62 protein-coding genes and 1 tRNA gene (1 of these 63 only partly in view) are annotated in these 54,705 nt (G+C 70.9%); 32 read left to right on the top strand and 31 right to left on the bottom strand.

Annotated features, from left to right (window positions below; genetic code table 11):
* Positions 1–822, bottom strand: partial view of a helix-turn-helix transcriptional regulator gene (locus AB0I04_RS35735; protein WP_360894839.1) — the 5' portion only. Its footprint begins 81 nt before the window's first position; the window shows 822 of its 903 coding nt (coding positions 1–822); it begins with the start codon at positions 820–822; the stop codon falls past the left edge of the window.
* A gap of 114 nt (positions 823–936) precedes the next feature.
* Between AB0I04_RS35735 and AB0I04_RS35730 the strand changes: the two genes are divergently transcribed.
* Positions 937–1,248 (top strand): hypothetical protein, encoded by a 312-nt coding sequence (locus AB0I04_RS35730; protein ID WP_360894836.1) that lies wholly within the window; start codon positions 937–939, stop codon positions 1,246–1,248.
* A 95-nt stretch (positions 1,249–1,343) separates the two neighbouring features.
* Here the strand turns inward: AB0I04_RS35730 and AB0I04_RS35725 are convergent, their stop codons facing one another.
* Positions 1,344–2,675 (bottom strand): nicotinate phosphoribosyltransferase, encoded by a 1,332-nt coding sequence (locus AB0I04_RS35725; RefSeq protein ID WP_360894833.1) that lies wholly within the window; start codon positions 2,673–2,675, stop codon positions 1,344–1,346.
* 32 nt (positions 2,676–2,707) lie between these two features.
* On the opposite strand from AB0I04_RS35725, the gene clpS reads away from it, so the two are divergent.
* The 15 genes from clpS to AB0I04_RS35650 all read left to right on the top strand — a co-directional run bounded on the left by clpS (position 2,708) and on the right by AB0I04_RS35650 (position 12,138).
* A complete protein-coding gene (clpS, locus tag AB0I04_RS35720) occupies positions 2,708–2,998 on the top strand; it encodes an ATP-dependent Clp protease adapter ClpS (protein ID WP_360894830.1) in 291 nt (96 codons plus the stop codon).
* A gap of 3 nt (positions 2,999–3,001) precedes the next feature.
* Positions 3,002–3,538, top strand: a complete 537-nt coding sequence (locus AB0I04_RS35715) for a DUF2017 domain-containing protein (protein WP_360894828.1) — start codon at positions 3,002–3,004, stop codon at positions 3,536–3,538.
* 104 nt (positions 3,539–3,642) lie between these two features.
* Positions 3,643–4,590 (top strand): sensor histidine kinase, encoded by a 948-nt coding sequence (locus tag AB0I04_RS35710; RefSeq protein WP_360894825.1) that lies wholly within the window; start codon positions 3,643–3,645, stop codon positions 4,588–4,590.
* Between the two features lie 51 nt (positions 4,591–4,641).
* The gene (locus AB0I04_RS35705; RefSeq protein WP_360894822.1) at positions 4,642–5,073 is read left to right on the top strand and encodes a M67 family metallopeptidase; all 432 of its coding nucleotides are present in this window, start codon (positions 4,642–4,644) and stop codon (positions 5,071–5,073) included.
* A 194-nt stretch (positions 5,074–5,267) separates the two neighbouring features.
* Positions 5,268–5,540 carry a MoaD/ThiS family protein gene (locus tag AB0I04_RS35700; protein WP_360894819.1) on the top strand — a complete coding sequence of 91 codons (273 nt, stop codon included), beginning with the start codon at positions 5,268–5,270 and terminating at the stop codon, positions 5,538–5,540.
* Between the two features lies 1 nt (position 5,541).
* Entirely contained in the window at positions 5,542–6,489 is a 948-nt protein-coding gene (locus AB0I04_RS35695) for a cysteine synthase (protein WP_360894816.1), read from the top strand.
* Between the two features lie 86 nt (positions 6,490–6,575).
* Entirely contained in the window at positions 6,576–6,959 is a 384-nt protein-coding gene (locus tag AB0I04_RS35690) for a hypothetical protein (protein WP_360894813.1), read from the top strand.
* A gap of 2 nt (positions 6,960–6,961) precedes the next feature.
* On the top strand, positions 6,962–7,525 hold the full coding sequence (locus AB0I04_RS35685; protein WP_360895039.1) for a nucleotidyl transferase AbiEii/AbiGii toxin family protein: 564 nt from the start codon (positions 6,962–6,964) through the stop codon (positions 7,523–7,525).
* A complete protein-coding gene (locus AB0I04_RS35680; RefSeq protein WP_360894810.1) occupies positions 7,474–7,626 on the top strand; it encodes a hypothetical protein in 153 nt (50 codons plus the stop codon). Before AB0I04_RS35685 ends, AB0I04_RS35680 begins: the two co-directional genes overlap by 52 nt.
* A 104-nt stretch (positions 7,627–7,730) precedes the next feature.
* Positions 7,731–8,513 carry a thioesterase family protein gene (locus AB0I04_RS35675; protein ID WP_360894808.1) on the top strand — a complete coding sequence of 261 codons (783 nt, stop codon included), beginning with the start codon at positions 7,731–7,733 and terminating at the stop codon, positions 8,511–8,513.
* Positions 8,514–8,618: 105 nt separating this feature from the next.
* Positions 8,619–9,437 (top strand): glutamate racemase, encoded by an 819-nt coding sequence (gene murI / locus AB0I04_RS35670; RefSeq protein WP_360894806.1) that lies wholly within the window; start codon positions 8,619–8,621, stop codon positions 9,435–9,437.
* An 11-nt stretch (positions 9,438–9,448) separates the two neighbouring features.
* Positions 9,449–10,198, top strand: coding sequence for an MBL fold metallo-hydrolase (locus AB0I04_RS35665; protein WP_360894803.1), 750 nt, complete (start codon positions 9,449–9,451; stop codon positions 10,196–10,198).
* 37 nt (positions 10,199–10,235) lie between these two features.
* A complete protein-coding gene (gene rph / locus AB0I04_RS35660) occupies positions 10,236–10,955 on the top strand; it encodes a ribonuclease PH (RefSeq protein ID WP_360894800.1) in 720 nt (239 codons plus the stop codon).
* Positions 10,952–11,536, top strand: a complete 585-nt coding sequence (rdgB, locus tag AB0I04_RS35655; protein ID WP_360894797.1) for an RdgB/HAM1 family non-canonical purine NTP pyrophosphatase — start codon at positions 10,952–10,954, stop codon at positions 11,534–11,536. The genes rph and rdgB overlap by 4 nt, the downstream gene beginning before the upstream one ends.
* A 164-nt stretch (positions 11,537–11,700) precedes the next feature.
* On the top strand, positions 11,701–12,138 hold the full coding sequence (locus AB0I04_RS35650) for a hypothetical protein (RefSeq protein ID WP_360894794.1): 438 nt from the start codon (positions 11,701–11,703) through the stop codon (positions 12,136–12,138).
* A gap of 170 nt (positions 12,139–12,308) precedes the next feature.
* Here the strand turns inward: AB0I04_RS35650 and AB0I04_RS35645 are convergent, their stop codons facing one another.
* Positions 12,309–13,037 carry a maleylpyruvate isomerase family mycothiol-dependent enzyme gene (locus AB0I04_RS35645; protein ID WP_360894791.1) on the bottom strand — a complete coding sequence of 243 codons (729 nt, stop codon included), beginning with the start codon at positions 13,035–13,037 and terminating at the stop codon, positions 12,309–12,311.
* A 622-nt stretch (positions 13,038–13,659) separates the two neighbouring features.
* Between AB0I04_RS35645 and AB0I04_RS35640 the strand changes: the two genes are divergently transcribed.
* From AB0I04_RS35640 to AB0I04_RS35630, 3 genes are read left to right on the top strand one after another with little or no spacing between them, the layout of a single operon-like run.
* Complete coding sequence (locus AB0I04_RS35640; RefSeq protein WP_360894788.1) at positions 13,660–14,175, top strand: SigE family RNA polymerase sigma factor; 516 nt, start codon at positions 13,660–13,662, stop codon at positions 14,173–14,175.
* The gene (locus tag AB0I04_RS35635; protein ID WP_360894785.1) at positions 14,168–14,626 is read left to right on the top strand and encodes a hypothetical protein; all 459 of its coding nucleotides are present in this window, start codon (positions 14,168–14,170) and stop codon (positions 14,624–14,626) included. The genes AB0I04_RS35640 and AB0I04_RS35635 overlap by 8 nt, the downstream gene beginning before the upstream one ends.
* A 17-nt stretch (positions 14,627–14,643) precedes the next feature.
* Complete coding sequence (locus AB0I04_RS35630; RefSeq protein ID WP_360894784.1) at positions 14,644–15,156, top strand: ribosomal protein L7/L12; 513 nt, start codon at positions 14,644–14,646, stop codon at positions 15,154–15,156.
* 42 nt (positions 15,157–15,198) lie between these two features.
* Here AB0I04_RS35630 and AB0I04_RS35625 read toward each other — a convergent pair whose 3' ends face one another.
* The 10 genes from AB0I04_RS35625 to AB0I04_RS35580 form a co-directional block, all read right to left on the bottom strand.
* On the bottom strand, positions 15,199–16,122 hold the full coding sequence (locus AB0I04_RS35625) for a sensor histidine kinase (protein ID WP_360894781.1): 924 nt from the start codon (positions 16,120–16,122) through the stop codon (positions 15,199–15,201).
* Entirely contained in the window at positions 16,119–16,994 is an 876-nt protein-coding gene (locus AB0I04_RS35620) for an MEDS domain-containing protein (RefSeq protein WP_360894778.1), read from the bottom strand. Before AB0I04_RS35620 ends, AB0I04_RS35625 begins: the two co-directional genes overlap by 4 nt.
* 114 nt (positions 16,995–17,108) lie before the next feature.
* A complete protein-coding gene (locus AB0I04_RS35615; protein ID WP_360894776.1) occupies positions 17,109–17,612 on the bottom strand; it encodes a flavin reductase family protein in 504 nt (167 codons plus the stop codon).
* A 28-nt stretch (positions 17,613–17,640) separates the two neighbouring features.
* On the bottom strand, positions 17,641–18,231 hold the full coding sequence (locus tag AB0I04_RS35610) for an NAD(P)H-dependent oxidoreductase (RefSeq protein ID WP_360894774.1): 591 nt from the start codon (positions 18,229–18,231) through the stop codon (positions 17,641–17,643).
* A 79-nt stretch (positions 18,232–18,310) separates the two neighbouring features.
* Positions 18,311–19,417 (bottom strand): LLM class flavin-dependent oxidoreductase, encoded by a 1,107-nt coding sequence (locus tag AB0I04_RS35605; RefSeq protein ID WP_360895036.1) that lies wholly within the window; start codon positions 19,415–19,417, stop codon positions 18,311–18,313.
* Positions 19,411–20,409, bottom strand: a complete 999-nt coding sequence (locus AB0I04_RS35600; RefSeq protein WP_360894771.1) for an ABC transporter substrate-binding protein — start codon at positions 20,407–20,409, stop codon at positions 19,411–19,413. The genes AB0I04_RS35605 and AB0I04_RS35600 overlap by 7 nt, the downstream gene beginning before the upstream one ends.
* Positions 20,406–21,155 (bottom strand): ABC transporter ATP-binding protein, encoded by a 750-nt coding sequence (locus AB0I04_RS35595; RefSeq protein WP_360894769.1) that lies wholly within the window; start codon positions 21,153–21,155, stop codon positions 20,406–20,408. The genes AB0I04_RS35600 and AB0I04_RS35595 overlap by 4 nt, the downstream gene beginning before the upstream one ends.
* Entirely contained in the window at positions 21,128–21,952 is an 825-nt protein-coding gene (locus tag AB0I04_RS35590) for an ABC transporter permease (RefSeq protein WP_360894766.1), read from the bottom strand. The genes AB0I04_RS35595 and AB0I04_RS35590 overlap by 28 nt, the downstream gene beginning before the upstream one ends.
* A gap of 85 nt (positions 21,953–22,037) precedes the next feature.
* Positions 22,038–22,121: a putative leader peptide gene (locus AB0I04_RS35585; protein WP_360895033.1), complete on the bottom strand. Its 84-nt coding sequence runs from the start codon at positions 22,119–22,121 to the stop codon at positions 22,038–22,040.
* Positions 22,122–22,152: 31 nt separating this feature from the next.
* Positions 22,153–23,073 (bottom strand): LysR substrate-binding domain-containing protein, encoded by a 921-nt coding sequence (locus tag AB0I04_RS35580; protein ID WP_360894764.1) that lies wholly within the window; start codon positions 23,071–23,073, stop codon positions 22,153–22,155.
* Between the two features lie 80 nt (positions 23,074–23,153).
* Here AB0I04_RS35580 and AB0I04_RS35575 point away from each other — a divergent pair, with 80 nt between their 5' ends.
* The 4 genes from AB0I04_RS35575 to AB0I04_RS35560 all read left to right on the top strand — a co-directional run bounded on the left by AB0I04_RS35575 (position 23,154) and on the right by AB0I04_RS35560 (position 26,797).
* Complete coding sequence (locus tag AB0I04_RS35575) at positions 23,154–23,936, top strand: NAD(P)-binding domain-containing protein (RefSeq protein WP_360894761.1); 783 nt, start codon at positions 23,154–23,156, stop codon at positions 23,934–23,936.
* Entirely contained in the window at positions 23,933–24,328 is a 396-nt protein-coding gene (locus AB0I04_RS35570) for a RidA family protein (RefSeq protein WP_360894758.1), read from the top strand. Before AB0I04_RS35575 ends, AB0I04_RS35570 begins: the two co-directional genes overlap by 4 nt.
* 261 nt (positions 24,329–24,589) lie before the next feature.
* Positions 24,590–25,807, top strand: coding sequence for a S53 family peptidase (locus tag AB0I04_RS35565; RefSeq protein WP_360894755.1), 1,218 nt, complete (start codon positions 24,590–24,592; stop codon positions 25,805–25,807).
* A gap of 162 nt (positions 25,808–25,969) precedes the next feature.
* On the top strand, positions 25,970–26,797 hold the full coding sequence (locus AB0I04_RS35560; protein WP_360894753.1) for an SAM-dependent methyltransferase: 828 nt from the start codon (positions 25,970–25,972) through the stop codon (positions 26,795–26,797).
* A gap of 8 nt (positions 26,798–26,805) precedes the next feature.
* On the opposite strand, the gene AB0I04_RS35555 is transcribed toward AB0I04_RS35560, so the two are convergent.
* The 4 genes from AB0I04_RS35555 to AB0I04_RS35540 all read right to left on the bottom strand — a co-directional run bounded on the left by AB0I04_RS35555 (position 26,806) and on the right by AB0I04_RS35540 (position 32,073).
* Positions 26,806–27,582, bottom strand: coding sequence for a DNA-formamidopyrimidine glycosylase family protein (locus AB0I04_RS35555; RefSeq protein ID WP_360894750.1), 777 nt, complete (start codon positions 27,580–27,582; stop codon positions 26,806–26,808).
* 763 nt (positions 27,583–28,345) lie between these two features.
* Positions 28,346–29,635, bottom strand: coding sequence for a hypothetical protein (locus tag AB0I04_RS35550; protein ID WP_360894747.1), 1,290 nt, complete (start codon positions 29,633–29,635; stop codon positions 28,346–28,348).
* A gap of 474 nt (positions 29,636–30,109) precedes the next feature.
* A complete protein-coding gene (locus tag AB0I04_RS35545; RefSeq protein ID WP_360894744.1) occupies positions 30,110–31,390 on the bottom strand; it encodes a HAMP domain-containing sensor histidine kinase in 1,281 nt (426 codons plus the stop codon).
* The gene (locus AB0I04_RS35540; protein WP_360894741.1) at positions 31,387–32,073 is read right to left on the bottom strand and encodes a response regulator transcription factor; all 687 of its coding nucleotides are present in this window, start codon (positions 32,071–32,073) and stop codon (positions 31,387–31,389) included. Before AB0I04_RS35540 ends, AB0I04_RS35545 begins: the two co-directional genes overlap by 4 nt.
* A 124-nt stretch (positions 32,074–32,197) precedes the next feature.
* Between AB0I04_RS35540 and AB0I04_RS35535 the strand changes: the two genes are divergently transcribed.
* Both AB0I04_RS35535 and AB0I04_RS35530 read left to right on the top strand, forming a co-directional pair.
* Positions 32,198–32,710, top strand: coding sequence for a hypothetical protein (locus tag AB0I04_RS35535; RefSeq protein ID WP_360894738.1), 513 nt, complete (start codon positions 32,198–32,200; stop codon positions 32,708–32,710).
* A gap of 117 nt (positions 32,711–32,827) precedes the next feature.
* Positions 32,828–33,061, top strand: a complete 234-nt coding sequence (locus tag AB0I04_RS35530; RefSeq protein WP_360894735.1) for a hypothetical protein — start codon at positions 32,828–32,830, stop codon at positions 33,059–33,061.
* Positions 33,062–33,139: 78 nt separating this feature from the next.
* Here the strand turns inward: AB0I04_RS35530 and AB0I04_RS35525 are convergent, their stop codons facing one another.
* Entirely contained in the window at positions 33,140–33,937 is a 798-nt protein-coding gene (locus AB0I04_RS35525; RefSeq protein ID WP_360895030.1) for a maleylpyruvate isomerase N-terminal domain-containing protein, read from the bottom strand.
* 165 nt (positions 33,938–34,102) lie between these two features.
* Between AB0I04_RS35525 and AB0I04_RS35520 the strand changes: the two genes are divergently transcribed.
* On the top strand, positions 34,103–34,759 hold the full coding sequence (locus AB0I04_RS35520; RefSeq protein WP_360895027.1) for a helix-turn-helix domain-containing protein: 657 nt from the start codon (positions 34,103–34,105) through the stop codon (positions 34,757–34,759).
* Positions 34,760–34,826: 67 nt separating this feature from the next.
* Here the strand turns inward: AB0I04_RS35520 and AB0I04_RS35515 are convergent.
* From AB0I04_RS35515 to bcp, 3 genes are all read right to left on the bottom strand, one after another.
* Positions 34,827–34,899 (bottom strand) — tRNA-Leu (locus tag AB0I04_RS35515).
* Positions 34,890–35,390: an HNH endonuclease signature motif containing protein gene (locus AB0I04_RS35510; RefSeq protein WP_360894732.1), complete on the bottom strand. Its 501-nt coding sequence runs from the start codon at positions 35,388–35,390 to the stop codon at positions 34,890–34,892. The genes AB0I04_RS35515 and AB0I04_RS35510 overlap by 10 nt, the downstream gene beginning before the upstream one ends.
* A 45-nt stretch (positions 35,391–35,435) precedes the next feature.
* Positions 35,436–35,906 carry a thioredoxin-dependent thiol peroxidase gene (gene bcp, locus AB0I04_RS35505; RefSeq protein WP_360894729.1) on the bottom strand — a complete coding sequence of 157 codons (471 nt, stop codon included), beginning with the start codon at positions 35,904–35,906 and terminating at the stop codon, positions 35,436–35,438.
* A gap of 167 nt (positions 35,907–36,073) precedes the next feature.
* On the opposite strand from bcp, the gene AB0I04_RS35500 reads away from it, so the two are divergent.
* Positions 36,074–36,373, top strand: a complete 300-nt coding sequence (locus tag AB0I04_RS35500) for a DUF3618 domain-containing protein (protein ID WP_360894726.1) — start codon at positions 36,074–36,076, stop codon at positions 36,371–36,373.
* A 72-nt stretch (positions 36,374–36,445) separates the two neighbouring features.
* Here the strand turns inward: AB0I04_RS35500 and AB0I04_RS35495 are convergent, their stop codons facing one another.
* From AB0I04_RS35495 to AB0I04_RS35460, 8 genes are all read right to left on the bottom strand, one after another.
* Positions 36,446–39,073: a sugar-binding protein gene (locus AB0I04_RS35495; RefSeq protein WP_360894723.1), complete on the bottom strand. Its 2,628-nt coding sequence runs from the start codon at positions 39,071–39,073 to the stop codon at positions 36,446–36,448.
* Positions 39,074–39,126: 53 nt separating this feature from the next.
* Positions 39,127–39,918 carry a carbohydrate ABC transporter permease gene (locus tag AB0I04_RS35490; RefSeq protein ID WP_360895025.1) on the bottom strand — a complete coding sequence of 264 codons (792 nt, stop codon included), beginning with the start codon at positions 39,916–39,918 and terminating at the stop codon, positions 39,127–39,129.
* 5 nt (positions 39,919–39,923) lie between these two features.
* Positions 39,924–40,826 (bottom strand): sugar ABC transporter permease, encoded by a 903-nt coding sequence (locus tag AB0I04_RS35485; protein WP_360894720.1) that lies wholly within the window; start codon positions 40,824–40,826, stop codon positions 39,924–39,926.
* A complete protein-coding gene (locus AB0I04_RS35480) occupies positions 40,823–42,166 on the bottom strand; it encodes an extracellular solute-binding protein (RefSeq protein ID WP_360894717.1) in 1,344 nt (447 codons plus the stop codon). Before AB0I04_RS35480 ends, AB0I04_RS35485 begins: the two co-directional genes overlap by 4 nt.
* Positions 42,167–42,245: 79 nt before the next feature.
* Entirely contained in the window at positions 42,246–43,364 is a 1,119-nt protein-coding gene (locus AB0I04_RS35475; protein WP_360894714.1) for a carbohydrate kinase family protein, read from the bottom strand.
* A 132-nt stretch (positions 43,365–43,496) separates the two neighbouring features.
* Entirely contained in the window at positions 43,497–44,681 is a 1,185-nt protein-coding gene (locus AB0I04_RS35470; RefSeq protein WP_360894712.1) for an amino acid deaminase/aldolase, read from the bottom strand.
* Between the two features lie 40 nt (positions 44,682–44,721).
* Positions 44,722–45,495 carry a PHB depolymerase family esterase gene (locus tag AB0I04_RS35465; protein ID WP_360894710.1) on the bottom strand — a complete coding sequence of 258 codons (774 nt, stop codon included), beginning with the start codon at positions 45,493–45,495 and terminating at the stop codon, positions 44,722–44,724.
* Between the two features lie 261 nt (positions 45,496–45,756).
* On the bottom strand, positions 45,757–47,859 hold the full coding sequence (locus AB0I04_RS35460) for a hypothetical protein (RefSeq protein WP_360894707.1): 2,103 nt from the start codon (positions 47,857–47,859) through the stop codon (positions 45,757–45,759).
* A gap of 340 nt (positions 47,860–48,199) precedes the next feature.
* Between AB0I04_RS35460 and purU the strand changes: the two genes are divergently transcribed.
* The 5 genes from purU to AB0I04_RS35435 all read left to right on the top strand — a co-directional run bounded on the left by purU (position 48,200) and on the right by AB0I04_RS35435 (position 52,257).
* On the top strand, positions 48,200–49,045 hold the full coding sequence (purU, locus tag AB0I04_RS35455; RefSeq protein ID WP_360894704.1) for a formyltetrahydrofolate deformylase: 846 nt from the start codon (positions 48,200–48,202) through the stop codon (positions 49,043–49,045).
* A gap of 131 nt (positions 49,046–49,176) precedes the next feature.
* Positions 49,177–49,821, top strand: coding sequence for a DUF6286 domain-containing protein (locus AB0I04_RS35450; RefSeq protein ID WP_360894701.1), 645 nt, complete (start codon positions 49,177–49,179; stop codon positions 49,819–49,821).
* A 1-nt stretch (position 49,822) separates the two neighbouring features.
* A complete protein-coding gene (locus tag AB0I04_RS35445; protein WP_360894699.1) occupies positions 49,823–50,377 on the top strand; it encodes an alkaline shock response membrane anchor protein AmaP in 555 nt (184 codons plus the stop codon).
* Between the two features lie 6 nt (positions 50,378–50,383).
* Entirely contained in the window at positions 50,384–51,571 is a 1,188-nt protein-coding gene (locus AB0I04_RS35440) for a M20 family metallopeptidase (protein ID WP_360894696.1), read from the top strand.
* A 137-nt stretch (positions 51,572–51,708) separates the two neighbouring features.
* Positions 51,709–52,257, top strand: a complete 549-nt coding sequence (locus tag AB0I04_RS35435; protein ID WP_360894693.1) for a DUF4352 domain-containing protein — start codon at positions 51,709–51,711, stop codon at positions 52,255–52,257.
* A 148-nt stretch (positions 52,258–52,405) separates the two neighbouring features.
* On the opposite strand, the gene AB0I04_RS35430 is transcribed toward AB0I04_RS35435, so the two are convergent.
* A complete protein-coding gene (locus AB0I04_RS35430; RefSeq protein WP_360894690.1) occupies positions 52,406–53,209 on the bottom strand; it encodes a methyltransferase domain-containing protein in 804 nt (267 codons plus the stop codon).
* 22 nt (positions 53,210–53,231) lie between these two features.
* Positions 53,232–54,605, bottom strand: coding sequence for an L-serine ammonia-lyase (locus AB0I04_RS35425; RefSeq protein WP_360894687.1), 1,374 nt, complete (start codon positions 54,603–54,605; stop codon positions 53,232–53,234).
* Positions 54,606–54,705: the final 100 nt, after the last annotated feature.

The raw sequence follows: 54,705 nt of genomic DNA, 5'->3' as shown, positions 1-54,705 counted from the left end.
TGCGGCCTTGATGAATGCTGTGACATCCCCGGGTTGGTCGAGGAACAAGGAAGAACGTTTGTGTTCAAGATGCACGATCGCTGGTGCCTTCGGGAAGGTCAGAAGCACGAAGGACCCTGCGAGCCCTGGGTGCGCGCCTTGATCATAGGGAACGACCATGACCTCGACGTTGGGTCGTTCGGTGATCGTTAGTACATGGCGGAGCTGTGCCGCCATGGTCGTTCGGCCACCGATCGGGCGACGTAGGACCGCCTCGTCCAGGATCGCACGGTATTGAGGCGGCTTCGGGCGGCTAAGTGCTGCCTGTCGACCGAGCCGGGTGGCAACTCTCGTCTCAGCCTGCATCGGCGGGATGCCCGCTGCGTTGATCACTGCGCGGGCATAATCGGCGGTCTGCAACAGTCCAGGGAGTACGACGAGGGCCACGTCGGTGATCTGCGCGGCCTGGGACTCGAAGCCGATCAAAGCGGTGAGTTGACTGGGGAGACCCGGGTGTCGGGTCTCCCACCATCCAGGCTGGTCAGCCTCGCGGGCCAGTGTCAGGAGTCGGTCGCGTTCCTCGCCGGTCACGCCGTACAGCGCGAGTAGTGCGGCAACGTCCTCACTGCTGACGTTGCGCTGACCGGTCTCCGTGCGGCTGACCGTGCTTGCCGACCAGCCGAGCCTCCTGGCGACCTCGCGGGTTGTTAAGTGGCTCTTCTCCCGCAACTCCCGAAGCTCGGTACCGAGACCTCGAGCCCGTACGGTCGCTGGCCGTTTCGGCATCGTCTGCCTCCTCCGCTGATCCTTCTCGTCGACCTTAGAGGTGCTGGTGCCGCGCACTCAGGCGATTGTCGCTGAAAGTGTTGCGATCATAACTCTGTGCTGTCACTGTTTCAGCAACACGAGAAACGCTGCGGATTGAGGAATCGCAGGCGTCGCGGAAACGGGGTCATCATGCACGAGGTAACGAGAGACGGGTCTCAGGAGTGGGGCGAGCAGCGTCTGCTCGCCGAGCTCGTCGAGCTTTCGGTCGAGACGGCACCGCGTCGGTTCGCTCTGGGACTGCTGGATATCCAGCAGGACGACGGCGCCGTGGTGGGGTGGGGCCTGGACTTCGGCAATGAGGCCATCGCCTATGTCCCGACCGGCGGCTCCTGTCAGAGGCTCATCCGTGCCGAGACCGCGGACCGTGCGCGGCGGCTGGTCGCCCGGCGCGCCGACGTACGACTCATCTGGCTCGACTCGCCCGTGCCGCAGGAGCCCTGACGCCGAACGGTGTCGGCTGATCCCCGGTACTTGCTGCGTATGGACGCGCAGCAAGCACCGGGGATCAAAGCTGTTTCCGCTGGGGTGGGGCCTCGTCAGGAGCCGTTGACGAAGGTTGTCGGGATGGCGACCTCGCCGCGGGACAGCTGGAACGCTGACGGGGGGAGCTCCGACAGGGCGCGTTCGTGGCGGTCCCGTGCCTCGGACAGGGGCTCGCGGGCGACGATCTCGCCGTCGACGACGAGGGGCGTCAGCAGCGGCCGGTCGTACGGGCCCGGGGTCGGCTCGCTCGTCGCGACGACCTCGGCGCAGGCTCTGCCCTTCTCGTCGCGGTGGCGGACCGCCCACTTGCGCCCGCCCTTGCTGGGCTTGCCGACCGAGGCCTTGGCCACCGGGCGCAGCGGCCCGTCGTCCGTCTGGGCCCGGGCGACCAGCTTGTAGACGAGCGACGCGGTCGGCGCGCCGGAGCCGGTGACCAGCGATGTGCCGACGCCGTACCCGTTGACGGGGGAGGCGGCGAGGGCGGCGATCGAGTACTCGTCGAGGTCGCCCGTGACGATGATCCGGGTCTTGGGCGCGCCGAGGTCGTCGAGCTGCTCGCGGACCTCTCGGGCCATCTCCTTCAGGTCGCCGCTGTCGATGCGGACGGCGCCGAGCTCCGGTCCGGCGAGCTCGACGGCGACCGCGACCGCTCGTGGGACGTCGTAGGTGTCGACGAGCAGGGTCGTCCCGGCGCCGAGCGCGTCGAGTTGCGCCTGGAAGGCATGGCGTTCGCTGTCGTGCAGCAGAGTGAAGGCGTGCGCGCTGGTGCCGGCGGTGGGAACGCCGTAAGTGCGCCCTGCTTCGAGATTCGATGTGGATCGAAAGCCGGCGAGGTAGGCTGCGCGAGCGGCGGCCACGCCGGCCATCTCGTGCGTGCGCCGAGATCCCATTTCGATGATCGGGCGGTCGGCGGCGGCGCGTACCATTCGGGAGGCAGCGGAGGCGATCGCACAGTCATGGTTGAGGATCGACAGCGAGAGCGTCTCGAGGATCACCGCTTCGGCGAAGCTGCCCTCGACGACGAGGATCGGCGAGCCGGGGAAGTAGCAGTCACCCTCCGCGTAGCCCCAGATGTTCCCGGAGAACCGGTACGACTCCAGCCACGCGGCGGTCGGCTCGTCGACGATGTTCTGGGAGGTGAGGTACTCCAGCTCGGGTCCGCTGAACCGGTACGACTCCAGTGCCTCGAGCAGCCGTCCCGTCCCGGCGACGACGCCGTAGCGGCGGCCGTTCGGCAGCTGCCGGGCGAAGACCTCGAAGATCGCTCGGCGGTTCGCGGTGCCGGCGGTCAGGGCACCCTGGAGCATGGTGAGTTCGTAGCGATCGGTCAACAGCGCCGTCGAATGATCCACGAGGGGCAGATTACGGTGTGGTGTGTAGACCATGTGCGGGCAGCACCCCGGAAGGAGGCACTGAGGTGACAACGGCTCCCGTCGAGCTTGATCGGCCGGACGCCGCCGAAGACGTACGTCCGGACCGTCCGTGGGTGTCGATCGTCTGGAATGACCCCATCAACCTGATGTCGTATGTGACGTACGTGTTCCAGAGCGTGTTCGGCTATTCGAAGAAGAAAGCCGAGAAACTGATGCTCGATGTGCATCACAAGGGCCGTGCCGTCGTCTCGAGCGGCACGCGCGAGGAGATGGAGCGGGACTGCGAGATCCTGCACTCCTACGGCTTGTGGGCCACGGTCCGGCAGGATGTCTGAGTTATGAACACCTGGTTCACGCGGGTCCACGGCGGTGACGTACGGCTGAGGATGACGCGGGAGGAGGCCTCCGTCGTCCACGCGCTGGTCGCCCAGCTACTCGATCTGCTCGGCGGTCCCTCACCCGGCATGCGGGACGACGGCCTGCCCAACCTCAGCTTCTCGGAGAACACCACCGTCTCCGACGATCCGGTGCTGGCCCGGCTGTTCCCCGACGCCTATCAGGATGATCAGGCGGCGTCGGCGGAGTTCCGGCGCTACACCGAGGGGACCCTGCGCGACGACAAGCGGGCGGCCGCCGAGCTGGTGCTCAAGACGCTCGGCGAGGGCGGGGACATCCTCCTGGACGCCGAACAGGCCCAGGTGTGGCTGCGGTCGCTCAACGATCTGCGCCTCGCCCTGGGAACCCGCCTGGAGATCACCGAAGAGTCGCTCGAGCGGAACCGCTCGCTGGACTGGAACGATCCGCGCTCCGCGCCCTTCGCCGCCTACGACTGGCTCACCTATCTCCAAGAGGACCTTGTACGAGCCCTTTGGTAAGCATCGTCCGTGGATGATGGTTGATTGGCCGGTTATCTCTCTTTCGTCGCCGATCGCCTTGGTATTTTGGCGTCGCCGCCGGACCCGAGCAGGGAGGAACGGGTGTGACCGCCACCGACTCCGTCGATGTGCTCGTCCACCGAGCCCTGCTCTACGGCCATGAGGACGAGTTCCTCGCCGTGACGCTCCCCTTCCTGCGTGAGGGCGTGTCCCAGGGCGGCCGCCCGGTCGTGATCAGCGAGCGTGCCCGGCTCTTACGCCGCCGGCTCGGCCGCCAGGCCGCCCGGATGGAGTTCATCGACGCGTCCCGCTGGTTCGGCGCGCCGGCCCGCACCCTGACGGCCTACCTCGCGCACGCGCGCGAGGACTGGTGGCCGCGGGGCCCGCTGTACCTCGTCGCGGAGCCCGTATGGCGGGCCCGCACCCGGCCGGAGATCCGGGAGTGGGGCCGGCTGGAGTCGCTGCTCAATGTGGCGTTCGCCGACACGCCGACCCGTCTCCTGTGCGCCTACGACGTGCGCTCGCTGCCGCCCGAGGCCGCCGAGGACGTGAGCCGTACCCACCCCGAGCTCGTCGGCGCCACCGGGAGCCGGCACAGCACGCTGTTCACCGACCCGGCGGTCTTCTACGCCGAACGCAACCGGACCCCGCTCTCCCCGCCCGCCGAGCCGGTGATGAGCCGGGGGTTCGCGGGCGAGGACCTGACCGGGCTGCGGGCCTTCGTCGCGGCAGCGGCGGACCGCCACGGGCTGTCCCGCGAGCGTTCCCTCGCCCTGGTGCAGTCGGTCAACGAGATCGCCGCGTACGTCGTACGTAGCGGCGGGGGATCCGGATCAGTGTGGATATGGTCCGCGGACGGCACGCTGATCTGCGACGTCATGGACGCCGGCGCGCCCCTCGACGACCGGTTCCTCGGTTACTTCCCACCCACGCCGTACCGGCCCGCGGGCGCCGGCATGTGGGCGGTCCGGCAGCTGTGCGACCTGGTGGAGATCCGCTCCGGGGCCGACGGCTCGGTCGTCCGGCTGCACATGGGGCGCGATCCCCGCTGACCCGTACGCCTGCACGATCTGGCCGACGGTGGCCGTCGATACGCTGTGCGCATGCTCACCATCGAACGGGCCATCGTCGACCAGATCGTCGCTCACGCGCGCGCCGACCACCCGGACGAGGCGTGCGGCGTCGTCGCCGGAGCCGTCGGCTCCGACCGGCCGTCCCGGTTCATCCCGATGGCGAACGCCGAGCGTTCCCCGACCTTCTACCGATTCGACTCGATGGAGCAGTTCAAGGTGTGGCGGGAGATGGACGACCGCGACGAGGAGCCGGTCGTGATCTACCACTCCCACACCGCCACGGAGGCCTACCCCTCCCGCACGGACCTCTCCTACGCCTCGGAGCCGAACGCGCACTACGTGCTGGTGTCCACCCGCCACGACGACGAGACGGAGTTCCGCTCCTACCGGATCGTCGACGGCAAGGTGGATGAGGAGGAGGTCCGCGTCGTCGAGTCGTACGAAACGGACTCGGTAGACTGAGCCCCGTGACGACGATGACGGAGCGCCTGACCCGGGCTCGGCTCGTCACGCCCGTGCAGAACTTCCTCTTCGGCCACTGCCGCGCCGAAGTCGTCTACGACTGTCGCCAGGGCTGACTCCCCCAGCCCGGAATCCCCGCGCATCCGGCCGCGTTGAGCCATGCCGGGACCGTACGACGAAGGAGCACACTCGCGATGGCGATCGAAGTTCGCATTCCGACGATCCTGCGTAACTACACCGATGGGGCGAAGGCGGTCGAAGGTGGCGGCGCCACCCTCGACGAGCTGTTCGCCGACCTGGAGGCCCGGCACCCTGGCCTGCGCGCCCGGCTGGTCGACGAGAAGGGCCTGCGGCGGTTCGTCAACGTCTACCTGAACGACGAGGACGTCCGCTTCCTGGGCGGTCTGGAGACCAAGGTCTCCGATGGCGACACCGTGACGGTGCTGCCCGCCGTCGCCGGCGGCTGACGTGCGCTTCGACTCCCTGCTCGACTCTCTCGGCCGTACGCCGCTGGTCGGGTTGCCCCGGCTGTCACCCTCTCCCGAGGTGCGGTTGTGGGCGAAGCTCGAGGACCGCAACCCGACCGGCTCGGTCAAGGACCGCCCCGCCTTCTGGATGATCGCTAAGGCGGAGAAGGAGGGGTTGCTCGCCCCGGGCCGGACGATCCTGGAGCCCACCTCCGGGAACACCGGCATCTCCCTGGCGATGGTGGCCAAGCTGCGCGGCTACGACATCGTCTGCGTGATGCCCGAGAACACCTCTTCCGAGCGACGGCAGCTGCTGGAGATGTGGGGCGCGCGCATCATCTTCTCCCCGGCGGCCGGCGGCTCCAACGAGGCCGTGCGCGTCGCCAAGCGCCTGGCGGAGGAGAACCCCGACTGGGTGATGCTCTACCAGTACGGCAACGAGGCCAACGCCCGCGCCCACTACGAGACGACCGGGCCCGAGCTGCTGGACGACCTGCCGTCGATCACCCACTTCGTCGCCGGGCTGGGCACCACCGGCACGCTGATGGGCGTGGGCCGCTACCTGCGGGAGCAGGTTCCCGGCGTGGCGATCGTGGCCGCCGAGCCGCGGTACGGCGAGCTGGTGTACGGGCTGCGCAACATCGACGAGGGCTTCGTGCCCGAGCTGTACGACGAGTCGGTGCTGACGACGCGCTACTCCGTGACGTCGGCGGACGCCCTGCGGCGCACGCGTGAGCTGCTCGCGCAGGAGGGCATCTTCGCCGGCATCTCCACCGGGTGCGCGCTGCACGCCGCGCTCGGCATGGCGAACAAGGCCGTCAAGGCGGGCGAACGCGCCGACATCGCGTTCATCGTCGCCGACGGCGGCTGGAAGTACCTCTCGACCGGCGCGTACGGCGGCACCCTGGAGGAGGCCGAAGAGCGCCTCGAAGGCCAGCTCTGGGCCTGACCACACGAATCACGGGCGCTTACCGAACTCGAAAGCAGTTTCGGTAAGCGTCCGTGTACGTTCCGTGTCCTTGGCATACTGGGCCCATGCCCAAGACGTTGGCGAGCTGGACGGAGCACCTTCCCCGTTGGATCCCACGGTCGTTGTCCGACCTGCACGGTCCACGTGAAGGTGTCGTCGATCTCCCTCTGGACCTGTGCTGGTCGGGACACACGCGCTACGACGTGGGACGCTTCCGCCAGCGGGTCGCGCTCTACAACCTGGTGATCGTCCAAGGACTGCAGGATCACTACCCCGCCTTCTTGAATCCGGATCACCTCATCGACGCTTGGCCGCTGCTGCATCGGCGGGTGGCCGCTGGCTACGTCGAGGCGTGGGAGGGCCGTTTCCCCGAGCTGGCCAGGCGAGGAGCTTCTCCTGAGGCTTTCGCCGCCGCCCGCGCCAAGTGGGAAGCGGCCACGTGGGCCTGAACATGCCGCCGTTTCATCGGCGGATCATCGAGGCAGGGCTCGATCTATGCGAGGCATACGGGTTATTCCTGGCGGGCGGATACGCGATGCGGGCCCATGGGCTGGTCGACCGGCCGAGTAAGGACATCGACTTTGCGACCGACCACCCGCTCCCGGTCGACGAGCTGACCGCTCGGGTTGTAGCGGGGTATCGGGCAAAGGGCTTCGCTGTCGAGGCCAAACCGGGGAATTACCGATTCGCCCGTCTCCTCGTCAGCGACCCGCAGACCGGAGAGGTCTGCGAAGTCGACCTGATGAAGGCCTCGCTCCGAGTGAGCCCCATCGTGGTGGACTCCTGTCCCGTCGTGGGTTTCGACGACGCGGTCGGTCTGAAGATGCGGGCTGTTCACGACCGAGGGATCGCGCGTGACCTCATCGCGCCGCGTCGCTCGCCGGCCAATACAGCTTCGAGCGACTCGAGTGGCTCTGCCGCTCGCATGAGCGGGACTTCTCTCTGCACCGGCTGGTCTCACGGTTGGAGGCGGCCGAGTTCCTCGACGACCAGGAGTTCCAGGGCTACGGGCTGACGCTGGACGAGGTGCGGCGGGTGAAGCGGTTCGCGGCGGAGTGGGCGCAGGACATCAACCTGCGGCTGCTGGAGGAGGAAGAGGTCGACCTCAACCTCTGACGCAGTGTGGCGATCGTCCCATATGGGCTTCTTGTCGCGGTTGTTGGCCACTGGGCCGGTAGGGTATCGACCGAATGCGGTTCTACTCGGCGATGAGGTGGGGAATGAGCGGCTTCGCTGCGGCCACGGCGATACGGCAGGTGGCGGACGGGTGCTACGTGGTCGACCTCGACGGGGACTACGGCTTCGAGCGTGCGCTCAACGGCGGCTACCTCATGGCGGTGCTGGCCCGCGCGGCGATCGGCGAGTCCGCGCACCCGCACCCGATCGCCACCAGCGCGAGCTTCCTTCGCACCGTGGCGGCGGGGCCCGCCGAGGTCCGGGTCGAGCCTCGCAAGACCGGGCGCACGGCCACGGTGGCCCGCGTCATCCTCGCTCAGGAGGGCCAGGACCGGGTCGAGGCGCTCATCACCACCGGCACCCTCGACGGTGACGCGGAGCCCGACTACTCGGTCGGTCAGGAGAAGATCCCCCCGGTCGAGGAGTGCGTGACGTTCGACGCCGACAACGGCTTCACCCGGCGGATCGACCTGCGCTACGACCCCGCCACCATGGGCTGGCTCGACGGGCGGCCCAGCGGTGTGCCCGAGATACGCGCCCACCTGCGGCTGCGCGAGCCGTACGACCCCGACGGCGTCCTCCTCGCGCTCGCCGTCGACGCGCTGCCGCCCGTGGTGCTCAACATGAGCGCGTCCGGCTGGGCGCCGACCGTCGAGCTGACCTGGCACATGCGCGCCGTCCCCGCACCGGGCTGGCTGGCCGTCCACGGCCGGGGCCGTCTCGTCAGCGACGGATGGTTCGACGAAGAGGTCGAGGTCTGGGACTCCACCGGACGACTCGTCGCGCAGAGCCGGCAGATCGCCCGCGTCGGCCGGGGCCGCTCTTAAGAGCCCGCGCGGAATGGATGCGCTCTTAAAGCACTGGAAATCACAGTGTGATGTGCGGCGCATCGGGCCACCGATGCATCGGAGGTCTCTTAGCCTGTTGGGATCATGTCTGACGCGCCAATTGGGATCTTCGACAGCGGAGTCGGCGGCCTGACCGTCGCCCGCGCCATCCTCGACCAGTTGCCGAACGAATCGCTGATCTACGTCGCCGACACCGCGCGGTTCCCGTACGGCCCGAAGCCGATCGCCGAACTCCGCGCCTACGCCCTCGAGGTGCTCGACCACCTCGTGGCCGAGGGCGTGAAGATGCTCGTGATCGCCTGCAACAGCGCCAGCTCCGCCGTGCTGCGCGACGCCCGGGAACGCTACGACGTCCCGGTGGTCGAGGTGATCCTGCCGGCCGTGCGCGCCGCGGTCAGCGCCAGCCGTACGGGCCGCGTGGGGCTGGTGGCGACTCCTGCGACGGTGACCAGCAGATCGTACGAGGACGCGTTCGCCGCTGCGCCTCATGTGACACTGACAAGTGTCGCGTGTCCGCGTTTTGTAGAGTTCGTGGAGCGGGGCATCACCATGAGCGACGAACTCCTCGACGTCGCGCGCGGCTACCTTCGGCCGGTTCTCGATGCGGGGTGCGACACCCTCATCCTCGGCTGCACGCATTACCCGCTGCTGACCGGCGCCATCTCATACGTCGCCGGTGACGGGGTAACCCTCGTATCAAGCGCCGACGAGACCGCCAAGGACGTCTTCCGGGTGTTGCACGACCGTCGCCTGGCCCGCGCGGAGGGTTCTCCGGAGCCCGGCCACCGGTTCCTGGCGACTGGAGACCCGACGCCGTTCGGCGTCCTCGGCCGCCGCTTCCTCGGCCCGGAGATCGGGCTCGTCGAATCCGCGATCGTCGGCATTCCGTCCACCGCTCGTTAGGAGGTCGGCCCGTGCGGCTCACGGTGATCGGCTGTTCAGGGAGCTTCCCCGGTCCGGACAGCCCGGCGTCCTGCTATCTCCTAGAAGCCGACGGCTTCGCGATCCTGCTCGACCTCGGCAGCGGAGCCCTCGGTCCGCTGCAGCGCCACATCGGGCTGTACGAGGTCGAGGCCGTCCTGCTGTCCCACCTGCATGCCGACCACTGCCTGGACCTTTGCGGATACTGGGTCGCCCGCACGTACGCGCCGGGAGGTCCCAAGCCGCGGATCCCGGTGTACGGGCCGGAGGGCGTGGCCGACCGGATGGCGCGGGCGTACGACCTCGACCTGGACCCGGGGATGCGCCAGGCGTTCGACTTCCACACGCTGCGCCCCGGCGCGTTCCGGCTCGGGCCGTTCACCATCACGACGGCGCCGATGAGCCACCCCGTCGAGGCGTACGGCTTCCGCGTCGAGCACGACGGCACGGCGATCGCCTACTCCGGCGACACCGGCGAGTGCGACGAGCTCGTCGAGCTGGCCCGCGGGGTCGACCTGCTGCTGGCGGAGGCGTCGTTCCTCGATCGGCCCGATCTCCCCCCGGACCTGCACCTCAGCGCCCGTCAGGCGGGGGAGCACGCCGCCCGGGCGGGCGCGGGGAGGCTCGTCCTCACCCACCTTGTCCCCTGGAACGATTCAGCGAGCATCCTCGCCGAGGCCAAGTCCAGCGGCTACGGCGGCCCGATCGAGCTGGCCGCCCAGGGCGCCGTCTACGAACTCTGAACCTGTCCGGCCCGGCGGTCTCGATAGGGTGACGTTCATGGCTCGCCCCGACGGTCGGTCAGCCGACCAGCTTCGTCCCATCCGTATCCACCGTGGCTGGCTCACCCATGCCGAGGGTTCCGTGCTGGTGGAGTTCGGCCGCACGCGCGTGCTGTGCGCCGCGTCCGTCCAGACCAGCGTGCCGCGCTGGCGGCGCGACTCGGGGCTCGGCTGGGTGACGGCGGAGTACGCGATGCTGCCGCGCGCGACCAACACCCGCAACGACCGCGAGTCGGTCAAGGGCAAGATCGGCGGTCGCACGCACGAGATCTCGCGTCTCGTCGGCCGGTCGCTGCGGGCCTGCGTTGACTACAAGGCGCTGGGGGAGAACACCATCATCCTCGACTGCGACGTGCTGGAGGCCGACGGCGGCACCCGCACCGCCGCGATCACCGGCGCGTACGTCGCCCTCGCCGACGCGGTGGCCTGGATGCGCGGCCGCAGGCTGTTGAAGACCAGCCCCCTCGTCGGTTCGGTCGCGGCGGTCAGCGTGGGCGTCATCGACGGCGAGCCGCGGCTCGACCTGTGCTACGAGGAGGACGTCGCCGCCGAGACGGACATGAACGTCGTGTGCACGGGCGACGGCCGCTTCGTCGAGGTGCAGGGCACCGCCGAGGGCCAGCCGTTCGACCGCGCCGAGCTCGACGCGCTCGTCGACCTGGCGGCGGGCGGGTGCGCCGAGCTCACCCGAATCCAGCAGGAGGCCCTCGCCTCATGAAGATCGTCCTCGCCACGCGCAACCAGGGGAAGATCGCCGAGCTGCGCCGGATCCTGGACGGCATCGACGTGATCGGGCTCGAGGAGTTCCCGGACGCGCCGGAGGTCCCCGAGACCGAGCTGACGTTCGCCGGAAACGCGCTGTTGAAGGCGCGCGCGATCGCCGCGCACACCGGGCTGCCCGCCGTCGCCGACGACTCCGGCCTGTGCGTCGACGCCATGAACGGCATGCCGGGCGTGTTCTCCGCCCGCTGGTCCGGCGGGCACGGCGACGACCAGGGCAACCTCGACCTGCTCCTCGGGCAGCTGTCCGACGTGGCGCCCGAGCATCGTGGCGCCCGGTTCGTCTGCGTGGCCGCCATCGCGTGGCCCTCGGGCGAGGAGGAGACCGTCGAGGGCCGGCTGGACGGCGTCGTCATCGCCGTGCCGCGCGGCACGGGCGGCTTCGGCTACGACCCGATCTTCGTGCCCGAAGGCGACACCCGCACGACCGCCGAGATGGCGCCGGAGGAGAAGGACGCCATCAGCCACCGTGGCAAAGCGTTCGCGGCCCTCGCGGACCGTATCCGTACGCGACCGTAGGGCCTGGGGCCCAATCGGCCCGCGGGAAGTTGAGCCCTGGGCCTCTACCTTCGGTCGGCCGCCGCGGCGATAGTCGATGGGTATCCAACCCATCACTCACGGCTGCACCATGCCCGCCGACCTGCGGGGGTTCGGGCCGTGATCTTCGACGAAGGAATCGCCAAATGCGGAAACCGGCTGTGATCGTCGCCGCTGCCATCGCCGTCATCGGGGCAGGAGCGTCGACGGCGTCCGCCGCCACCATTGCCGCCAAGCCCAAGCTGCCGCACTCGTGGGACCTGGGGAAGAAGGTCAAGCCCGCGGACGCCCGGACCAAGGGGCACTGGGCCCGCAAGGACAGGACCTTCACGATCACCGGGAACATCCAGGACTACAGCCCCGGCGACACCGGGGTGGCGAGCGTGATCGTTCGCGTCAAGCTCTCCGGCAAGGCGCAGAAGGCGGCGAAGTACCGCACCGACACCCCGAAGGGCCGCACCTTCACGGTCAAGTACACCGTGAAGAAGGTCACCCAGGTGGGCAAGGTGACGATCTCCGTCCAGAAGTGCCTGGACACGGCGGCCGGCGACCACCTCTGCAGCAAGGAGACCCCGGTCAAGTGACCGGCCGTCCACCGGCGCGCCACTGAGGCGGCCGCTGACCGTCGCCGACAGAGCCCGGATGACCGCCCCGAGGGGCCGGTCATCCGGGCTCTTCGCATGTCCGGCCACTGTCAGCCGGTGCTCTCTTCCGGCCGGTCCGCGGGGAGCAGGCGGTCCACGGGTTCCGTGGATCAGCGGGTGGCGGTGGCGAGGGCGGCGCGTAGTGCGGCCGCTGACTGGCGGTCGCCGCACACGCGTACGGCGTCGTCGGCACGGCGCCCCCACAGCCACAGGTAGACGGCGACCGGGTCGCCGATCACGACCGCGTCGGCGTCGTCGGGGAGCTCCCGGGTGACCTCGGCCGCCGCGGGCCGGAGCGTGACCCGCCACACGTGCGATCCGGCCGCGACGCCAACGGTGCGGACCGGGCCGTGCGTCTCGTCGTCGCCCCGGCGATGGACGAGGAACAGTGACAGGACCTCGTCGGCGCCGTCGGCGGCGAATCCCGCGTCGATCGGGCCGATCGGGCCGTACGCCGTCTCGACGTCCACGCGGTGCACGGTGATCTCGTGCGCCATGCGCCGCCACCAGAATCCGACGGTGTGGTCGTCCGGCGACCAGGTGTCGCAGGGCTCGTCGGGGCGGTGCCCGCTCAGCTCGTCGTGCAGTTCGGCGGCTCCGGCGCGGAACCACCCGACGACATCCCCGTCCGGTGGCTCGCGCTCCCAGACCTCCGGCCGGTGCTGCCCCCGGACCCAGCCGAGGACCACGCGGTGCACGCTGCCCAGGTGCCGGAGGATCTCGCCGACGTTCATACCGGGGCAGGTCGGGACCGGCGCGCCGAGGTCGCGGTGGGCGGCGAACGCGGCGAGGTGCGCGCTCTCGGCCCGCAGCCGGGTGAGGAAGTCGGAAGGCTCCATCGCAACAAGCCTGGCCGGTCGCGCCGACTCCGTCAAAGACCATGACAACCGATCGACCCGGAGGAGGGGTTGAGGGGGGTGTACGGAAACGAAGGGATCTTTCAATGACCGATCGCAGACGTCGCCGGACGACATTCACTCTCGCCGGGGCCGGCGCGGCCGTCGCCGTGCTCGCGGGCGTATGGGCGGGCGGCGCCGCCATCGCCGGGAGTTCTGACCACAAGACGAAGAACGTCGCCGACTCCTCCAGGCTCCCGTCCGCCAGGCCGACGCAGACGGCGGTCCCCGTGCCGACGCCGACGAGAGTGCCGACCGCGAAGCCGACCAGGCCCGGGAAGCCGCGACCCACCCCGACGAAGGTGCCGCACCCCCGGCCGACCTGCGTCGCCGTCGTACCGCCGTCGCCGACGCCTACGGGTAAGCCGCGGCCCACGACGGCTCCCGGGAAGCCACGGCCGACTGCGCCTCCCGGGAAGCCGCGACCGACCACGGCTCCCGGGAAGCCGCGGCCGGTGCCGACGAGCCCCCCGGAGTGCGGGCCGTCCCCGACGCCCGTTCCGTCCATACCGGGCCGGGGATAGGTGGGACACTGTCCACCCTGAGCCGTGAGGAGGCCTGCGGAGTGAGTGGTGACGAGCTCACGTTCGACGAGTTCGTCACCGCCTCCGCGGGCCGCCTGCTGCGCACCGCGGTGTTCCTCGTCTACGACCGGCACCTCGCCGAGGACCTGCTGCAGACCACGTACGAGCGGGTCGCGCGGCGCTGGGCGCGGATCCTGCGCGGCGGGCATCAGCCGGAGGCGTACGCGCGCAAGGTGCTGGTCAACCTCGCCATCGACCACCACAAGCGCCGCAAGAGGCGGCCCGATCTCCTCGTCGGCGGTACGGGCGATGTCGAGCGGATCACCGGATCGCGTCCGATGTACCACGACGCGGGCGGAGCCCCGCTCGACGACGTCCTCGCGACGCTGCCCGTCAAGCAGCGGGCCGTGGTGGTGCTTCGCTACTGGTGCGACCTGAGCGAACACGAGATCGCGGAGGCGCTCGGCATCTCCCGGGGCACGGTGAAGAGTCATACGTCGCGGGCGATGGCGGCGCTGCGGCGGCAACTGGCGGAGGAAGGAGCGGCTCATGAGTGACGACCTCGATGCCCTGCTCCGCGAGCATTACCGGCGCGCGGCCGAGGGCATCCAGCCGGACGCCGAGCTGATCGAGCGTTACCGAGGTTCGGCGACGCCGAGGAGGACCGTCCCCGCGTGGCCGCGGATGCTCCTCGCGGCGGCGGCGGTCGCCGGCATCGCCCTGCTCGCCTGGGGACTCCTCAAGCCCGATCACCCCGGTCGGCGCAGCGTGCCGCTGGCTCCTCCTCCCGCGACGGCCGTGCCCTCACCGTCGACGACGCCCTCGCCGGCGCCGACGACCACCCCGTCGCGAACCGAGGCGCCTCCCCATCCACGGGCGACGAAGCCACCGGGGGCCCGCCGAAAGGTCACGGTTCCGCCGACCCCGAGCCCCACGCACCCGGGCATCCCGACGCCGAACGCGTCACCGACGAGGCTCCCGAACGCGCCGCGACCGACACATCACTGATCTGCCACAATCCAGGCATGGGTGCCGTGGTGATGTTGATCGGTCTGGCCGGTGTCGTCTTCGTCGTCGTTCTCGTCATCGTGGTCGTCGGCGTCGCCAGGAACTCGAGCTCGTCCCGGCCGCCGACCGGACCCGTCCCGCCAATGGGTGCAGCCATGCCGCCGATGGGTGCGCCCCTGCCGCCGATGAGCGCGCCGATGACGCCGATGGGCGTGCCGATGGCGGTGCCGGCCGCGCTGCAGGCCCGGGTGCGCGTCCTCCTGGGGGAGAACAAGCCGATTCTGGCGATCAAGGAGGTCCGGCAGGCGACCGGGCTCGGGCTCAAGGAGGCCAAGCAGATCGTCGACGCCCTGCGCAGCGGTCCCCTGCCCGAACCGGGTCCGTACGTACCCGGCGGGCCCGGTAGCGTCGCCGAGCGGGCCCGGCAGATCCGCGACACCGGTGATTTCGCCGGCGCCGTCGCGCTCGTCCAGGCGGAGACGGGCATGGGGGCCGAGGACGCGGAACGCTTCGTCGCGGCGCTCGGCTGACGAGGAGCCGTACGCACGGGACCGCCGACCGACGACAAGGGGTCAGCGGCAGGGGACGTGCAGCCGGACCGTCGTCCCGTCCGGGCCGGTGCGCAGCTGGACCAGTGCGCACAGCATGCGAACCCCCCACAGCCCGAAGCCCGACAGGGAGGCGGGGTCGGGCGGGACGAAACCGGGGACCGGGTCCGGCTGCCAGTGACCCGCGTCGGTCACCTCGACGATCAGGTCGTCGTCGTCCCGCCACATCTGGCAGCTGATCGGGGCCCGGCCGTGCCGGATGGCGTTGGTCGCGACCTCCGTCGCCGCGACCAGCAGGTCGTTGATCCGGGGCCGGGACATGCCGTGGTGGCGGGCGTGGCCGCCGATGAAGGAACGCAGCGGGCTCAGGTCCATATCGTCGATCGGGAGCCGGACCGCGCCGGGCGGCGGGGAGGGCAGCGGATCGCGGTCCACCTGCGCCTGGACGACCGCCGGGTCGAGGTAGGCGTCATTACAGCGCGAGCAGGCGCCCTCCATGAGCCGGGGATGGGTGCGCAGCGCGCCGTCGAGCAGCCCGGGGTCGGTGGTGCGCCGATCGTAGAGGCACAGCACCGAGGCGCTGATGTCGGCGAACGCCTGGTTGATGATGGACTCGTATCTCGTCCACTCGGATATCTCGGCCGCGGTCCCGGTCGCCCAGCCGGGCTCCGCGACGACCCTGATCCGGGCGGTGGCGTTCTCGGCGATGAACGAGCTGTAGTTGGCGATGGTGCGCGTCGGCTGGACGTACCAGGAGGCGGAGTCGGCGAACTCGACGGCGTCGGAGTCGGTGCCCAGGGCCTGACGCAGGCAGGAGAGATTGGGTGCCGTCCCGACCGTGAGCACCGCCTCACCCGCGCCGAGGCCCTCCTGAACGAACGGCACGACCATGTCCAGGATGTCCTTCTCGTTGTCGTACATCAGGACCTGGTGGATCAGTCGCGTCATCGGGCCTCACCATTGCCGATCTCCAGCCATGGCAGCAGCCGGCTGCTTACGAGCTCGACGATGTCCGCCAGGTGAGCGGACGGGTTGTCGAGGACGACCCGGGCGCCGACGTGCATCGCGACACCCGCCATCATGCTGAGCGCACCCAGGTCGACGAATCGCAGGTCGGCGAGGTCGAGGTGCACGTCACCACCACGATCGATGACCTTCCGCAGCGACTCGGCGAACACCGCGTGCCGCGCGCCGTCGAGCTCGCCACTGAGACGCAGGCCACGTGGCCGGAACGTCGGCGTGATGCTCAGGATTCCGTCGTCGAAGTAGGGATCGGCGCCCACGAGCACCTCGTGCCTCTCCTTCAGCGCGGTGAGTTCTTCTGGTGTACAGGAACGCGCGTCGACCTGGCATATCGCGATGGCCATCGTACTCGGGGAGATCGCGGCGTCCACCCGGGCCTCACACTCGAGAACGCCGTCGCGGCCCCGCTCCTGCTGGAACGCCCAGGTCATGTCGACCGTAAAGCGAACGCCGCGGAAGCGCTCCGTCTCCGCCCGCTCGAGGACCTTCTGCAGGGTGGTGCTCATCCGCGCGGGGTCGAACACGCCACGGGTCAGGCAGGTCTCCGCCTGCGGCAGGATCGCCAGCTGCCCGCTGCGGAGGTAGGACTCCGGGTCGAGCCGGTAGCGCGACCGCAGGTCGGGCAGGTCGTCCGGCCCGGCGTCGGTGATGTAGATGACCTTGTCGGATCCGGCGAGACCGTCGTGGAGGAAGGCACCCACCACATGTTCCTGCTCCTCCCGGTCGGCGTAGGAGAACCACGCGTGGTCTCCGGGCAGCAGCTCTCCGACGGATCTTTGGGCGAACCAGCGCTCCATGTGCCTCCTCCCGCGCAACGTCGGCAGGTGGCCTCTACCTTACGGCGAACGACGCAGGGTGACGACGTTTTCACAGAAACCACTGGCGTCGAAACTTTCAGTGAAACCCGCCGGTCATCCTGGGTGCGGGCTGAACCGGCCGTACCGGCCGCGGTGGTAGAGCAGGGGCACGCCCGGCGCGCCGAGACCGGTGTCGACGACCAGCCCCACCACGAGCCAGTGGTCCCCCATCGCGACCGTGTCGTACGGCTCGCAGAGCAGGTGCGCGGCGGTCCCGTCGAGGATCGGCACGTCACCCGGCCCGGCGTGCCACGACGTCGGCGGCGCGAACCGGTCGATCCCGCGCCCGGCGAACCGGGACGCGATCTCCGCCTGGTCGGTCGCCAGCACGTTGACCGCGAAGGTCGGCGCCTCCCGCAGGTCCGGCCAGGTCGTCGACGTACGCCCGACGCAGAACGACACCAGCGGCGGATCGAGGCTGACGGAGGTGAACGAGGTGGCCGTCAGCCCGGCGGGTCCCGGCCCGGTCACCACGACCACGCCGGCGGCGTGCCGGCCCAGTGCCCGCCGGAAGCTGTCCCCGTCCACCACGGGGGTCTGTCCCACGCGTGTGCCCATCACCGTTCGCCTCCTCACCGAGGGACGGTCACCAGACGGCCTCGGGGAGGCGTACGGTCGCCGCCCATTCGGCCAGAATCTCGTCCAGGCGGCCGAGGTCGGCCTCGACCACGGCCAGTCCCGGCGTGGGGACGCTCGCGCCGAGCTCGACGAGCAGCGGCCTCAGGTGGACCTCGACCGCGAGCGCGTGCCGGGGCGACCCCATCACCAGCAGCGGCAGCGCGGTCACGCCGGACAGGGACGGCACCCGGTCGAGGAACGCCTTGAGCAGGCCGGTGTAGGTGCCCTTGTAGGTCGGGCTGGCCACGATGAGGAGGTCGGCCGAGGCGACCTTCGTCACCGCGTCGTCCAGCCGCGGGGACGGAGCCCGGCTGAACAGCCGATCGGCGAGCTCCGTCAGGTCCACCGTCTCGGGCGTGGTCCCCGGGGCGATCGCCCGAGCCGTACGGGCGGCGACGGTGTGCGTCCGCGATTCCGGGCGCGGGTTTCCGACCAGCACGACGACCCGCGTCCCGAGGCGCGGCGGGACCCCGTCGGAACCCGCCGCGAGCCCGTTCCGCGACGGACCGTCCCCGTTCGCGACCGTTCGGTCGTCACCCACGCCGTGTCCCTCGCTCATGCCGTCTCTCCCACTCGTGTACGGGGCGCCCTCGGTCGCCACTCCCATGTGCGAACGGCGTCGCGTCCCCGCGGCCCGCTCACGCCGCCTCCAGGAGACCGCGGCGGGCCAGCTCGGGCAGGACGCCTTCGCCGAACCAGTACGCCTCCTCCAGGTGCGGATAGCCGGAGAGGATGAATTCGTCGATGCCGAGCGCGGCGTACTCCTCGATCCGCTCGGCGACCTGGGTGTGGCTGCCGACCAGCGCGGTGCCGGCGCCGCCCCGTACGAGGCCGACGCCCGCCCACAGGTTCGGGTGGATCTCCAGGTCGTGGCTCGATCCGCCGTTCCGGAAGTTCTCGTGGAGGGCGCGCATCCGCTGCTGGCCGACCGACTCGCTGCGCGCGAGCCCCTTCTGCGCCGCGGCGATCTCGGCCGGGTCGAGGTCGTCGAGCAGCCGGTTCGCGGCCGCCCAGGCCTCTTTCGCCGAGTCGCGGGTCACGACGTGCAGCCGGATGCCGAATCGCGGCGTACGGTCCTCCTTCGCGGCCAGCTCCCGGACCCACTCGATCTTGTTCCGCACCTGCTCGGGTGGTTCGCCCCATGTCAGGTAGACGTCCGCGTGCCGCGCCGCCACGGGGCCCGCCGCGCCGGACGACCCGCCGAAGTACAGCCGGGGCGCGGGGTCCGGCGCCTCGCGCACGGTGGCGCCCTCGACGTCGTAGTAGATGCCGGAGAAGTCGAACGGCGTGCCGCTCCACGCGCCGCGCAGGATCGACAGGAACTCGTCGGTGCGCGCGTACCGCTCGTCGTGCCCGAGGTGGTCCCCGAACCGCGCCTGCTCGGTGGTCTCCCCGCCGGTGACGATGTTGAGCAGCAGCCGCCCGCGGGACAGCCGCTGGTACGTCGCGGCCATCTGCGCGGCGAGCGTCGGCGACAGCACGCCGGGACGGAACGCCACGAGGAACTTCAGCCGCGTCGTCTCGCGGGTCAGCGCGGCCGTCGTCAGCCACGCGTCCTCGCACAGGGTGCCGGTCGGGGTCAGCACGCCCTCGAAGCCGAGCTGTTCGGCGGTACGGGCGATCTGCGCGAGGTACTCGATGTCGGGCTCGCGCTGCACCCCGCGTACGTCGGCGCCGTGGCCGCCGCCGACGAGGGTGCGGCCGTCGCCGCTCGTGGGCAGGAACCAGTGGAACGCGGTCACGATGATCCTCCAGGGACGACGTCGTTGAAGCGGGGGTCGACGAAGTCGGCGAACTTCACCCGGCCGGGCAGCAGCTTCGCGTCGGTGAACGCGTCCGCGAGGGACTGCTCCGCGCCGGTCACGGTCGCGTCGAGCCGTACGGGCCGGGTGACCCGCCGGTCGACGGCGACCTGCGCGACCGGCAGGGGCAGGCCGATCTCCCGCGCCCAGGTCTGCGCCCACTCCGTCCGGTGGGTCGCGGTCCAGACGTACGCGCGGTCGACGCGGGCCAGGTAGTCGCGCAGCGCCGCGACCTTGGCCTTGTCCTTCAGCGCCTGGGCGGAGGCGACGGTGAAGTTGTAGTTGCTGGTGAACCCGTCGCCACTGACGAGAGTGCGGGCGCCGGTCTGGGCCTGCGCCTGGGCCTGGTACGGGTCCCAGATCGACCAGGCGTCGACCTTGCCTCCGCTGAACGCCGAGAGGGCGTCGGCGGGCTGGAGGTACTGCGGCCGGACGTCGGTGAAGCCCAGCCCCGCCTTCTTCAGCACGCCCAGCAGCAGCGCGTGCGCCGAGCTGCCCTTGGCCAGCGCGATCCGCTTCCCTTTCAGGTCCTGGATCGTGCGGATCGGGGAGTTCTTCGGCACGAGGACCGCCTGGGCCCGCACGTCCTGGGAGCCCGCGCCGATCACGGTGATCTTCGAGCCGGCCGCGGCGGCGAAGATCGGCGGCGTGTTGCCCACGCCGCCGACATCGATCGCGCCCGCGTTCGCGGCCTCGAGCAGCGGGGGACCGGAGGTGAACTGCGACCAGGTGATCTTGTACTTGACGCCGGACAGCTCGTGCGCGGCCTCCAGCATCACCTGCACTCCGGCCTTCTGGTCCCCCACGTGGAGGGTGACCTTGCCCAGATCGACCGAGCCGTCCTTACGGATCGCGGCGTCCGTGCCGCTCCCCGAACCCCCGCAGCCGGCCACCGCCACGACGGCGACGCTCAGCACGGCGAGAAGCCTCTTCATCGGTTGTCCTCTTTCACTCCGAGCCGGCCGAGGAGTTCGGTACGCAGCTCGATCAGGTCCCCGGCGGACCGCGGGCGGGCGACGCCGACGTGCGTCTCGTGCGCGATCCGGCCCTCACCGAGGACGAGCACGCGGTCGGCGAGCCGGAGCGCCTCGTCCACGTCGTGGGTGACGAGGAGCACGCTCAGGCGGCCTTCGTCCTTCCCTGTCCACAGGTCCAGCACGAGCCGGTGCATGGTGATCCGCGTCAGCGCGTCGAGCGCGCTGAACGGCTCGTCGAGCAGCAGCAGGTCGGGTTCGCGGACGAGGGCACGCGCCAACGAGGCGCGCTGCGCTTCGCCGCCGGACAGCGTGAGCGGCCACGCCTTCGCCAGGCCGGTCAGCCCGACCTCCTCCAGGGCGGCGTACGCCGCCTCCTTCGGCCGGTCCAGGCCCAGCGCCACGTTGTCGATCACGCGTTTCCACGGCAGCAGCCGCGGCTCCTGGAAGGCGACCGCGACGGTCCCGTCGACGGTCAGCGCGCCGGTCGCCTCGGGGTCGAGACCGGCCAGCGCCCGCAGCAGCGTCGACTTGCCCGAACCGCTGCGTCCCAGCAGCGCCACGAACTCGCCCCGCTCGATGTCGATGTCGAGGCCGTCGATGACGGTCCGCTCGCCGAAGACACGGGTGAGGCCACGAACGCTCGCGACACGCGTGGCCTGAGCCGGGCCGGCCGTTGTCACGCGGGTTGGAAGGCTCGTCGCCATGCGAGGGCCCTCCTCTCGATGAGCCGTACGAGGGCGTCGGTGAGCAGGCCCAGCACGCTGTAGACCACGAGCCCGACGACGATCACGTCGGTGCGCATGAACTCCCGGGCGTCGTTGATCATCCAGCCGAGGCCGGCGTCGGCGTTGACCTGCTCGGCGACGATGAGGGCCAGCCAGGCGATGCCGAGGCTCTGCCGGAGCCCGACCAGCGCCTGGGGGAGCGCGCCGGGCAGGATGACGTGCCGGATCAGCGCGGCCCGGCCGAGCCGCAGCGTCCGGGCGGCCTCGGCGAGCCTGCCGTCGACACCGCGGATACCGGCGTAGGTGTTGAGGTAGAGCGGGAAGGCGACCCCGAGGGCGACCAGTGCGATCTTGGGCGTCTCGCCGATGCCGAACCACAGGATGAACAGCGGGATCAGGCCGTAGAACGGCAGGGTCCGCAGCATCTGCATCGGCGGGTCGACGGCGTTCTCGCCGAGGCGGCTGAGCCCGGCGACGAGCGCGAGCGCGACTCCGGCGGCCGCCCCGATGAGGAAGCCGATGGCGACGCGCTGGAGGGAGACGGCGATCGCCTCCGGGAGGGTCCCGGCCTCGGTGAGGTCGATCGCCGTACGGGCGATCTTCACCGGCGCGGCGATGAGGCGTTCCGGCAGCAGGCCGGACGAGCCGGCGGCCTGCCAGAGCAGGATGAGGACGAGCGGGCTGATGAGACGCGAGAGTCCGGAGGCCCGTGGGACGCGTGCCCACGGCCGGGCAGCCCGGCGCGCCTGCCCCAGATCCAGGGCGGGTGAGGACATGAGATGTGTGACCTTCGTCGGTGAGCTGTCGATTCGGAGCGCGTGGGCGCTCAGGGCAGGCCGGCGCGGTCGCCGGCGAGAGGGCTCAGTGCGTCGGCGCACACAGCGCGCTGGCCTGCCGCCGGAGGTCGACGTGCAGGCGCATCACGAGAAGCTGACCAGGACTCACGCTGTCATGGTCGGCGAGAATACGGACAAAGTCAACCGGATATGTAGGAAATACTGGTTGGGTGGCGTACCCCTTCGACGGCGTCGTCCAGGAAGCCCAGGAACGCGGTCAGCGCGGGAGGTGCCGTCACGCCGGCGGCCGTCGCGGCGTACACCGAGCGCACCGGCGAGTCGTCGGGATGCAGCGGCACCAGCACGGTGTCCGGGCGCGCCGCCCCGGCCGCCAGCGACGGGATGAGCGTGACGCCCAGGCCCGCCGCGACGAGGCCCTGTTTGGCGATCCACTCGCCGACGACGTAGGTGATCCGAGGCCGGAACCCGGAGAGTGTCGCGGCGCTGATCAGGGTGTTCTCGGGGCGGGAGCTGCCGGCGATCCAGTCCTCGTCGGCCAGCTCGACGAGCCGCAGCTCCTCTCGCCCGGCCAGACGGTGGTCCGGGTGCAGGGCGACGAACATCGAATCGTCGAGCAGATGGCGCAGGCGCAGGCCCTCGAAATCCTCGCTTCCGCTCGCCGCGACGATGGCCAGGTCGAGCTCGCCGGTCTCCAGGCGCGCGACGTGGTCCCGGACGAACCCCTCGGCCAGCGACACCGAGACCTGAGGGTGCGCCGCGCGGAACGCCGCCATCGCCTGCGGCACCAGTGCGGCGTCGGCGGTCGCGAACGCCCCCACCCGGAGCCGCCCGGCGGCCAGATCCCGCAGGGCCCGCAGGTCGCCCCGTGCCGTCCCGAGACGATCGGTGATGGCCGACGCGTGCGGCAGCAGGGACCGGCCCTCTTCGGTGAGGCGGACCCCGCGAGGCAGGCGGTCGAACAGGGCCGCGCCGACCTCGCCCTCCAGCGTGGAGATCTGCCGCGAGACCGCCGACTGGGTGTACCCCAGGGCCTCCGCGGCACCCGTGAACGAGCCCCGGCGGGCGACCTCCTGGAAGACGACGAGCAGGGCGGTATCCATGTCGACATGCTAGCCGCGCATGGATGCCATGAGGAACATTCGCTGGTGGAATACCATGGCTTCTCCCTAGCCTCTTCTCCGTGATCGCCTTTCTCGGACTGGGGCGCATGGGAGCGCCCCTCGCCCGGCGACTGCTGTCCGCCGGGCACGACCTGACCGTCTGGAACCGCACGGCGGAGCGCGCCGCACCCCTCGGTGCGGCCGGAGCCGCGGTCGCGGCGACGCCCGAAGAGGCCGCCGGTGCCGCCGACGTCGTCATCACGATGCTGGCGGACGGCCCCGCGCTCGAGGCGGTGGCCGGGCGGATCGCCCCGGTGATGCGCCCCGACGCCTGTCTCATCGAGATGTCCACCGTCGGGCCCGCGGCCGTCCGCGGCCTCACCGCGCGGATGCCCGCGGTCGTCGACGCGCCGGTGATGGGCAGCGTCGACCGCGCCGCCGCGGGCACCCTCACCGTGCTGGCCGGCGGGGACGTCGACCGGGTCGCGGACCTCCTCGCGACCTTCGGCACCGTCGTGCGCTGCGGCGAACTCGGTGCGGGAGCGGCCCGCAAGATCCTGCTGATCAACGCCGTCATCGGCGCCGTCGCGCTGACCGCCGACCTGGCCGAGCTCGGTGCCGGGCTCGGTGTCCCCGACCCCCTCGGCCTGCTCGCCGAGGGACCCCTGGCCGGAGCCGTTGCCCGCATCCGCGCGGACGGCGCCGACTTCCCCCTGGGGCTGGCCGCCAAGGACGTCGGGCTCGCGCTGGACGTCGCTGCGCTCCCCGTGCTCGACGCCGTACGGCAGCGACTGCGGGGCGCTTCCGACCAGGAGGCCGATCTGGGAAAGGTGCTTGAAAGAACCCGAAAGGTGCTCGAATGATCGTCTTCGACAATCCCGCCGCCGTCCCCGCCCCGCCCGCCGGGCGGTACTCCCACGTGGCGCGGATCGAACTCGGCGACAAGACCATGCTCGTCCTGTCCGGCCAGGTCGCGGTCGATGCCGAGGGGAGGCTCGTCGGCCAGAACGACATGCGCGCCCAGGCGGAGTTCGTGATGGACGCCATCGAGAAGATCCTCGCGGCGCACGGCGCGACGCTCGCGCACGTCGTCCACATCCGGACGTTCCTCACCGACATGGACCGGATCGGGGAGTACGGCGAGGCGCGGCTGCCGCGCTTCACCGGCCCGCCCCCGACCAGCACGACCGTGGAGGTCTCCCGGCTGTTCGTGCCCGGCGCGCTCCTCGAGGTCGAGGTGACCGCGATCGTCTGATCCCCCTCGAGCTCCGAGGCGCGGCAGGCCCTGCCGGCGGCCGCGCCTCGGCAGTGCTCACCGGGTGGGCTTTACGATCGCTTTACTGTCTCGGCCTTGACAGGGGAGTTCGATATGGGCTGGCCAGGCACAGCTTCTGTCAGGGGTCTTTACACATTTGGCAGGTGTTGCTGAAAATGCGACGAAATTGGGGTCTTTTGGTGTTGTCGTTACCTATGTGAGGATCTTGTCGTCGTTCCCCCGCCGCTCTGAGGAGAGCACATGCGACGACGCACCGCCGGGACCCTGGTGGGCGGGCTGATCCTCGCCCTGGTCCCCTTCCTGTCCACCCCCGCCTCTGCCGCACCGGCCGCCGCCACGAGCGCGGCCGCCCCGACGGCAGCCGTGGCGCAGCACCCGTTCCACCACGCCTGCTCCACGCCGCGCGCCGGCCGCGCGAGCTGCAACGCCCTCGTCCGCAGCGACGTCGCCACCAGCGCCGCCGCCGTACGCCACAAGGCCGCCGCCCCGTCCGGCATCTCACCGGCGAACCTGCGGAGCGCCTACAAGCTGCCGACCACCGGCGGCTCCGGCCAGACCGTCGCCATCGTCGACGCCTACAACGCCCCCACCGCGGAGGCCGACCTCGGCGTCTACCGCAGCCAGTTCGGGCTGCCCGCCTGCACGACCGCCAACGGCTGCTTCAAGAAGGTCAACCAGACCGGCGGCACGTCCTACCCGGCGACGGACGGCGGCTGGGCACAGGAGATCTCCCTCGACCTCGACATGGTCTCCGCCGTGTGCCCCAGCTGCAAGATCGTGCTCGTCGAGGCCACCTCTCCCTCCTTCGCCAACCTCGGCACCGCGGAGAACACCGCCGCCAAGCTCGCGAACGTCATCAGCAACAGCTACGGCGGCTCCGACGCCTCGGACTCGACGTACGGCTCGTACTACAACCACCCCGGCAAGGCGATCACCGTCAGCTCGGGTGACAACGGCTACGGCGTCGAGTACCCGGCCTCCTCGCACTACGTCACCGCCGTCGGCGGCACCTCGCTGAAGACCGCGAGCAACAGCCGCGGCTGGACCGAGACCGCCTGGAACGGCGCGGGCAGCGGCTGCTCGTCCTACAACACCGCCCTGTCGGGCCAGTCCGGCGTGGGAACCGGCTGCTCTCGCCGCGCCGTCGCCGACGTCTCCGCCGTCGCCGACCCCGCCACCGGCGTCGCCGTCTACGACAGCACCGCCTACCAGGGCCAGAGCGGCTGGATGGTCTTCGGCGGCACCAGCGTCGCCGCACCGGTCATCGCCGGCGTGTTCGGCCTGGCCGGCAACGCCGCGAGCATCGACAACAACTACCCGTACACCCACTCCGGGTCGCTGTTCGACGTGACCTCCGGCAGCAACGGCAGCTGCTCCCCCTCGCAGCTGTGCAAGGCCCGCACCGGCTGGGACGGCCCGACCGGCCTGGGCACCCCGAACGGAACCGGCGCCTTCTGACGACCGGCTGAACGGCGGGCCCGGCCAACGCGACCGGGCCCGCCGTTTCGCGTGCCAGGCGAGGCTTTGTGGTAGATAGCGGCACCTGTACCCGTACCGGTCAGTACGATGATCTTCACGAGCCGACCAGAGCCGATCGGCGACCATGAGGGGGTGGCGGTCGTGACGAACCCGACGGACCCGGTGGCGAGCTGGACCAAACGGGAGCAAGAGCAGGCCCCACCGGGCATCGACGTCAAGACGCCCAGCCCGGCCCGCATCTACGACGTCTTCCTCGGCGGCAAGGACAACTACGCCGCCGACCGGGCCGCGGCCCAGGTCGCCATCGACGCCGGGCCCGACATCCCCCGCGCCGCCCGGGACAACCGCGCCTTCCTCGGCAGAGCCGTCCGCTTCGCCATCGAGAGCGGCATCCGGCAGTTCGTCGACCTCGGCACCGGCCTGCCCACCCAGGGCAACGTCCACGAGGTCGCCCAGTCGCTCGCCCCGGACGCCCACGTCGTCTACGTCGACAACGACCCGATCGTCCTCGTCCACGCCCGCGCGCTGCTGCCGCCGTCCAACACCACCGCCGTCATCCAGGCCGACCTCCGCGAACCGGCCGCCGTCCTCGACCACTCCAAGACCCGGTCGCTCATCGACTTCGACGAGCCGGTCGCCGTACTCATGCTGGCGGTCCTCCACTTCGCCACCGACGACGAGGCACGCGCCACGATCGCGGCATTCCGCGAGGCGATGGCCCCCGGCAGCCTCCTGATCGCCTCCCACAGCACGAGCGAGGGGCACGGGGAGGCGGGCGTGCGGGCCGGAGACGCCTGGAAGAACGCCACCGTCGCCATCCACGACCGGAACCGCAAGCAGGTCGAGGCCCTGTTCGACGGCTTCGACCTGCTCGAGCCCGGCGTCGTCTGGGTGCCCGAGTGGCGGCCCGACCCCGGCGCGGTCAGCGACACCCGCTGGATGTACGCCGGCGTCGCCCGCAGAGCCTGAACCCCTCGTCAGGGCGGCTGGCACTTACGGCACCAGACGGTCGTACGGCCCGCGACGCGGCGCCGGGACAACGTGGTGCCGCAGCGCGGGCACGCGCCCTCCCGCTCGTCGCGGGCCCCGGTCAACCAGGTCTCGCGCGGCGGAACCCGCCCCACCTTGACCGACTCCCGCAACGTCCATCGCATCGCCTTGTGCAGGGCCGCCAGGTCCGCCTCGTCCAGATCCGTCACCGCCCGCAACGGGCTGATCCGAGCGCGCCAGCAGATCTCGTCGGCGAGCAGGTTCCCGAGGCCGGCGAGGAGGGACTGATCGGTCAGCGCCGACTTGAGCCGCCCACGACGGCCGGCGAGCAGGCCACCGAAGTCCTTGCGGGACACCTCGAGGGCGTCCGGGCCCAGATCGCCCAGCACCCGCGCGGCCTGCTCCTCATCGTCCGCGAGGCGTACGCCCTGCAGCTTGCGCATGTCCCGGAAGCGCAGCTCACCGTCGGTGAGGTTCCACACCACGCGGTCGTACCGGTCCGGCGGCTCGTCCGGCGAATGCCACGACAGCGAACCGGTCATGCCGAAGTGCAGGATCAGCACCGGACCGCCGGCCGGGGCGACCAGCCACTTCCCCCGCCGCCACGGCTCCTCGAACCGGTGGCCGCGCAACGCGTCGTCCAGCGCCCGCGCGCTGGTCCCGCGGAGCACGCCCGCATCCCGTACGCGCACGGCCGTGATCGGCTCACCGGTGTGCTCGGCCAGCACCCGGCGGAACCCCTCGACATCGGGAAGCTCCGGCACACGACGGTCGTACCCACTGGTGCGAGGCATGGCCCAGCCGCCGAGGTGCGCACCGTCCCACGGGCAGCGTGCGCCCCGCACCCAGCAACGCGAATCGCACGACCGCCGGACCACGGGCCGGCCCACCACCGCAGGGCTGATCGGTGTCGGTCAGTCCCAGGTAGGTTTCCGCTGTACAGGGTTCCGTCCTGGCCGTGGCGGTGTGGGTCACCTGGTAGTAGACGGAGGCGAGCCCCGTGGAGTGGACCAGCAGGAGCAAGGTGCCTTTGAGCAGAGCCGGTAGAGCGTCTCTGATCAGCTTAGGGATCCGTGGTCATATTGAGCGTTGTGACCGGGGGATCCGCCCATCGTGGTGGGGTGGCGTGGGCGTTCAGGTGGAAGCCTGCGCCCAGCGCCGCTCCTCGCGGCCGGTGCCGTGTCCGGTCCCGGCGGGTGGTGGGGCTTGAGCTGATCGTGCGCACGGGTGTGCGGACGCCCTGGTACCGGTAGGCCGCGCGGGGCGGTCTGTGGTCCGTGTGAGCGTTTCCCTCCGGACGCTGACCCGCTGGCCCGCGAGGGCCGGGGGTGGAGGGTGCCCCGCGTCGCCTGGGCGCGGGGCGTGAGGTTCGGCGCGGGGTGGGGCCGGTCTTGGACCGGTCGCCCCCACTGGCCTGAAGAGTCGCGGTCGTAGTGACGACCGCTCTCGTTTCGAGTGTGTCGATGACGCGGGGGATGGCCATGTGGCCGGTGGCGCGGTCGACGACGGTGGTTTTGGTCTGGTGGGTCAGGCCGCGGGCGGCGATGCGCCGCCATGCGCCGTGGTCGCGGTCGCTTTGCCAGCCGCAGTCAGGGTCGGGGCAGATCGCCCATTTCCAGCCGGGTGTGGTGGGCCGGTCGGGTGCCTTGCAGTGCCGCAAAGGGACCAGACACTGCGGGCAGTGCCTGGAGGTGTTGCGGGCCGGGACGGTGACGACGGCGATGCATGTTCAGCCGTCAGGGTCGCGTGCTTGACGACCAGGTGATGGTCCTCTTGGCCGTCGATGAGGCGGGTGTAGGTGTCGATTTTGGAGTGGAGGTGTTCGCCGTGGCGGCGTAGCCGGTGCTGGCGGGCCATCACCCCGGCGGCCCGGAACATCGCCCCGACCCCGAGTGCTGTGATGGTGCCGTCGGGACGCAAGCGGCAGGCCCCGGCACTGAGCAGGATGTTCAGGCCCCAGTCCACCCCCAGCGAGGTCGTGTGGCCCTTGCGTTCAGTCTTGGGGACGGGGTGGGAGAACGCCAGGTCCGCGTGTATTTTCTGGCCTTGCGGGCGGAGCGTGGGCAGGTGCAGCACCGCGTCCGGCGGGACGGTGGGCGGCAGGTTGAGCGGGCAGGCCACCCAGGTCCAATCGGCGTAGGCGCGCGGATCCGGGCGGGTGGGCAACTGCAGCCGCAGCAGCACCCTGGCCGGCTCGTCTTCGGCGCGTTCCAGGATCGCCTGCTGCCGGTCCACCGCGGCCAGCACCAGCATCCGCGCCGCCCTCGGCGCCTCCTCCAGGTCGAACACATCAACCGGAAACCGCCCATGCCCGGCGACGAACGCGGTGACCTGCCGGGTGCGCGCTTTGATCACACCACCGGACAGAGACCGACCGTCCGGGATCGCCTCACGGACGGCGTTCCACTCGGCTGGCGTGCGCTTGGCCGGATCGGCGGGCCAGGTGTTGAGGACCTCGGCGACCATCTCGGCGCGATGCTGCGCACCGCGCAGGATCCGTCCCGCCTGTTCTTGAGCCATCCGCACGATCCGGTCGTTGACCCGCACCCCGTCGGGAACGGTCACCGCCCAGCCCAACCTGCGCAACGCCATCCATGCGTTTGACGGCAAGACGCGGCCCGCGCCATCCACCCCGGCGGCCAGGCCAGCCACATCCTCGGCGTTCCAACGTGCGGTGAGCAGCCCGGCGGCAATCGCCGCGACCAGGTCCGCGGCCCAGCCCACCCGCTCGGCCACCACCCGGGCCGTCAGGGCCTCACCGGTCTTCTCATCCACCCCGCCACGCAGCAGCACCCGGGCGGTCGCGGTCCGGGCCATCTGATCGGCGGCCAGCCGAAGTTTCCGGCTCATGCGATACGACCGGATGACACGCGACCAAGCATGTACGCACAGTAGCGATCCGTATCCGCAATCCGCTCGGTGATTCGAGAATCCGAGCGAGGGTATCCCGTCAGGGCGTCGACCGCCTACCGACGAAGCGCCATTGAGTGCACCCCGCTTTCGCCATCGGGGGAGGGCCCCTGAGCCACCGCCGGAGCGGGACTGCGGCATCACGTCACCCTTCCGAACACGCAAGATGAGCGGCCCCGAGGAAGCGGAGAGCCGGGGGCCGCACTCCGCTTCCTCGGGGCCGTAGGGCCTGGCGGGGGATCCACCACCTTCTTCTCGGAAGGGGGGCACCGGACAGGTCGCCGCCGGTGGGGAACCCGACGGTCGGCCGGGTGCCACCGGCCATGCGCCAGCCTGCCGACAGAGCCGATAAGACGGCGCTGTGGTGACGCTAAGACATGGCTAAGAGTCCGATGGCAGGACGCGGAAATCGATGATCACCTGCGCGCCGCCCGCCGGCGAGACGCCGAGACGCAGGGACCCGCCCCCGGCTTCGGCGGTACGACGGACGATGTCAAGGCCGAGGCCGCTCGACGCCGCGCTGCTCGCACCACGGTGCAGCAGATGCCGCCCGGGAAATCCGGGACCGTCGTCGCCGACCGTGAGGTACGCGACCGGACCGCGATGATCGAGCGCCACCCCGAAGGCGGTCCCCTCGGCCGTATGGGCGAAGACGTTCGTCAGCAGCGCATCCAGGCACGCGGACAGCTCCACGCCACCGACCGTCACGACGACCGGATGGTCGGGAACCCGCAGACTCACCGCACGATCCTGCTCATCGGCGAGGGCCGACCAGAACGCCACCCTCTCCGACACGACGGCGGTGGCGTCGCACAACGCCCGATCCTGCCGGGCCGACGGCCGCCGAGTGTCGTTGATGAGCCGCGTCACGGTGCGCTCCAGCACATCGACCTGCTTGCCGATCCGGTCGGCCTCCGCCGGATCCCGCAGCGACTCGGCCTCCAGCCGCAACACCGTCAGCGGCGTGCGCAGCCGGTGGGACAGATCGGCCGCCGACTCCCGCTCACGGGCGAGCAGTTCCGCTATCCGCGTCGCCAGATGATTCAGGCCGACGCCGACATCGCGGATCTCCGGCGGACCACCAGGCTGCACCCGCGCCTCCAGGTCTCCGCGCGACAGCCGCTGCGACAGCGCCGCGAGCGCGGCGATCCGCCGCACCAGGGAACGTGCGAGACGATCCGCCAGGAGCACGCTCACCGTCAGCAGCCCGGCGCCCAGCAACGCCAGGATCGTCCAGGCCCGCCCCACTCCCGTCCGCAGCTGAGCCTTGGACACGAACGTCCGGATGACGGCCGTTCCGCCCGGCCCGCCCAGCACGGCGACCAGGATCTCCCGCCCTCCTGCGGCGTCGACCGTCACACTGCGGCCGCGCGCCGCCAGCCGGACCGCCGGGTCCCGCGGAACGGACGGATCCGTGCCCCTGCCGTCCGGCCAGAAGACCGCCAGCGGATAGCCGCTGGACGCCACCTGCTGAAGCGTGATCTCCACCGTCCTCCGGTCACCGGTCGCGACCATCGGAGCGAGGGACTGCGCGCGCACCGTGGCCGAACCCACGGCACGGGTCGCCGCCACGTCCCGGACCAGCAACGCCAACGGCGCCAGGAACGCCACCAGCACCAGAGACGTCGTGGCGGCGACGAGAAGGGTGATGTAGCGCCTCATCGCGATGGGTCAACGATCTTTATGCCGGAGCCGCGCACCGAGCGCAGGTAGCGAGGGCTCGTGGCGGTCTCGCCGAGCTTCCGGCGCAACCAGGCCACGTGAACGTCGATCGTCTTGTCCGCACCGCCGAACGGCACCTGCCACACCTCGGTCAGCAACTCGCGCTTCGACACCACCTGCCCGGCGCGAGCGGCCAGGTAATGCAGCAGATCGAACTCCTTGGGCGACAGCTCCAGGACACGTCCGTCCAGCGTCGCCTCACGGGCGCGCGGATTCATCCGCAGGCCTCCGACCCGCACGGACGCGTCCGCCGGCGTCCCTTCCTCGCCACGCCGCAGCACCGCCCGGATCCGCGCGTCCAGCTGACCCGCGCCGAACGGCTTGACGACATAGTCGTCGGCACCCGCGTCCAGGACACGTACCATCTCCCGCTCGTCATCGCGGGCCGTCGCGACGATGACGGGAACGGAGCTGACCGCCCGTAGCATGCGCAGGACCTCGCAGCCGTCGAGATCGGGCAGCCCGAGGTCGAGCACCACCAGATCCGGGCGGTCCCCGATCGCCTGCCGGAGTCCGTCGACGGCGTTCGGCGCCGAGGTCACGGCGTGACCGTGCTCCGACAGCGCCCGTACCAGCGCGCTGCGTACCGAGGCGTCGTCTTCGATGAGCAACAGTTGGGCCACGGCGCAACGCTAGACCGTTCACCTGCGAAAAGCCCAGTTCATGGCTGTTTGGAACGTTCGTCTTGTGTGCGGCTTAGTGCGACCTTAGTCGTTCCTTAGCCGTCGGCGTGGCACCCTTGGTCCGGTGTTCTACCGCGCCGCGTTCGTACTCCTGGCCTGGACGGCGACCGCGAGCGGAGCGGTCATCGCCGGCCTCGGCGCCATCTCCGTCCTCGGCGAGGGAATCACCGACCGGACCGTCGATCCGATGACCTCCGCGCAGGTGCGGGAGGCGCTCGCCCGGCCCGAGCCCACGACACCGAACCCGTCCCCGAGCCCCGGCCGCGCCACCCGCAGGCCGCAGGGTTCTCTGCGGACCACCGCCCCTCCCGCCGGGACCGTCCGCAGCCTGAGCTCGAGCGGCGGTGACGTCCTCGCCAGATGCGTACGCGACTCCGCCTACCTGCTGTCCTGGTCACCCACCCAGGGCTACGGCGCCGGTGACGTCCGGCGCGGCCCGGCCGACACGGTCTTCGTCGAGTTCGAGTCGGGCAGGCGCAAGATGACCATGGTCGTCACCTGCCGCGACGGACGCCCGGTCGCCGTCGTCCGGTCCGAACGCCATCCGCACCGCGACGACGGAAACCGGGACCACTGACGCGACCACCGTCCGCGGGAAGCGGTCCGGAGGACGCCGCCGCGTAGACCCTCGGACCCGTCGAGTAGACCATCGTCGCTACCTGGCGCGATCACCGGCACGCGACCATGAACGACCATGAAGGATCCCAAGTCCTACGACTTCCTGTCGTTCGTGGTGCTCTGGCTCGGCATCCATCAGGGCATCTATCCGTTCGCCGCCCGGATCTTCGACTGGAAGCCGAGGCTCGCCCTGCCGCTGCGGCTGCCCGGCCCGTACTGGTGGATCATCTCCGCCATCGTCATCGCCGCCGCGATCGTCCTGCTCGACCAGATCGACAAGGCCAAGAAACGCCGTCATCCGGCCTCATGACGGTGACTGGGAATGGGAACGCCGTCCGAGCCGGTGGGCCTGGACGCCTTCCGATGTCCTGAGACATCACATCGGGGGCTACGGGGGGCTTATGACGGTGAACATGCGGGCGAGCTTCCATGGCCGACGACCCCAAGCGGCGAGCTTCCCTTCAAGAAGGGGTTTCCATTGTCCCTGTCGGCCGATGAACATCAGCATGAGAGCCGCGGGGTCGGCAGAGACGTGGGCGTCGACGTCACGTGCGCCCGCCGCGTCGAGCGTCAACGAACCGCCGTCGAAGACCAGCAACGTGCGTCCACCTCCACGCAGGCGCACTTCGAACCGAGCTCGGTAGGAGCCGGCCTTCTCCAGGTTCAAGAAAGCGGCGGGCGGCAGCGCCGCGATGAGCGGAAGCGCGCCTCCCTCGATCGCGAGCAGAGCGTGCTGACGCTGTATCGGCCACGGGCGCCCAGCGACTCTGGCGATGTCATGGCCGTGGACCAGGCATTCCTCGAGCAGGTGACAGGCCACCGCCGAAGGCGGCAGGCGGACACCTTGCAGCCAGTCGACGGTCGCTGCTCGCGAACGCGACGCGACGCCGTCGAACTCGTCCGCGAGCGCGCCGATGCGATCCGCGAGCACGGCCGGGTCCCGTTCGTCGTCCTCGGTCAGCATCTTCGCGTTGACCTCGGCCATTCCCGCCGTCGTCACGATGGCTTGCGGGACCGGCCTTCCGGCGACGGCATCGGTGTCGGTGCGAAATACATGCGATAGGTGAGCCGCGACATCGCCCACCGTCCACGTACCGACCGCAGTGGAGCCGGCATCAGGGACGCTCCGCACAAGTGCGACGAGGCTGGGGACAACGTCCCGCAACGCCGCACGAGCCTGGGCCATGGTGTCGGGCGCACCACTGTGCGTCACAGCCGGGACCATGTCAGCACCTTCCTGGGCATCAGAGTCTGGGACCTCGCCTTCCCGTGCCGGCCATGGCTGCTCTCCTTTCGCCGACTATGCTAGATATAGACAAGTAGGCTGGAAATTATCAAGTGCGTGAGTGGAATGAGTCGAAGCTACGGCCAGTACTGCGGTCTCGCCCGGGCGCTCGACGTCGTGGGCGACCGGTGGAATCTGCTCATCGTCCGCCAGCTCCTCATCGCTCCCGCCCGCTACCGCGAGCTGCTCGACGGGCTCCCCGGCGTGGCCACCAACCTGCTCGCCGACCGCCTCCGCGACCTCGAGACCGCCGGAGTGGTCGAGCGGCGACTGGCCGACGAGGGCAACGCCATCGTGTACGCCCTCACCCTGTGGGGCGCCGAGCTGCGGGAGCCGGTCGACGGCCTCATCCGCTGGTCCACGCCACTGATGGCACGCGGACCGGGCGGCGACCGCTTCCGCGCCGATTGGCTCGTTCTGGCTCTCTCGGCCCTACTCGCCGACAAGGCGGCCGCACGCCGGTCATCGACGGTGGGGATCGCGGTCGACGGCCGCCTGCTTCAGGTGAGGGTGACGCGCTCGGGCGTAGATGTGAGCCCGCATGATGGTCGCGATCTCGACGCCGTCGTGCGCGCTGACGCCTCGATCGTTCTCGGCCTGGCAGCCGGTGCGCTCACCCTCGACGACACCCTTGAGCTCGTCGACATCGAAGGCGACGAAGCCGCCGTACGAGCCCTCTTCAACCCCCAACGCGCCAATGTCGGAGACTCCGTGCGCCGATGACCAGGAATGTGAAAACCCTCCGAACCGGTGGGGTCGGAGGGTTTCCGATGTCGTGAACATCACAATGTGGGGCCGGTGGGATTCGAACCCACACTGGTACGGACCTAAACCGTAGGCCTCTGCCATTGGGCTACGGCCCCGCATACTTCTTGCCGTTCATTCTACCGGCAAACGTGGGCGTCTGTGAGTGGCAGTTGGGACAGAGGAAGCGAAGATTCTCCTTGCGATTGTCGAAGTAGTCCCCGTTGATGTGGTCTACGTGCAGGATCAGCGGCTCCCCCTTCCACATCGCATCCAGGCCGCACTTGCCGCAGCGATAGGCCACACCGGTCTCGATTAATGTCCGCCGCAGGATTTCCCCTCGCTGTCGTCCAGCCTCACTCGGGCGGATGACGAAGACCTGATCGGGTGTCAGACGCTGCGAAGACCGTTTCCCTTTGTTCGGTGACGGACGGCAGAAATGGGAAGTGTCGATGTCCAACCGCTTGAGTCGGCGACTGATGTGCGCGTGTGATCCTCCGGAGAAGGGGATCCCGATATAGCGCAGGACACCGGCGATGCTCGTCGAGGCGGCGGCGGCCTCGGCGAGCAACTCCGGAGTGTACGTGTAGTTGTACTTTCTGTTGACCATGGCGTGAAGGTAGCGCCAGGGTCGGACAGTCCCGGGGCGGTCGGGTCAGACGCCGAGCTCCTTGAGGATGCGCTCGACGTGGCCGGTGGCCTTCACGTTGTAGAAGGCCTTCTCGATCTTGCCGTCGGCGTCGACGACGAAGGTCGAGCGGATGACACCGATCATGGTCTTGCCGTAGAGCTTCTTCTCGCCGTACGCGCCGTACTCCTGGAGGACCTTGGTGTCGGGGTCGGCGAGTAGCGGGAAGGTCAGCTCGTCGCGGTCGCGGAACTTCGCGAGCTTGGCCGGCTCGTCCGGGGAGATGCCGAGCACGGTGACGCCGGCCTCCTCCAGGGTGGGCAGGGCGTCGCGGAAGCCGACGGCCTCCTTGGTGCAGCCGGGCGTCATGGCCGCCGGGTAGAAGTAGACGATCACGCGCCGTCCGCGGTAGGAGGACAGCGAGACGGGGTTGCCGTCGGCGTCGGGAAGCGTGAACTCGGGGGCGACGTCCCCGGGCCCCAGTCGCTGCTCCGTCACAAGATCATCCTTCCGGTCGAGCTGAGTCCAACCGTACCCGTGTCGCAGCATACGGCGCGTGATCGGGGTACAAGTCGGCCAGGGAGCGATGTTCGGCGGCGGCACCTGACAGACTTGTCCTGGGCCTCGCCGCCGAACTCCGATGATGACCGCAGGAAGGACACCTCATGGCCGATAGAGCCCGCGACCCAGCGGCGATTGAGCGGGACATCGAGCAGACGCGCGAGGAGTTGGCGCGCAGCATCGACGAGCTCGCCGACCGGCTGAGCCCCAAGCACGCCGCGCAGCGTGGCATGTCGAGGGCCAAGGAGGAGGCCGGTCGGGTCGCCGAGGACATCGGCGCCCTCGTCCGGAAGGAGGGGCAGGATCGGCCCCGGAGCCCGCTGACCGGTCCGGTGCTGATCGGGGCCGGTGTCGTGGCGACGGCCGTCGCGATCCGGATGCTCCTGCGCCGGCGTCGCCGCTGATCGTACGGGCGAAGCGCCCAGGTCTCCCACGCGAGAGACCTGGGCGCTTCGTCGTTCCGGCGGACTCGCCGGTCAGCGCAGGGGCACGGCGGTGCTCGCGGTGCCGCCGGCCTGGGCGTCGAAGGCGACGGTGAGCGTGCCGGTGGCGCCGGGGATCGTGACGGTGCTGGTCCCGGCCCCGGTGACGTTCACCTTCGCGGAGCCGAGGATCTTTCCGTTCCAGACGTAGGCGTACGCGGTGCCGGGGCCGGTGGCGCGGAGCCGGAAGGTGACCGCACCGCCGGCCACGGTGGGCCGGCCGGTGACGCGGGCGGTGTCGGTCCGGGGCGCGGCCGGTCCGGCGGCGAGGGGGACGCCGATGCGGGCGGCCTGCAGGATCGACTGGGGGGAGTTGACGGACAGCGCTGCGGTCTTGGAGATCACCGGGGGCGGCGCGGTGGTGGGCCGGCCGGGCGGCGGGGTGTAGCCGGGGAGGGTGGCCAGGCCCCAGCGGTAGGGGTCGCCCTGGACGCCGCCCCAGGTGGACCAGCCGATGCGGGTCTGGCCGGTCTTGTCGATGGTGTCGGAGTCGTAGATGAAGATGTCGAGGCCGAGGCGGGCCGGGTCGACGGCGGCGGGCACGTCGGCGAGGGGGATCTTCGTCTCGACGGTGTATCCGGTGTAGGGCTTGTCGACGACCGAGGCGACCTTCATGCCGGGGGCGGTCTGCGCGCCGGGTCCCTGGTGGTTGTCGGCGTCGCGTTCGAAGCAGGGCGATCCGGCGGTGGTCGTGGGCAGGATGCCGGTCTTGAAGGTGGTGGAGGTGTTCTCGGCGTCGCCCTGCGGGTCGAGGGCGATCTCGACGGAGTCGGTCCGCCAGTGGCGTTTGCAGTCGGCGGGGTCGAGGACGCTGCCCTGTTTGTCGTCGGTGACGTGGACGAGGACGTAGAGGGCGTCGTCGTACCAGGTGACCTTGCCGGTGGCGGAGCAGTCGGCGGCCGACTCGCAGGCGGTGCCCTCCCAGAGCCGGGACAGGTTCAGTGTCGGGCCGGGGTATTCGGCGGCGGAGTCCTTGCCGTCGACCGTGGGCTCCTTGGCCGCGTGCGGGATGGTGGTGGCCGGGACGAGTTCGAGCGCGGCGTTCGCGACGTCTGGGGCGCCGGAGGACGTCGTGGTGATCGTGTAGTCGTAGTCGCCGCCGGTGCCGCCCTGGTTGGCGGTCGGCAGTGAGGCGTCGGTGTTGCGCACGGTGAAGGTCACCGATCCGGTCGTGCCGGCGGCGAGGGTGTACGCCTTGGACGCGGCGTCGGCGGCGAAGCCCTTCGGCAGGTTGAGCGCGACGGTGCCCTTCTGGGCCTCCTTGGTGGTGTTGGCGAGGTCGACGCGGACCTGGCGGGAGCCGCCGGAGGCGAGGGTGAGGACGCGCTTGACCCGGTCGGACAGTTGCGGGACGCCGGTGGCGGCGGCCCAGGCGTCGAAGTCGGAGACGCGGGGGAGCGGCTGCTGGCGGCCGGTGACGGCGGGTTCGACCTCGACGGCGCGGCCGGTGGTGCCGGTGCCGTGGGCGGTGGTGAGTGTCGCGCCGAGCCGTACGCGCCCGGCCTTTCCGGCGGGGGTGACGGTGAACGCCGCGGTGCCGTGCTGGAGCGTTCCGGTGCCGGTGGCGGTCCAGCCGGCGGGCAGGGACAGGGCGACGCGTCCGGGAGTGGAGGCGTGCGCGGTGACGGTGAACGGCTCTCCGTGGGCGACGCCGAAGCGGCTCGTCGTCAGGGAGAACTCGGTGCCGAGGGGCAGGCCGCCCTTGGCGGGGTAGGTGGCGCCTTCGAGTGCGGCCAGGGGGTCGTGGTTCCCGCGGGTGAACGGCACGCGGCTGTCGACCAGGGTGAAGTAGTCGCAGCCGATCTTGTTCGGGTCGCTGGGCGGATCGGGGTTGTGCGCCCAGCCCTGGCTGGCGTAGAGGCGTGCGGCCTCGGTCTCGATCTGCGCCCAGGTCTTGCCGCTCGCGGAGGCGCGGCCGTCCCAGACGCCGTAGACGTCGGCGCTGGGGTCAGTGGGTGTGAAGGTCGTCTCGCAGGAGGGGCCGGTGCCGGCCTTGACGAGGTGCTCCTGGTGGAGGAGGCGGGCGGCGCGCCAGGGTCTGAGGTGCTCCTTGGTGAGCTGTTCGGGGAAGGCCTTGGGGTCGGCGGCGAGGTAGTAGGCCTCGACGGCGAGGCGTCCGGCCTCCTGGTGGTTGCCGTGCTGGCTGGGAATCGGGGACGGCGTCATGGTCGTGATGACCTTGGGGCGCGTCTCGCGGACGAGCCGGACGACCTTGGCGAGCGTCGAGTCGTGGTCCCAGATGTCGCGGGTGAGCTTGTCGCTGACGGTGTAGTAGAAGTCGACCTTGTCGAGGTAGTGGATGTCGGAGATGCCCGCCTTGGCGACGGCGGCGCGTTCCTCGCCCTCGCGGAGCAGGCCGAGCGCGGGGCCCTCCTCGGTGCCGACGGCGTTGCCGCCGCCTTCGCCTCGGGTGATGGTCAGCACGCCGGTCCTGACGTGGGCCTTCTCGTGCCACTGCCCGTACGTGGAGAGGTTGAAGGACTCGTCGTCCGGGTGGGCGCCGACGAAGAGGACGTCGAGCCGGCCCGGCCGGGGGTGGTCCGGCGAGGCGGCGTGGGCGGGAGGCGCGAGGCCCATCAGGCCCGCGGCGAGTGTCAGGGAGAGGGCGAGCGTCTTGCGCATGGGCGTCAACTCCTTGTGGGATAACGTCCCCGGCCGAAGCCTGGTCCGACCTGCTATTCCTTGATCGCCCCCGAGAGCATTCCGGCGATGAAGCGGCGTTGGAGGAAGACGTAGACGAGCACGACGGGCGCGGCGACGATCAGCGCGGCGGCCATCAGCATCTGGTATTCGGTCTGGTGCTGGCCCTGGAAGATCGACAGGCCGAGCGGCGCGGTGCGCAGGTCCTCGTTGGAGTTCATGATGACCAGGGCGAGCAGGAACTCGTTCCAGGTCCACATGGCGATCAGTACGACCATGGTGAGGATCGCGGGGCGGCCGACCGGCAGCAGCACCCGCCACAGGGTGGTCCAGCTGGAGGCGCCGTCCATGCGGGACGCCTCGATGAGGGATCGGGGCGCGGACCGGAAGTAGGCGCGCATCCAGAACACCCCGAAAGACACGGACTGGGCGATCTGCGGCAGCATGAGGCCGGGCAGCGTGTTGTCGAGGCCGACCGAGCGCAGGTCGAAGTACAGCGGGACGACGATGGCCTCGGTCGGCACCATGAGCCCCGCGAGGAACACGTAGAACAGCGCGGTCGCGCCCTTGAACTCCATCGTTCCCAGGGCGTACCCGGCCAGGACCGACAGCACCGAGGCGGCGACGACGACCACGGTGACGACGATGAGGCTGTTGGTCAGGTACCGCGCGAAGTGCCCCTTCCGCCACGCCCCGGTGAACGCGTCGACGGAGAAGTGCGGTAGGCCGAACGCCTGGGAGGCGACCGCGAGCAGCGGGAACACGGCGATCACCGCGAAGACGATCAGCACGCCGTACGTGGTGGTGCGCTCGGCGCGGGAGGTCATGGGTGTCACGCGCGGCCCTCCACGAGGCGGCCGACCCCGGCGGTCACGGCGAACACGATGATCGCGATCGTGATGCCGATGGCGCAGGCCAGCCCCACCTCCCCGGTGTTGAACGTCCGGTTGTAGACCTCGTACGCCGGGACCCGGGTCGCGTCGCCGGGACCGCCGCCGGTGGTCAGGTAGATCAGGTCGAAGTTGCGGAGCGCGGCGATGATGGTCAGTGTCAGGGCCACCGACAGCTCCCGCCGCAGCCCGGGCAGCGTGACGGCGAAGAACTCGCGGACGGCCCCGGCGCCGTCCACGCGCGCCGCCTCGTACAGCTCGCGGGGGATCTTCTGCACGCCGGCCAGGAACAGCACCATGGCCAGCCCGATCTCGGCCCAGGTGCCGATGAGCCCGACGGACGGCAGCGCCCAGGTGAAGTCGCCGAGCCAGCCGCGGGCGAGCCCGCCGAGGCCGACGAGGCGGAGCGTGCCGTTGATCGGGCCGTGGTCGGAGTAGATCCACTGCCAGGCCACCGCGACCGCGACCATGGCCACGACCTGCGGCAGGAACAGCACGGTACGGAAGAACGTCAGGCCGCGCGGCCGGGACCGGGACATGACGGCGACGAGCAGGAACGCGATGCAGCAGGGCAGGACGGCGTAGAAGAACACGAGCACGGCGGCGTGCCAGAACGTCCCGCGCAGGTGCGGGTCGCTGAACGCCTGCGTGTAGTTGCCGAGCCCCGCCCAGGTGCCGACGGTGAGCCCGTCCCAGTGGAACAGCGAGAGGTATGCGCCGTGCAGCAGTGGCCACAGCAGGAACGCCGCGTAGACCACCAGCGCCGGGAGCACGTAGAGGTAGCCGACGCGGCGGGGCTCGCCCGGCGGTGCGGCCCCCGCCCTCTCGGTGGGAAGGGGCTTCACCGCTTGGCCAGGAAGGCGGCGTAGTCGCGCTGAGCGTCCTGCATGCCCTGCTGCGCCGTCTTCCTCCCAGCGATGATCTCCTGCAGTACGCCGCCGAGCGTGTCCAGGAACGTCGTCGTGGAGTAGTCCAGGTACGGGACGAGGATGTCCTTGTCGCTCGCGGTCTTCCAGGCGGCGGACAGGTCGCGCCCCACCGCGGTGGTGGGCTGCGCGCTCGCCGGGGCGACGGCGGCGAGGCCGCCGGTCTGGGTGACGACGTCCATGGCCTGCGGGGTGGTCATGAAGTTCAGGTACGCGGCGGCGACGTCGGGGTGCTTGGACTTGGAGGTGATCACGAGGGGCAGGCCGGGGCCGCCGAGCGTGGCCGCGGGCGCTCCGCCGGCCTGGGCGGGCGGCGGGAGGAGGTAGCGGACCTTGTCCCCCATCTTCTTCTGCAGGTCCGCGGCGAACCACGGCCCGCCGATCAGGAACACGCCCTCGCCCTTGGCGAACGGCCCGGGGGAGTCGTTGTACTTGCCGGCGTTGACGTCGGAGGGGAAGTAGCCGTTCTTGGCCCAGTCGGCGAGCTTCTGCGCGGCCTGCACGATGGATGGATCGGTCCACGCGCCGCCGCGGCCGAACACCAGGTTCCGCAGCGCGTCCTTGCCCGTCGTCTGGCCGAGCAGCACCCCGAACTCGTGGATGGCGGGGAACTTCTCCAGGTTGGCGAGGTAGATCGGGGTCTCGCCCTTGCCCTTGGCCGTGGCCAGATCCTGCTCGAACTCCGCCCACGTCGTCGGCGGCTTGATGCCCAGCTTGGCGAGCTTGTCGGTGTTGTAGTAGATGCCGACGGCCTCACCGGCCATGGACACGCCGTACAGGCTGCCGGAGCCGATGCTCTTGCCGTCCGGGGTGACGCTGTTGAGCTGGGTCAGCCCGGCGGGGAAGCGCTTACGGAACCCGTAGGCCTGCTCGTACGGGTCGAGGGGCACGAGCGCGCCGGCCTTCACGAGGGCGCCCATGATGCCGTACCCCTGGTTGGCCTCGACGACGTCGGGCGGGTTGGCGCCGGACAGCGCGAGGCGCAGCGTCTTCTCCAGGTCGGTGAAGGACCGCGACACCCTCTTGATCGTCACGTTGGGGTACTTGGCGTGGAAGGCCGCGTTGAGCTTCTCCATCTGCTCGTTCTGGCCGCCCAGGACCTCCTGGTCCCAGACGGTCAGCGTGACGGGGCCGGCCTTGGCGATGTCCGTGCTGACGGCGGAGGGCGTCTTCGGTTTGGACTTGCCACCGCCCGACCCGGGGGCGCAGGCGGACACGGCGACCAGCGCCGCTGTCAGGACCACGAACGGTTTCCGCATGGCGGGGCTCCTTCGTCAACCGAACCGGCGGCCAGGTGTTCTCACAAGATCTTCTTGCTGGTGGCTCCGATCGTTACGATCACGCCTGCCGTACGGTCGGCTCGGCCCGGGCGACCGTGTCGACGGAGGAGTCGGGGATGAAGGGGACGACGAACGCGTAGTCCTCCAGGATCTCGTCGGGCACCTCGCCGGACTCGCCGAACGCCGCGATCTCCCCCCAGCAGGGCGAGCCGAGCGACCCGCTGAAGTGCCGGACGGACAGGCCAGCGCAGAGGTTGGCGAACCGGAGCCGCTCGGCCAGCGGCCAGCGGGCGAGAGTGCCGTAGACGAAACCGGCCGCGAAGACGTCACCGGCGCCGGTCGGATCGAGGGCCTTGACCGGCAGCGCGGTCGTCTCGGCGCGCTCGCCCGTGGTCGTGTCGACCGCGATCGCGCCGTCGCCGCCGCGTTTGACCACCACGACGGGGACGCGCTCGGCGAGGGCGTCGAGGGCCTCCTCCGGCGTGCTCGTCCGGGTGTAGGCCATGGCCTCCACGGCGTTGGGCAGGAACACGTCGACCAGCTCCAGGCGGTCGAGCACGTCGACGGACCATGTCTCGGTGGGGTCCCAGCCGACGTCGGCGACGACCGCGGCGCCGCTCTCGCGCATCGTCGCGGCCCAGCCCGGCACCGGGTGGGCGAGGTCGAGGAAACAGGTCTTGGCCTTCGGCGGAGTGCCCACGAGGGCCTCGGGCAGCACCGGCATGGGCCGGTGGTAGGTGACCATGCTCCGGTCGGCGTCGTACGCCAGCGACACGGTCACCGGCGTGGGCCAGCCGGGCAGCCGCCGGGAGTGGGAGAGGCGCACGCCCTCCTGCTCGGACAGGGTCCGCCACAGGTAGGCGCCGAACATGTCGTCACCGAACGCCGCTGCCAGGCCGACGTTCAGCCCGAGACGGCTCATCGCGACCGCGATGTTGGCGATGCCGCCGGGCGCCGACCCCAGCCCGTCGGTGATCAGCTCGGTGCCGGGCGGCGGAAGCCCCGGCAGGCCGGTGAAGATCATGTCCATGAAGACCGTGCCGGCCAGGAAGACGTCCAGCCCTCCGGCGTCGCCGTGCAGGAACTCGGCGGCGGTCTCCCGCTCGACGCACGGATCTTCCAGCCGCGGCTCGGGCGGTCGGCCCGGCGGCGCGATCATCGGTTTCACTTGGTCCACGGCGCCTCCCCTTCACTGGGGATTTATCACTGTCGTACGACAGTACGCGGTGCTGGAGCGTTCCCGAGAGAATGTACGCGAAGTCCCCTTCCCTCTCTCAAGTCATCCTCGGGCGCTCCCGCACCGGCCGGGTCAGAGGAAGGTCCGGCCCTCGCCGCGATAGGTGGGAACGGTGTCGACGACCCGGTCGCCGTCGATCAAGTGGAGGGCGTCGAAGCGTTCGCACAGCTCACCGGCCTTCGCGTGCCGGAACCACACCCGGTCCCCGATCCGCAGCCGGTCGGCGGCCTTGCCGAGCAGCGGGGTCTGCACCTCGCCGGCGCCCTCCCGCGCGTCGAAGCGCAGCCCGGCGGGCAGGTACGGCTGCGGAAGCCGGCTCCGGTCCGCGACGCCTGAGGCGAGGTAGCCGCCGCCGAGGACGGTGACCACGCCCGGCGCGGGCCGCCGTACGACGGGAAGGGCGAACAGCGCCGCCGGGCTGCCGGAGAAGTTCGTGTAGTGGTCGAACAGCACCGACTGGTACAAACCCGAGCCCGCCGCCACCTCGGTCACGGCCTTCTCGGCCGCGGTCTTCTCGACGCTGCCGGTCCCTCCGCCGTTGACGAACTCCAGGTCCGTGACCTCCCGGACCGCCTTGACGATCAGCGCCCGGCGGCGTGCCAGCTCGACGCGCGACTGCGCCTGGATCAGGCGGACCGCCCGGGAGAAGAGCGGTTTTCCCGGCGGGTTGTCCCCGACGCCCGCGATCTGCGACTCGTACGCCATCAACCCGACCAGCCGTACGCCCGGGCGGCGGTCGATCTCCCGGGCCAGCTCGGCGGCCTGATCCGGCGTCCGGACCGGAGATCGGAGCGCTCCAACGCGGAGGCGGCCGCCGGCCGCGCGCCAGGCGGCGTCGATGTCGATGCAGACCCGGACGGGCCGGCCGCCGGTCGCCTTCTGGATGAGGTCGAGGTGCTCGACGCAGTCGACCATGACGGTCACCGTGGACGCGGCGTGGTCGTCGTCGGCCAGCCGCGCGAGGGCGGTCTGGTCGGCGGTTGGGTAGGCGACGAGGATGTCCTCGCTGAGCCTCTCACCGGCCAGCCACAGCGCCTCCGGAAGCGTGAACGCCATGACGCCGGCGAACCCGTCCATGGCCAGAACCTGTTCGAGCAGCGCCCGGCAGCGGACGGACTTGCTGGCGACCCGGATCGGCTTGCCGTGCGCGCGCCGGGTCAGGTCGGCCGCGTTGGAGCGGAATGCTGCCAGATCGACCATGGCGAACGGGGGTTCTAGGTGAGATGTGGCCATGTCGTACCGTTCGCGCAGCGTCATGCCCGCAGCGTGCCACAGAACGGACGAATATGAAAAGGCTTCACGTCCGGGGATGAGCGGCGAAGAAGTCCCAGAGCCGCCGGCTCGCGTCGGACGGCCACTGGTGCCCGCCTCCCTTGACGGCGCACAGGACCACCTCCGCGCCGCCGTCGCCCCGCCCGGTGGATCGGCAGCCGTGATCGTCGGCCGCCCGGAGCGCGGGCAGACGGTCGGCCCGGCGCCAGAAGTCCACCGCCCGGCTCACCGGCGGAAACGGGCGGCGGTCGTTGAAATCCCGGTGCCCGCCGCCGTTGAACGGGACGTTGTGGTCCGCGGTGCCGTGCCAGATCATCACCGGCACCGGCTCGCCGGGATGGCATGACATGGCGAGCGCCGCGGACACGACCCCGATCGCGGCGACCTTCCCCGCGGCCTCGCAGGCGAACCGGTACGCCATGCCGCCGCCGTTGGAGAACCCGGTCACGTAGACCCGCTTCGGGTCGGCCAGCCCGATGCCGGTCAGGTGGTCGATGAGCCTGCGGAGGAACCCGACGTCATCGATGTGCGCCAGCCGCGCGGGCGCGCAGCAGTCCCCGGCGTTCCAAGTGAAGGCGAACCCGTCGGGATAGACGGCGACGAATCCATGGTCGTCGGCCAGGGCGTCGAACCCGGTCTTCTTCTCAAAGCCGGTCATGTTGTCGGCCCCGCCGTGCAGGGCCAGCACGACGGGAAGCGGCCGCGCCGGACGCCCCGCGCGAAAACGCTGCTTCCCCAGGGCCGGCGGCACGTGGACCAGATACTCCCGGTGACCCGGCGTACCCACCTCGATCTTCATCCGATGCGTCCCCACCGCCGTGGGAACGTCACCCACCGACCTCGGCGCCTTGCGCCCCGAGGAGGTCGTCGGCCGAGCCGAGCCGTGAGGCCCGGAACCCGCAGACTTGCAAGCGCCGAGAAGAAGAAGCCCGGAGAGCGCCAGCACCGCAACCCGTCGCATGCCCCGGATCTAACCCGTCCGAACCCTCGAAAACTACTCACAGGTGGCACGAATCTGTGCGTACTGCGGCGCCGCTACGCGGAGCCGGAGCGGTGGGGTTCAGCCTTCGGCTGGGCGGAGGGTGAGGCCGGGGGCCGGGGCGGTCGGGGAGCCGGTGTCCTCGCGGCTCTGCAGGGCGGTGACGGTCGCGGCGAGTGCCAGGGGGACGGCCACGGCCAGGGCGAGGGCGGGCACCGCGATCCCCGAGTCGTTCACCGCGCCGCCGACCAGGGCCGTCACGAACGCCCCGGACAGGCCGGCGCGCAACATGGGGGCGCGGTCGTAGGCGAGCTGCAGCCCGCCGGCCCCCGCGCGGCCCGGCCGGTGCAGGACGAGGAGCAGGAACAGGAAGGCCGCGATCACGATCGGCAGGAGCGTCGGATTGCCGAACGTGTGGACCATGGCGGTGAACTTGCGCTCCAGCCAGGGCAGGGCGTTCCCCTGGACGAGCTGGCCGAAGAAGCGGCCCATGTGCGTCTGCTGGGCGGGTGGGCGCAGGTAGTCGAGGTACGCCACGCCGAGCACGAGCGCCATGCCGGCCCCGCGCAGCAGCTGCAGCCGGATGAAGGACACCCGGCGGCCGCTCACCAGCAGCGCCGTCGTGGCGAGGCCGGGGACGAACGCGATCAGGCCGCCGAAGTCGCTGCCCCACGCGGTCCAGCTGTCCAGGAGCGCGGCGACCAAGGTCATGGCGAGCACGGCGGCGACGGCCGCCCGCCGGCCCCGGCGGGGTTCGAGCCACTGCGCCACCCCGGCGGCGGCCAGCAGGGTCGAGGTGGCCAGCACCGCGAACGCGATGTTGCCCATGCCGTAGTAGCGGCCGCCGACCAGCGGGGAGTACCCCATGAGGCTGTTGAGCTGCAGGTGGCTGCCCGTGAGCAGGTCCGCCCCGAGCACGGCGGCGGTGACGCCCGCGATCAACGTGCCGGGGCCGAGCACCCACCGCCGCCACGGCCCGCTGACCGCGGCGGCGACGATGAGCGCGTCCACGGCCGCGATGCCCGCGACCAGTGAGGGGAGCGGATGGGAGCCGTGCCACCACGGCACCAGGTTCACCAGGTACGTCGACACCGGAACGGCGGCCGCGACCAGGGCGGTCAGGCGCGTGGCGGCGAGGATGCGGGTGCGCCGCCGCCCGGCCCACCGCAGCTGGAGCGCGATGGCCGCCGAGCCGTACAGCAGCAGCTGGGCGACCACGAAGGCGGCGAAGAAGCCGGGAAGGAGGTTCCGGTGGGTCTGGGCCGCGACGTCCTGGCTCCGCAGGTCCTGTACCGCCGAGTCGAGCGCGGCCGGGCGGGAGGCGTCGGGCAGCAGCGGGGTGCCGATGAGCGCCGCCGGGCCCGGCACGCCGAGCCAGGTCATCAGGGTCGCGGTGAGATCGGGGAGGATGACCATGTTGGCCCGCCGGGTGGAGTCCGAGCCGAGGTAGCGCCCGGCGGTCCCCGGCCCGGTCGCCAGTACGAGCCGCAGGTGCGGTATCCGGTCGTGGTCGGAGATCCCGGCGACCAGCACGTGGGCGTCGGCCGGCAGGCGCGTCAGCACCGTCCCGACCGCGGCGTCCGCGCGGCGCGCCTCGGAGACCCGGTCCGGCCCGGTGACGGCGCCCGCGTCGACGACGGTGGCGGCGCAGCGCGCCCAGTCGCCGGAGGGCAGGGCGGCGATGTCCGGCGCGTAGGCGTCGACGCGTCCGCTGGAGTCGCCGGCCCCCAGCGCGGCTCCGGCGCCCACGGCGGTGGTGCAGCCGCCCGCCCGGTGCACCGCGTCCCCGAACAGGCCGATGGTCCCGAACCCGGCGTTGGCGCGGCGGATCGCGGCGATGTCGTTCACGACGGCGCCCGTCCCGGAGGGGGAGACGGTGATCGGCTTGTGGCAGTACGGGCCCGACGCGGACCGGGCTCCGGCCGACACGGTGGCCCAGCCGTCATTCGGGCAGGTCAGCCGGCCCACCGTGCGGACCGACAGCAGCCCGGTCGCACCGCCCCGCGCGAGCTGCCACAGGTGCGGTGTCGCGGTGGGGCTCACGTCGCTCCACTGGAGCCCCGGGACGCCGATCAGCACGGCGTGCCGGGCGGGCGGCGCCGTCGCGGCGCGGGCCGGTGAGCCGTACAACGCGAGTAGCGCCAGAGCGAGCGACACCATCACGGCGATTGGGGCTCGCAGCACCTGATCATCTCCCTGGAGCGTCCGGAAACCCGGTGCGGAGAATAGTGGCCATCGGTCCGAACGTGCCCCGCCGTACACGTTAAGAGTCCTCGTCCGCAGGGTGAAGTATGGCCGTTCCCAACGTGTCGCGTCGCCCCGCGGCCGGGTCTTTTGCCCACTTCTAACATGGAGCCGTCAGCCCGGCGTCGTCCCTGGCCATGGCCGCCGATCCACCGGACACCCCTCAGGGCCTGCCTCACAGCGGGGCTTTGAGACAGGCCCTAGTCTCGTAGGGACATCACGGTCCGTAAGGGTTCGCCCCCGCGCTCCGTACGACCCATCGACGCCTGAAGGTACGACCATGTCCGAATACGTGCTGACGCTGTCCTGTCCCGACCGGCCGGGCATCGTGGCGGCCGTGTCAGGGGCGCTCGCCCAGCGCGACTGCAACATCCTGGAGAGCCAGCAGTTCGGGGATCGGAGCACCGGGCGCTTCTTCCTGCGCATTCAGTTCGAGGCGCCGGAGGGGCTCGAGGACGCGCTGTCCGAGGCGTTCGGCGCGCTCGCCGGGGAGTTCGCGCTGGACTGGCGTCTGCACGACCTGGCGGTCCGGTCCCGGGTGCTGATCCTCGTGTCGAAGTACGGGCACTGCCTGAACGATCTGCTCTACCGCCAGCGTTCCGGGCTGCTCGACGTCGATGTCGTCGCCGTCGCGTCGAACCATCCCGACATGCGTCCGCTGACCCAGTCGTACGGCATCGACTACCACCACCTGCCCGTCACCTCGGAGGCCCGCGCCGCCCAGGAGGCGGAGATCCTCGCGCTCGTCGAGCACTACCAGGCGGATGTCGTCGTGCTCGCCCGGTACATGCAGGTGCTGTCCGACGACTTCTGCGCGAAGCTGCCGGGCCGGATCATCAACATCCACCATTCGTTCCTGCCGAGCTTCAAGGGCGCCCGCCCGTACCACCAGGCGCACCAGCGGGGCGTGAAGCTGATCGGCGCGACCGCGCACTACGTCACCCCGAAGCTCGACGAGGGGCCGATCATCGAGCAGGAGGTGGCCCGCGTCGACCACACGCAGGGGCCGGAGGACCTGATGGCGGTCGGCCGGGACATGGAGTGCCTGGCCCTCGCCCGCGCCGTGCGCTGGCACGCCGAACACCGGATCCTGCTCAACGCCGAGCGAACCGTGGTCTTCCGCTGAGTTTCCCGTTCCCCGGGATGTCCGCGGATCGAGCATTACCGTGGGCTCCGTACGCTCGATGCAGCGATTCGACCCCCCGGCGAACACGCACGGTCATGCGCCGTGCGGCGGGTGACGGACGGGAGGTCGCCGTGGAGCGGATCATCGGTGACGGCGGTGCGCGGGACACGATCGCGTCGACCCTCGAGATACCGGCGCCCGACCGATCCGGCGTGCACCGGGCCGCCGTACGCCTCTTCCGGTCCCGCAGGACGCCGACCGCCGTCCTCACGGCGGCGCTGCTGACGGTCGCCGGCACGGCGACGGCGACGAGGGTGATCTCCACCCTGCTCGGCCATCCCGTCCCGCGGACCCGCGCCGTCGCCCACGCGGGCCGGCTACTGCGGACGACGGCGTGGGGCGATCCGGCGGTCCTCGCCGTCGCGGGCGGTGTCGCGCTCGCCGGGCTGCTGCTTCTGCTGGCCGCCCTGCTGCCGGGCCGCGGGTCTGTCGCCACGCTGGTGTGGAGCACCCGCCGGTGCGCCCTCGGCGTCGAGCGGGCGGGGCTGTGCGCGGCGCTGGAGGCCGCCGTCCTGGACGTGCCCGGCATCGCCGAGGCGCGGGTCCGGCTGCGCGGGATGCCACGCCGCCGCGCCGTCGTGCACGCGGCCACCGGATACCGGAACCCCGGCACCCTCCGGGAGATCGTGGCCGAGGCCGTACGGGCGCGGGGTGACGACATCGGCCTGGCGCGGGCGCCGCGGGTCGTCGTACGCCTCGACTGGCGGAGGGACTGACGTGACGAACCGGATCGGGCTCGCACCGACCGGCCTCGTGCTGCTGTGCGCGGGCGGCGCGGCACTGGCGACGGGACTCGGGGAGTTCGGGCCGCGACGCGCCCACCGGCCGATCTGGCCGGTTGCGGCGTCACGCTGGGTCGCGGCGCACGGCTGGTTCTGGCCGATGGTCGCCGCGATCGCCGGCACGGCCGCGCTCCTGGGGGCCGGATGGCTCATCGCCCTCGCCCGGAGCCGGAGACTGCGCAGGCTCGCGATCGGCGACGCGCGTTCCGGCCGGACGCGGATGGCCGCGCGCGTCGCCGTCCGCACGATCGTCGCGGACGTCACGGCGTACGACGGCGTGCACGCGGTACGGGCGCGACTGACCGGCCGGGCGGTCGCCCCGCGGATGCTGCTTCGCGTCACCTGCCCCGCCGACGCGGACCTCGCCGGGCTGGGGCGCCGCATCCGCGACGAGGCCCTGGCGCGTCTGCGGGCGGCACTCGCCCGCGACGACATCACCGGTGTTGTGATCTTCGACGTGGTGCCCGAACGGGGCGACGGCGTAGCGTGAAGTGCCATGACCTCCGTGCGCGCCACCGCAGAACTCCAGGACGATCTCGTACGGCTCCGCCGCGACCTGCATTCCGAGCCGGAGTTGGGGCTGGAGCTGCCGCGCACCCAGCAGAAGGTGCTCACCGCCCTCGACGGCCTTCCCCTGGAGATCGGCCTCGGGCGGTCGCTGTCGTCGGTGACCGCCGTGCTCCGGGGCTCCTCGGCCGGCCCCGCCGTCCTGCTGCGCGCCGACATGGACGCCCTTCCCGTGACCGAGCGCTCCGGCGTCGACTACGCCAGCCGGATCGGCGAGCGGATGCACGCCTGCGGCCACGATCTGCACACCGCGATGCTCGTGGGGGCGGCGCGGCTGCTCGCGGAGGCGGAGTTCGCGGGCAGTGTCGTCTTCATGTTCCAGCCCGGTGAGGAGGGCTTCGCCGGGGCACGTCACATGATCGCCGAAGGGGTGCTCGACGCGGCCGGGACGCGGCCCGTCGGCGCGTACGGCCTGCACGTCACCTCATCGGTCCTGCCGGGCGGCTGGTTCATGACCCGGCGCGGACCGCTGATGGCCGCCGCCGACGAGGTGCACGTCACTGTCCGTGGCGCCGGCGGGCACGGCTCGCAGCCGCACCTGGCGAAGGACCCGATCCCGGCGGCCTGCGAGATGGTGACGGCGCTGCAGACGTTCACCACCCGCCGCTTCGACGCGTTCGACCCGGTGGTCATCACGGTCGGCAGCTTCCACGCCGGCAGCAAGGCCAACATCATCCCGGACGAGGCGCGGTTCGACCTGACGATCCGCTCCTTCTCCCGGGAGGCGCACGCCAGGGTCATCGACGGCAGCGCCGGGCTGCTGCGCGGCATCGCGGCCGCGCATGGCCTGGACGTCGACATCCACCACGACATGGGGTATCCGGTCACGGTCAATGACGCGGCCGAGGCGGAGTTCGCGGCGGCCACGATCGGTGACCTGTACGGGCCGGAGCGCCTCGTCTGGGGGCCGAACCCCCTGACCGCGGCGGAGGACTTCTCGTTCGTGCTCGAGGAAGTTCCGGGGGCGTTCGTCTTCCTCGGCGCCTGTCCTCCGGATCGCGACCCGGCCACCGCCCCGTTCAACCACGCGGCGGACGCGGTCTTCGACGACGGCGTGCTGGGCGACGGGGCCGCGCTGCTCGCCGAGCTGGCCCTCCGGCGGCTGGCCCGCGCCTGACCTCGGTCGGCCGGCCGCCGGGGATGGCCGGTCGCCGGGGATGGCCGGTCGCCGGGGATGGCCGGTCGCCGGGGATGGCCGGCGGCCCTTATCATGATCCACCGGTGCTGACAGTTCGTCCAACGGGGAGCGGCGTCGTGCGGAGGCTGATCCTTGCCGCCGGAGCGGCGGCGCTGCTCGCCGGCTGCGGCAATCCCGCGGAGACCGCCAAGAGCTCTCAGTCGCCGAGCCCCTCGCCGTCCATCCAGGTCCAGCGGGTCAAGGTCGGCCAGGCCGTCACACTGAGCGGCGCCGACGACTCGGGCGGCGCAGGGCGGCTCCGTCTCACCGTCAAGGTCAAACAGATCGTCTCCACGGCGACCGGCCACGGCGCGTTCCAACAGCCCCGGAAGGGCGAGCGGTTCGTGGCCGTGCGATTCGTGCTGAAGAACGTCGGCGACGCCGCGTACGACGACAGCCCGACCTACGGGGCGAAGGCCGTGGACGGCGACGGCCGAACGTACGACCCGACCGAGGCCACGGTGACGGCCGGCCCCGGCTTCCCCAAGGTCGTGAAGCTCCAGCATGGTCAGGCCAGGGCCGGGTTCATCGTGTTCGCCGTGCCGAAGGAGGCGACGGTGGTCAGCGTGCAGTACGCCCTGAACGCCGGGTTCGCCGCCGACCGCGCCGAGTGGCGCGCGAGCTGACCACGGCATCGTCGTCACGAAGGCCAACGGTGCCGAGGTCCGGTTCGAGAAGCATCAAGCAGGACGGATGGCGTCCTCCTGCCCGGGTTCCGGACCGGGCGGCCCGACCGCCACCAGGCCGCCCGCCGTCAGGGCACCCCGCAGGACATCACCCGCGCGCCGACGAGTCGCCGGCGCGCGTTGATCGGATCGCCAGGGTGACCATCGGGAGATCGAACTCCCCGGACGCCGTCTCCGGCGTCGCGCGCAGGTAGTCGAGGATCCTCGCCAGCAACGCCGCCCGTTCGGCCTCGGGCAGGACCAGCACATGGGAGTGGGTGCCGATCGTCGCGGCCATCGACTCCGCGGTCCGCCGCTGCACATGCGGGAATTCGGTCTGCTCGATCGCGGGGAACTCCGCCGTCGGAGCGAACGCCGACTCGGCGTTCCAATCCTTGAGCGACGTCGTGCCCCGAGCCACCTCCTTGAGGCCTCTGACCCAGGGGACCCGGTGGTCGTCGATGTTCCACAGCGCGGCCAGCACGCCGCCGGGGGAGAGCACCCGCGCCATCTCGGGCAGCGCACGGCTCAGATCGAACCAGTGCAGTGCCTGCCCGATCACGATCGCGTCGACCGACCCGTCCGCCAGGGGGATCCGCTCGGCCGTTCCCGCGAGCGCCCGCACCTCCGGCAGGTGCGTGCGAAATGCCGTGAGCATGGCCGAGTCGGGCTCCACCGCGGTCACGTTCTCGGTATGGCGCAGGAGGCCTTCGGTGAGCTTGCCCGTGCCGGCCCCCAGGTCGAGGACGCGCAGCGGAGTGCGGCCGGCGACGGGCTCCAGCGCCCAGCGCACGGCGGAGTCGGGGTAGCCGGGGCGCTCCGCCGCGTAGGCGGCGGCCTGGCCGCCGAAGGACGACGCTCTGCGGGCGAGGGTCTCGGCATCGCTGTCAGGGAAGGAAGACGAGGTGCTCATTCACTCGACCCTAGACCGATCATCAGCACTCGATGACGTTGACGGCGAGCCCGCCGCGTGACGTTTCCTTGTACTTGTCCAGCATGTCGCGGCCGGTGTCGCGCATCGTCTTGATCGCGCGGTCGAGCGAGACGAAGTGGCGGCCGTCGCCGCGCAGCGCGATGCGGGCGGCGCTGATCGCCTTGATCGAGGCGACGGCGTTCCGCTCGATGCACGGCACCTGCACCAGGCCGCCGACCGGGTCGCAGGTGAGGCCGAGGTTGTGCTCGATGCCGATCTCGGCGGCGTTCTCCACCTGCTCCGGCGTGCCGCCGAGGACCTCGGTGAGACCGGCCGCCGCCATCGCGCACGCGGAGCCGACCTCTCCCTGGCAGCCGACCTCGGCGCCGGAGATCGAGGCGTTCTCCTTGATGATCACACCCATCGCCCCGGCGGTCAGCAGGAACCGTACGACGCCGTCGTCGGAGGCGCCCGGCACGAACTTGTCGTAGTAGTGCAGGACGGCCGGGACGATGCCGGCGGCTCCGTTGGTCGGGGCGGTGACGATCCGCCCGCCGGCGGCGTTCTCCTCGTTCACGGCGAGGGCGAACAACGTCACCCAGTCCATCGCGTGCAACGGGTCGGTGGCCGCCTCCGTCACGAGCTTGCGGTGCAGGTGCGGAGCCCGGCGGCGTACCTTCAGCCCGCCCGGCAGCAGGCCCTCGCGGGAGCAGCCGCGGGTCACGCTCTCCCGCATGACGCGCCACAGGTCGAGCAGGCGTTCGCGGATCTCCTGCGGGTCACGGCCGAAGGCCTGTTCGTTCTCGAGCATCAGCGCGGAGATCGACAGGCCGGTCTCGTGGGTGCGGTCGAGGAGCTCGGCGGCGGTGGCGAACGGATAGGGCACAAGGGTGTCGTCGGGCTTGATGCGGTCGGCGCCGGTGGCGTCCTCGTCGACCACGAATCCGCCGCCCACCGAGTAGTAGACCTTCTCCCGCAGCTCGGTGCCGTCGGCGTCGCGGGCGGTGAACCTCATCCCGTTGGGGTGATGGGGGAGTGACACCTTGCGCTCGAAGACGAGGTGCTCGCCCACCGTGAACGGCACCTCGTGCTCACCGAGCAGCCGGATGACGCCCTGCTCACGTGCCTCGGCGACCCGCGCGTCGGCCGTCTCGACGTCCACACGTTCCGGTGTGTCGCCTTCCAGCCCGAGGATGACGGCCTTGTCGCTGCCGTGGCCCTTGCCGGTGAGGCCCAGGGAGCCATAGAGGATGACGTGGACGGTCGCCGTCTTCTCCAGCAGGCCGTCACGCAGCAGGCCTCGGGCGAAACGGTGGGCCGCTGCCATCGGCCCGCCCGTGTGCGAGCTGGACGGGCCGATGCCGACCTTGAACAGGTCGAAGACGCTGATCGCCATGGTGTCTAGTCGGCCTGGCGGGCGGTGATGGCCTGCTGGTAGAGGCGGCCGGCGCGGTAGCTGGAGCGCACGAGCGGTCCGGACATCACTCCGGCGAAGC

It is taken from the genome of Actinoallomurus sp. NPDC050550 (assembly GCF_040655075.1).
In the GTDB taxonomy this organism is placed as follows: domain Bacteria; phylum Actinomycetota; class Actinomycetes; order Streptosporangiales; family Streptosporangiaceae; genus Actinoallomurus.
This window is presented reverse-complemented; position numbering and strand designations above follow the sequence as displayed.

Coding starts and splice junctions, on each gene's coding strand:
- AB0I04_RS35645 (WP_360894791.1), bottom strand. CDS start 13,037: ATGGAGCCTTCCGACTTCCTCACCCGGCTGCGGGCCGAGAGCGCGCAC.
- AB0I04_RS35465 (WP_360894710.1), bottom strand. CDS start 45,495: ATGAAGATCGAGGTGGGTACGCCGGGTCACCGGGAGTATCTGGTCCAC.
- AB0I04_RS35615 (WP_360894776.1), bottom strand. CDS start 17,612: ATGGGCACACGCGTGGGACAGACCCCCGTGGTGGACGGGGACAGCTTC.
- AB0I04_RS35525 (WP_360895030.1), bottom strand. CDS start 33,937: ATGGCCCAGGCTCGTGCGGCGTTGCGGGACGTTGTCCCCAGCCTCGTC.
- AB0I04_RS35480 (WP_360894717.1), bottom strand. CDS start 42,166: ATGCGGAAACCGTTCGTGGTCCTGACAGCGGCGCTGGTCGCCGTGTCC.
- AB0I04_RS35725 (WP_360894833.1), bottom strand. CDS start 2,675: ATGGTCTACACACCACACCGTAATCTGCCCCTCGTGGATCATTCGACG.
- AB0I04_RS35600 (WP_360894771.1), bottom strand. CDS start 20,409: ATGAAGAGGCTTCTCGCCGTGCTGAGCGTCGCCGTCGTGGCGGTGGCC.
- AB0I04_RS35425 (WP_360894687.1), bottom strand. CDS start 54,605: ATGGCGATCAGCGTCTTCGACCTGTTCAAGGTCGGCATCGGCCCGTCC.
- AB0I04_RS35595 (WP_360894769.1), bottom strand. CDS start 21,155: ATGGCGACGAGCCTTCCAACCCGCGTGACAACGGCCGGCCCGGCTCAG.
- AB0I04_RS35470 (WP_360894712.1), bottom strand. CDS start 44,681: ATGACGCTGCGCGAACGGTACGACATGGCCACATCTCACCTAGAACCC.
- AB0I04_RS35495 (WP_360894723.1), bottom strand. CDS start 39,073: ATGCGCAAGACGCTCGCCCTCTCCCTGACACTCGCCGCGGGCCTGATG.
- murI (WP_360894806.1), top strand. CDS start 8,619: ATGTCTGACGCGCCAATTGGGATCTTCGACAGCGGAGTCGGCGGCCTG.
- AB0I04_RS35610 (WP_360894774.1), bottom strand. CDS start 18,231: ATGAGCGAGGGACACGGCGTGGGTGACGACCGAACGGTCGCGAACGGG.
- AB0I04_RS35580 (WP_360894764.1), bottom strand. CDS start 23,073: ATGGATACCGCCCTGCTCGTCGTCTTCCAGGAGGTCGCCCGCCGGGGC.
- AB0I04_RS35650 (WP_360894794.1), top strand. CDS start 11,701: ATGCGGAAACCGGCTGTGATCGTCGCCGCTGCCATCGCCGTCATCGGG.
- AB0I04_RS35690 (WP_360894813.1), top strand. CDS start 6,576: ATGCCCAAGACGTTGGCGAGCTGGACGGAGCACCTTCCCCGTTGGATC.
- AB0I04_RS35715 (WP_360894828.1), top strand. CDS start 3,002: ATGAACACCTGGTTCACGCGGGTCCACGGCGGTGACGTACGGCTGAGG.
- AB0I04_RS35620 (WP_360894778.1), bottom strand. CDS start 16,994: ATGGAGCGCTGGTTCGCCCAAAGATCCGTCGGAGAGCTGCTGCCCGGA.
- AB0I04_RS35630 (WP_360894784.1), top strand. CDS start 14,644: ATGGGTGCCGTGGTGATGTTGATCGGTCTGGCCGGTGTCGTCTTCGTC.
- AB0I04_RS35550 (WP_360894747.1), bottom strand. CDS start 29,635: ATGGCCCGGACCGCGACCGCCCGGGTGCTGCTGCGTGGCGGGGTGGAT.
- AB0I04_RS35705 (WP_360894822.1), top strand. CDS start 4,642: ATGCTCACCATCGAACGGGCCATCGTCGACCAGATCGTCGCTCACGCG.
- AB0I04_RS35530 (WP_360894735.1), top strand. CDS start 32,828: ATGAAGGATCCCAAGTCCTACGACTTCCTGTCGTTCGTGGTGCTCTGG.
- AB0I04_RS35570 (WP_360894758.1), top strand. CDS start 23,933: ATGATCGTCTTCGACAATCCCGCCGCCGTCCCCGCCCCGCCCGCCGGG.
- rdgB (WP_360894797.1), top strand. CDS start 10,952: ATGAAGATCGTCCTCGCCACGCGCAACCAGGGGAAGATCGCCGAGCTG.
- purU (WP_360894704.1), top strand. CDS start 48,200: ATGTCCGAATACGTGCTGACGCTGTCCTGTCCCGACCGGCCGGGCATC.
- rph (WP_360894800.1), top strand. CDS start 10,236: ATGGCTCGCCCCGACGGTCGGTCAGCCGACCAGCTTCGTCCCATCCGT.
- AB0I04_RS35700 (WP_360894819.1), top strand. CDS start 5,268: ATGGCGATCGAAGTTCGCATTCCGACGATCCTGCGTAACTACACCGAT.
- AB0I04_RS35510 (WP_360894732.1), bottom strand. CDS start 35,390: ATGGTCAACAGAAAGTACAACTACACGTACACTCCGGAGTTGCTCGCC.
- AB0I04_RS35730 (WP_360894836.1), top strand. CDS start 937: ATGCACGAGGTAACGAGAGACGGGTCTCAGGAGTGGGGCGAGCAGCGT.
- AB0I04_RS35625 (WP_360894781.1), bottom strand. CDS start 16,122: ATGACGCGACTGATCCACCAGGTCCTGATGTACGACAACGAGAAGGAC.
- AB0I04_RS35590 (WP_360894766.1), bottom strand. CDS start 21,952: ATGTCCTCACCCGCCCTGGATCTGGGGCAGGCGCGCCGGGCTGCCCGG.
- AB0I04_RS35440 (WP_360894696.1), top strand. CDS start 50,384: ATGACCTCCGTGCGCGCCACCGCAGAACTCCAGGACGATCTCGTACGG.
- AB0I04_RS35685 (WP_360895039.1), top strand. CDS start 6,962: ATGCCGCCGTTTCATCGGCGGATCATCGAGGCAGGGCTCGATCTATGC.
- AB0I04_RS35520 (WP_360895027.1), top strand. CDS start 34,103: ATGAGTCGAAGCTACGGCCAGTACTGCGGTCTCGCCCGGGCGCTCGAC.
- AB0I04_RS35565 (WP_360894755.1), top strand. CDS start 24,590: ATGCGACGACGCACCGCCGGGACCCTGGTGGGCGGGCTGATCCTCGCC.
- AB0I04_RS35490 (WP_360895025.1), bottom strand. CDS start 39,918: ATGACCTCCCGCGCCGAGCGCACCACCACGTACGGCGTGCTGATCGTC.
- AB0I04_RS35430 (WP_360894690.1), bottom strand. CDS start 53,209: ATGAGCACCTCGTCTTCCTTCCCTGACAGCGATGCCGAGACCCTCGCC.
- AB0I04_RS35635 (WP_360894785.1), top strand. CDS start 14,168: ATGAGTGACGACCTCGATGCCCTGCTCCGCGAGCATTACCGGCGCGCG.
- AB0I04_RS35545 (WP_360894744.1), bottom strand. CDS start 31,390: ATGAGGCGCTACATCACCCTTCTCGTCGCCGCCACGACGTCTCTGGTG.
- AB0I04_RS35500 (WP_360894726.1), top strand. CDS start 36,074: ATGGCCGATAGAGCCCGCGACCCAGCGGCGATTGAGCGGGACATCGAG.
- AB0I04_RS35675 (WP_360894808.1), top strand. CDS start 7,731: ATGAGCGGCTTCGCTGCGGCCACGGCGATACGGCAGGTGGCGGACGGG.